The 55954-nt window shown below is 66.8% G+C and carries 58 protein-coding genes and 2 pseudogenes (1 of these 60 cut by a window edge); 25 read left to right on the plus strand and 35 right to left on the minus strand.

Features of this window, described 5'->3' with window-relative positions; translation table 11 throughout:
- Positions 1-286: 286 nt before the first annotated feature.
- The 5 genes from MON03_RS14060 to MON03_RS14080 all read right to left on the minus strand — a co-directional run bounded on the left by MON03_RS14060 (position 287) and on the right by MON03_RS14080 (position 3686).
- Positions 287-793, minus strand: a complete 507-nt coding sequence (locus tag MON03_RS14060; protein WP_242089046.1) for a hypothetical protein — start codon at positions 791-793, stop codon at positions 287-289.
- 40 nt (positions 794-833) lie between these two features.
- Positions 834-1469 (minus strand): zinc ribbon domain-containing protein, encoded by a 636-nt coding sequence (locus MON03_RS14065; protein WP_175327307.1) that lies wholly within the window; start codon positions 1467-1469, stop codon positions 834-836.
- The gene (locus tag MON03_RS14070; protein WP_242089047.1) at positions 1466-2062 is read right to left on the minus strand and encodes a TetR/AcrR family transcriptional regulator; all 597 of its coding nucleotides are present in this window, start codon (positions 2060-2062) and stop codon (positions 1466-1468) included. Before MON03_RS14070 ends, MON03_RS14065 begins: the two co-directional genes overlap by 4 nt.
- A gap of 87 nt (positions 2063-2149) precedes the next feature.
- The gene (locus MON03_RS14075; protein WP_175327306.1) at positions 2150-3019 is read right to left on the minus strand and encodes a hypothetical protein; all 870 of its coding nucleotides are present in this window, start codon (positions 3017-3019) and stop codon (positions 2150-2152) included.
- 97 nt (positions 3020-3116) lie between these two features.
- A complete protein-coding gene (locus tag MON03_RS14080) occupies positions 3117-3686 on the minus strand; it encodes a hypothetical protein (RefSeq protein ID WP_175327305.1) in 570 nt (189 codons plus the stop codon).
- 136 nt (positions 3687-3822) lie between these two features.
- On the opposite strand from MON03_RS14080, the gene MON03_RS14085 reads away from it, so the two are divergent.
- From MON03_RS14085 to MON03_RS14105, 5 genes are all read left to right on the plus strand, one after another.
- A complete protein-coding gene (locus tag MON03_RS14085; RefSeq protein ID WP_242089049.1) occupies positions 3823-4416 on the plus strand; it encodes an RNA polymerase sigma factor in 594 nt (197 codons plus the stop codon).
- Entirely contained in the window at positions 4413-4916 is a 504-nt protein-coding gene (locus MON03_RS14090; protein WP_175327303.1) for a hypothetical protein, read from the plus strand. Before MON03_RS14085 ends, MON03_RS14090 begins: the two co-directional genes overlap by 4 nt.
- A gap of 143 nt (positions 4917-5059) precedes the next feature.
- A complete protein-coding gene (locus tag MON03_RS14095) occupies positions 5060-5245 on the plus strand; it encodes a hypothetical protein (protein WP_175327302.1) in 186 nt (61 codons plus the stop codon).
- 77 nt (positions 5246-5322) lie between these two features.
- Positions 5323-5838 carry a hypothetical protein gene (locus MON03_RS14100; RefSeq protein ID WP_242089051.1) on the plus strand — a complete coding sequence of 172 codons (516 nt, stop codon included), beginning with the start codon at positions 5323-5325 and terminating at the stop codon, positions 5836-5838.
- A gap of 134 nt (positions 5839-5972) precedes the next feature.
- Positions 5973-6338 carry a hypothetical protein gene (locus tag MON03_RS14105; protein WP_242089052.1) on the plus strand — a complete coding sequence of 122 codons (366 nt, stop codon included), beginning with the start codon at positions 5973-5975 and terminating at the stop codon, positions 6336-6338.
- Between the two features lie 103 nt (positions 6339-6441).
- On the opposite strand, the gene MON03_RS14110 is transcribed toward MON03_RS14105, so the two are convergent.
- Entirely contained in the window at positions 6442-7023 is a 582-nt protein-coding gene (locus MON03_RS14110; RefSeq protein ID WP_175327299.1) for a hypothetical protein, read from the minus strand.
- 1080 nt (positions 7024-8103) lie between these two features.
- Here MON03_RS14110 and MON03_RS14115 point away from each other — a divergent pair.
- A complete protein-coding gene (locus MON03_RS14115; protein ID WP_242089054.1) occupies positions 8104-9537 on the plus strand; it encodes a ricin-type beta-trefoil lectin domain protein in 1434 nt (477 codons plus the stop codon).
- A gap of 861 nt (positions 9538-10398) precedes the next feature.
- On the opposite strand, the gene MON03_RS14120 is transcribed toward MON03_RS14115, so the two are convergent.
- The gene (locus MON03_RS14120; protein WP_175327297.1) at positions 10399-10893 is read right to left on the minus strand and encodes a hypothetical protein; all 495 of its coding nucleotides are present in this window, start codon (positions 10891-10893) and stop codon (positions 10399-10401) included.
- 713 nt (positions 10894-11606) lie between these two features.
- Between MON03_RS14120 and MON03_RS14125 the strand changes: the two genes are divergently transcribed.
- Positions 11607-13448 carry an NHL repeat-containing protein gene (locus MON03_RS14125; RefSeq protein ID WP_242089056.1) on the plus strand — a complete coding sequence of 614 codons (1842 nt, stop codon included), beginning with the start codon at positions 11607-11609 and terminating at the stop codon, positions 13446-13448.
- A 129-nt stretch (positions 13449-13577) separates the two neighbouring features.
- Here MON03_RS14125 and MON03_RS14130 read toward each other — a convergent pair whose 3' ends face one another.
- Positions 13578-14318 (minus strand): acetoacetate decarboxylase family protein, encoded by a 741-nt coding sequence (locus tag MON03_RS14130; protein ID WP_242089058.1) that lies wholly within the window; start codon positions 14316-14318, stop codon positions 13578-13580.
- 79 nt (positions 14319-14397) lie between these two features.
- Positions 14398-14700, minus strand: coding sequence for a helix-turn-helix domain-containing protein (locus MON03_RS17445; protein WP_350355056.1), 303 nt, complete (start codon positions 14698-14700; stop codon positions 14398-14400).
- 410 nt (positions 14701-15110) lie between these two features.
- Between MON03_RS17445 and MON03_RS14135 the strand changes: the two genes are divergently transcribed.
- The 3 genes from MON03_RS14135 to MON03_RS14145 all read left to right on the plus strand — a co-directional run bounded on the left by MON03_RS14135 (position 15111) and on the right by MON03_RS14145 (position 17163).
- Positions 15111-15704, plus strand: coding sequence for a hypothetical protein (locus MON03_RS14135; protein WP_175327244.1), 594 nt, complete (start codon positions 15111-15113; stop codon positions 15702-15704).
- Between the two features lie 119 nt (positions 15705-15823).
- Positions 15824-16480 carry a signal peptidase I gene (locus MON03_RS14140; protein ID WP_022904109.1) on the plus strand — a complete coding sequence of 219 codons (657 nt, stop codon included), beginning with the start codon at positions 15824-15826 and terminating at the stop codon, positions 16478-16480.
- 359 nt (positions 16481-16839) lie between these two features.
- Positions 16840-17163, plus strand: coding sequence for a GntR family transcriptional regulator (locus MON03_RS14145; protein WP_242089060.1), 324 nt, complete (start codon positions 16840-16842; stop codon positions 17161-17163).
- Between the two features lie 181 nt (positions 17164-17344).
- Here the strand turns inward: MON03_RS14145 and MON03_RS14150 are convergent.
- Both MON03_RS14150 and MON03_RS17450 read right to left on the minus strand, forming a co-directional pair.
- A pseudogene (locus MON03_RS14150) lies at positions 17345-18495 on the minus strand (IS3 family transposase).
- Positions 18434-18895: a PP2C family protein-serine/threonine phosphatase gene (locus MON03_RS17450; protein WP_350355057.1), complete on the minus strand. Its 462-nt coding sequence runs from the start codon at positions 18893-18895 to the stop codon at positions 18434-18436. The pseudogene MON03_RS14150 and the gene MON03_RS17450 overlap by 62 nt, the downstream one beginning before the upstream one ends.
- Before the next feature lie 206 nt (positions 18896-19101).
- Here MON03_RS17450 and MON03_RS14155 point away from each other — a divergent pair, with 206 nt between their 5' ends.
- Positions 19102-19782: a hypothetical protein gene (locus MON03_RS14155; RefSeq protein ID WP_022902171.1), complete on the plus strand. Its 681-nt coding sequence runs from the start codon at positions 19102-19104 to the stop codon at positions 19780-19782.
- Positions 19783-19872: 90 nt separating this feature from the next.
- Here MON03_RS14155 and MON03_RS14160 read toward each other — a convergent pair whose 3' ends face one another.
- Positions 19873-20217 (minus strand): hypothetical protein, encoded by a 345-nt coding sequence (locus MON03_RS14160; protein WP_148286025.1) that lies wholly within the window; start codon positions 20215-20217, stop codon positions 19873-19875.
- 529 nt (positions 20218-20746) lie between these two features.
- Positions 20747-21790 carry a PDDEXK nuclease domain-containing protein gene (locus tag MON03_RS14165; RefSeq protein ID WP_175328675.1) on the minus strand — a complete coding sequence of 348 codons (1044 nt, stop codon included), beginning with the start codon at positions 21788-21790 and terminating at the stop codon, positions 20747-20749.
- A 111-nt stretch (positions 21791-21901) separates the two neighbouring features.
- Between MON03_RS14165 and MON03_RS14170 the strand changes: the two genes are divergently transcribed.
- A complete protein-coding gene (locus tag MON03_RS14170) occupies positions 21902-22249 on the plus strand; it encodes a histone-like nucleoid-structuring protein Lsr2 (protein ID WP_022902168.1) in 348 nt (115 codons plus the stop codon).
- A gap of 122 nt (positions 22250-22371) precedes the next feature.
- On the opposite strand, the gene MON03_RS14175 is transcribed toward MON03_RS14170, so the two are convergent.
- The 5 genes and pseudogenes from MON03_RS14175 to MON03_RS14190 all read right to left on the minus strand — a co-directional run bounded on the left by MON03_RS14175 (position 22372) and on the right by MON03_RS14190 (position 26643).
- The gene (locus MON03_RS14175) at positions 22372-22848 is read right to left on the minus strand and encodes a DUF2510 domain-containing protein (protein WP_229728131.1); all 477 of its coding nucleotides are present in this window, start codon (positions 22846-22848) and stop codon (positions 22372-22374) included.
- A 102-nt stretch (positions 22849-22950) separates the two neighbouring features.
- Positions 22951-23046: pseudogene (locus tag MON03_RS17455) on the minus strand (DUF2510 domain-containing protein); the annotation flags it as partial.
- Between the two features lie 127 nt (positions 23047-23173).
- Positions 23174-24874: an SNIPE associated domain-containing protein gene (locus tag MON03_RS14180; protein ID WP_175328656.1), complete on the minus strand. Its 1701-nt coding sequence runs from the start codon at positions 24872-24874 to the stop codon at positions 23174-23176.
- Between the two features lie 162 nt (positions 24875-25036).
- Entirely contained in the window at positions 25037-25630 is a 594-nt protein-coding gene (locus MON03_RS14185; RefSeq protein WP_148286024.1) for a hypothetical protein, read from the minus strand.
- A gap of 8 nt (positions 25631-25638) precedes the next feature.
- Positions 25639-26643: a hypothetical protein gene (locus MON03_RS14190; protein ID WP_175328657.1), complete on the minus strand. Its 1005-nt coding sequence runs from the start codon at positions 26641-26643 to the stop codon at positions 25639-25641.
- A gap of 810 nt (positions 26644-27453) precedes the next feature.
- Between MON03_RS14190 and MON03_RS14195 the strand changes: the two genes are divergently transcribed.
- Complete coding sequence (locus tag MON03_RS14195) at positions 27454-27651, plus strand: hypothetical protein (RefSeq protein WP_242089062.1); 198 nt, start codon at positions 27454-27456, stop codon at positions 27649-27651.
- 269 nt (positions 27652-27920) lie between these two features.
- Here MON03_RS14195 and MON03_RS14200 read toward each other — a convergent pair whose 3' ends face one another.
- From MON03_RS14200 to MON03_RS14215, 4 genes are all read right to left on the minus strand, one after another.
- Positions 27921-29153 carry a site-specific integrase gene (locus MON03_RS14200; protein WP_148286250.1) on the minus strand — a complete coding sequence of 411 codons (1233 nt, stop codon included), beginning with the start codon at positions 29151-29153 and terminating at the stop codon, positions 27921-27923.
- 19 nt (positions 29154-29172) lie between these two features.
- Positions 29173-29586, minus strand: a complete 414-nt coding sequence (locus MON03_RS14205; RefSeq protein ID WP_083882155.1) for an ester cyclase — start codon at positions 29584-29586, stop codon at positions 29173-29175.
- Positions 29587-29767: 181 nt separating this feature from the next.
- Complete coding sequence (locus tag MON03_RS14210) at positions 29768-30823, minus strand: CU044_5270 family protein (RefSeq protein WP_022904492.1); 1056 nt, start codon at positions 30821-30823, stop codon at positions 29768-29770.
- Positions 30816-31361 carry an RNA polymerase sigma factor gene (locus MON03_RS14215; protein ID WP_022904491.1) on the minus strand — a complete coding sequence of 182 codons (546 nt, stop codon included), beginning with the start codon at positions 31359-31361 and terminating at the stop codon, positions 30816-30818. Before MON03_RS14215 ends, MON03_RS14210 begins: the two co-directional genes overlap by 8 nt.
- A 128-nt stretch (positions 31362-31489) precedes the next feature.
- Between MON03_RS14215 and MON03_RS14220 the strand changes: the two genes are divergently transcribed.
- Positions 31490-31720: a hypothetical protein gene (locus MON03_RS14220; RefSeq protein WP_204620571.1), complete on the plus strand. Its 231-nt coding sequence runs from the start codon at positions 31490-31492 to the stop codon at positions 31718-31720.
- Between the two features lie 7 nt (positions 31721-31727).
- Here MON03_RS14220 and MON03_RS14225 read toward each other — a convergent pair whose 3' ends face one another.
- Positions 31728-32093: a hypothetical protein gene (locus MON03_RS14225; RefSeq protein WP_242089063.1), complete on the minus strand. Its 366-nt coding sequence runs from the start codon at positions 32091-32093 to the stop codon at positions 31728-31730.
- Here MON03_RS14225 and MON03_RS14230 point away from each other — a divergent pair.
- Positions 32086-32502: a nuclear transport factor 2 family protein gene (locus tag MON03_RS14230; protein ID WP_022904490.1), complete on the plus strand. Its 417-nt coding sequence runs from the start codon at positions 32086-32088 to the stop codon at positions 32500-32502. The genes MON03_RS14225 and MON03_RS14230 overlap by 8 nt on opposite strands.
- Positions 32503-32861: 359 nt before the next feature.
- Positions 32862-33158: a hypothetical protein gene (locus MON03_RS14235; protein WP_148286245.1), complete on the plus strand. Its 297-nt coding sequence runs from the start codon at positions 32862-32864 to the stop codon at positions 33156-33158.
- 8 nt (positions 33159-33166) lie between these two features.
- Here the strand turns inward: MON03_RS14235 and MON03_RS14240 are convergent, their stop codons facing one another.
- Entirely contained in the window at positions 33167-33661 is a 495-nt protein-coding gene (locus MON03_RS14240; RefSeq protein ID WP_022904487.1) for a GNAT family N-acetyltransferase, read from the minus strand.
- Between the two features lie 294 nt (positions 33662-33955).
- Between MON03_RS14240 and MON03_RS14245 the strand changes: the two genes are divergently transcribed.
- Positions 33956-35137: an IS30 family transposase gene (locus tag MON03_RS14245; RefSeq protein ID WP_350355052.1), complete on the plus strand. Its 1182-nt coding sequence runs from the start codon at positions 33956-33958 to the stop codon at positions 35135-35137.
- Between the two features lie 188 nt (positions 35138-35325).
- Here the strand turns inward: MON03_RS14245 and nrdF are convergent, their stop codons facing one another.
- From nrdF to nrdH, 4 genes are all read right to left on the minus strand, one after another.
- Complete coding sequence (gene nrdF / locus MON03_RS14250) at positions 35326-36300, minus strand: class 1b ribonucleoside-diphosphate reductase subunit beta (RefSeq protein ID WP_022904486.1); 975 nt, start codon at positions 36298-36300, stop codon at positions 35326-35328.
- Between the two features lie 105 nt (positions 36301-36405).
- Positions 36406-38511: a class 1b ribonucleoside-diphosphate reductase subunit alpha gene (gene nrdE, locus MON03_RS14255; protein WP_022904485.1), complete on the minus strand. Its 2106-nt coding sequence runs from the start codon at positions 38509-38511 to the stop codon at positions 36406-36408.
- Between the two features lie 17 nt (positions 38512-38528).
- Positions 38529-38945, minus strand: coding sequence for a class Ib ribonucleoside-diphosphate reductase assembly flavoprotein NrdI (gene nrdI / locus MON03_RS14260; protein WP_175328659.1), 417 nt, complete (start codon positions 38943-38945; stop codon positions 38529-38531).
- Positions 38946-39053: 108 nt separating this feature from the next.
- A complete protein-coding gene (gene nrdH / locus MON03_RS14265; RefSeq protein WP_022904483.1) occupies positions 39054-39287 on the minus strand; it encodes a glutaredoxin-like protein NrdH in 234 nt (77 codons plus the stop codon).
- A 400-nt stretch (positions 39288-39687) separates the two neighbouring features.
- Between nrdH and MON03_RS14270 the strand changes: the two genes are divergently transcribed.
- Complete coding sequence (locus MON03_RS14270) at positions 39688-40893, plus strand: MFS transporter (RefSeq protein WP_031273884.1); 1206 nt, start codon at positions 39688-39690, stop codon at positions 40891-40893.
- Positions 40894-41025: 132 nt separating this feature from the next.
- Entirely contained in the window at positions 41026-41844 is an 819-nt protein-coding gene (locus MON03_RS14275; RefSeq protein ID WP_242089064.1) for an aldo/keto reductase, read from the plus strand.
- 3 nt (positions 41845-41847) lie between these two features.
- On the opposite strand, the gene MON03_RS14280 is transcribed toward MON03_RS14275, so the two are convergent.
- Together MON03_RS14280 and MON03_RS14285 are read right to left on the minus strand one after the other, a co-directional pair.
- Positions 41848-42069 carry a hypothetical protein gene (locus tag MON03_RS14280; RefSeq protein WP_242089065.1) on the minus strand — a complete coding sequence of 74 codons (222 nt, stop codon included), beginning with the start codon at positions 42067-42069 and terminating at the stop codon, positions 41848-41850.
- Positions 42070-42246: 177 nt separating this feature from the next.
- Positions 42247-42585, minus strand: coding sequence for a hypothetical protein (locus MON03_RS14285; protein WP_022904478.1), 339 nt, complete (start codon positions 42583-42585; stop codon positions 42247-42249).
- Positions 42586-42704: 119 nt separating this feature from the next.
- On the opposite strand from MON03_RS14285, the gene MON03_RS14290 reads away from it, so the two are divergent.
- The 3 genes from MON03_RS14290 to MON03_RS14300 are packed head-to-tail and all read left to right on the plus strand — an operon-like array spanning position 42705 to position 44684.
- Complete coding sequence (locus tag MON03_RS14290; protein ID WP_242089066.1) at positions 42705-43541, plus strand: LysM peptidoglycan-binding domain-containing protein; 837 nt, start codon at positions 42705-42707, stop codon at positions 43539-43541.
- Between the two features lie 55 nt (positions 43542-43596).
- Positions 43597-44118 (plus strand): ribonuclease H family protein, encoded by a 522-nt coding sequence (locus tag MON03_RS14295; protein WP_022904476.1) that lies wholly within the window; start codon positions 43597-43599, stop codon positions 44116-44118.
- Positions 44118-44684, plus strand: a complete 567-nt coding sequence (locus MON03_RS14300) for a hypothetical protein (protein WP_242089067.1) — start codon at positions 44118-44120, stop codon at positions 44682-44684. The genes MON03_RS14295 and MON03_RS14300 overlap by 1 nt, the downstream gene beginning before the upstream one ends.
- Positions 44685-44727: 43 nt before the next feature.
- On the opposite strand, the gene MON03_RS14305 is transcribed toward MON03_RS14300, so the two are convergent.
- Both MON03_RS14305 and MON03_RS14310 read right to left on the minus strand, forming a co-directional pair.
- Positions 44728-44979 (minus strand): DUF6458 family protein, encoded by a 252-nt coding sequence (locus MON03_RS14305; RefSeq protein ID WP_058725573.1) that lies wholly within the window; start codon positions 44977-44979, stop codon positions 44728-44730.
- A gap of 104 nt (positions 44980-45083) precedes the next feature.
- The gene (locus tag MON03_RS14310) at positions 45084-47639 is read right to left on the minus strand and encodes a DEAD/DEAH box helicase (protein WP_242089068.1); all 2556 of its coding nucleotides are present in this window, start codon (positions 47637-47639) and stop codon (positions 45084-45086) included.
- A gap of 123 nt (positions 47640-47762) precedes the next feature.
- Here MON03_RS14310 and MON03_RS14315 point away from each other — a divergent pair, with 123 nt between their 5' ends.
- Positions 47763-48794 carry an LLM class flavin-dependent oxidoreductase gene (locus MON03_RS14315; RefSeq protein ID WP_242089070.1) on the plus strand — a complete coding sequence of 344 codons (1032 nt, stop codon included), beginning with the start codon at positions 47763-47765 and terminating at the stop codon, positions 48792-48794.
- 510 nt (positions 48795-49304) lie between these two features.
- On the opposite strand, the gene MON03_RS14320 is transcribed toward MON03_RS14315, so the two are convergent.
- Entirely contained in the window at positions 49305-51779 is a 2475-nt protein-coding gene (locus MON03_RS14320; protein ID WP_242089072.1) for a beta-glucosidase, read from the minus strand.
- Positions 51780-51811: 32 nt separating this feature from the next.
- Positions 51812-53080 carry an MFS transporter gene (locus MON03_RS14325; RefSeq protein WP_242089074.1) on the minus strand — a complete coding sequence of 423 codons (1269 nt, stop codon included), beginning with the start codon at positions 53078-53080 and terminating at the stop codon, positions 51812-51814.
- 132 nt (positions 53081-53212) lie between these two features.
- On the opposite strand from MON03_RS14325, the gene MON03_RS14330 reads away from it, so the two are divergent.
- Positions 53213-53809: a TetR/AcrR family transcriptional regulator gene (locus MON03_RS14330; protein WP_022904996.1), complete on the plus strand. Its 597-nt coding sequence runs from the start codon at positions 53213-53215 to the stop codon at positions 53807-53809.
- Here the strand turns inward: MON03_RS14330 and MON03_RS14335 are convergent.
- Entirely contained in the window at positions 53799-55517 is a 1719-nt protein-coding gene (locus MON03_RS14335; protein ID WP_242089075.1) for an AMP-binding protein, read from the minus strand. The two genes, MON03_RS14330 and MON03_RS14335, sit on opposite strands and share 11 nt — an antisense overlap.
- Positions 55518-55696: 179 nt before the next feature.
- Here MON03_RS14335 and MON03_RS14340 point away from each other — a divergent pair, with 179 nt between their 5' ends.
- Positions 55697-55954, plus strand: partial view of an NAD-dependent epimerase/dehydratase family protein gene (locus MON03_RS14340; RefSeq protein ID WP_022904994.1) — the 5' end (the start) only. It continues 606 nt past the right edge of the window; only the first 258 of its 864 coding nucleotides appear in the window; it begins with the start codon at positions 55697-55699; the stop codon falls past the right edge of the window.

Consider the following 55954-nt stretch of genomic DNA (forward strand, 5'->3'; position numbering starts at 1 on the left):
GGTCTTAGCGTGCCGGGCGGATGCTCGGCACGCTGGTCGAATGTTGCAATGGCTTGTTGCAGAGTCTGTGCGGCCGGTCTGGGCGGCGCGATGCAAGTGGTGTCTGATGTCAACGCTCCCGACGGAGGCGGAAGATCGCGCGGGCGCTTCGAGGCTCCGCTGAGTGCGCAAGCGCTAGCTCTGCCGATGCCTCCGAGGACGACGGACACGGTGGCAGTTAGGTTGTTCATGCTCGCGTGAGCACCGGGGCATCGGGCGCTGGAGACCTCGAGGACAGATGGGACGATCAGTACGCGGCCGCGCACGTCTTGAGAACCCACTCGAGGAAGGCTCGGTAGTCCTCGTCGCTGGCAGCGGCTTGCAGTGCGACCGATCGGAGGAATCGCGGATCGGTGCCGACGTCGGACACCTTGCTCTCCGGCGGGAAGTTACGCAGAATCGTGACGGTTTCGTCCGCGGCCGCGGCGAACTTCTTCGCTCCCGCTGTAACCTGCGCGGACGCGTCCAAGACAGGGAGCAGCTCCCGGGTGGCTTCGGCCTGCGCGCGCCGTGCGGCGATGTCCTCGGCAACCGTGCCCCTGACCGCCCTAGCTGCCGCAGCGTTCGCAGCACAGAACGTGGCGACGCGGTCCTCGTCCGACGCTGCCGACGCTGCCGACGCCGTCGATGACGCAGCGGTGTCGGTCGATGGGATCGACGGTATGCGGGCCGTGGGACGGTCGGAGCTCGTCGCGGTCGGACCTTTGGTCGCGCCGGTCGTGGTGCACCCGGCCAGCGCCGCAACCAGGGCCACCGCGACAACGGTCGTCCAACGGGCCCGGGACGCCGTCATGTCAGGCCGCCGTTCCGCACTCGGCGCAGAACCGTGCGCCCTGGGCGAGGTCGGTGCCGCAGCCCGTGCACGCGCGGGCGGTCGTCAGAGGGGCGCCGCAGTCCGTGCAGAACTTCCCGCCGTGGGTCTGCGCGCCGCAGGCGGGACACCTCGGCTGCGCCTGCTGCCCGAGCGGGGTGCTGCCGACCAGGTCGACGGACTCGAGCCGCTGCTGCATCTGCGTGCGGCGGGCTTCCGCCTGGAGCCTGGCGAGCTCCTCGACGACGACGGGGGAGCAGCGGGCGCACTGTCCGACGTCGTTGTTCCAGCACCCGTCCCCGCAGACCCAGTCGCCGCATCCTCGACACTGGTGGAAGCGCGGCGCGATCTCGGCGGTCGCAGCGCGGAGCGCCTCGTCCTTCGCCGGGGAATTCGTCCCACGATCGAGGAGCCGGTCGGCCATGTAGCCGGCCTGGGCGAGCGGGCCACCGAGGAAGCCGCTCAGTCCCCGCGCGAGTTTCTGCCCCGTCGAACGGAGGTCTCGTCGGAAGGCGGAGCGGAAGCCGTTGCCGCAGCGTTCGCAGCGGAACTCGAACTGGTAGCCGTCCTCGTTGGAGAGGTCGGTGACGTTGTCGGTGAACGGGACGTGCTCGGTCATCGCGGTCCTTCATCGGTCGACGGATCGGTTCCGTGCGGAATCTGGTCGGACGGCCCGAGGATCGCTTCGACGATCGCGAGCACGTCGGCGTCGGCGGACGCGGACGCGTTCGCGGCGTCCATGAGCAGCAGGTTGTTGATGAGCATGCCGCGGCTCAGGAACGCGGCCGCCTCCGGGATGGTCGCGCCGGCAGCACGGATCGTCGCCGTGATCTCCTCGAAGAGCCGTCGTGCCTCGGCCGCGATCGCGGGTTCAGCCGGGGCTGCGGAGAACGCGTGCGCGTGGACGAGTACCGCCGCTAGATCCGACCGGACCAGTCGCACGTAGGCGGCTCCCAACGATGCCGGCACAAACGTCTCGCTGCCGTTCGCTGCTGCCCGGAAGGCCGCGACGATGCGGGAGCCGGCATGCGCGTGGGTGCGGAGGAACAGTTCACGCTTGGACCCGAACGTCTGAATGACGTAGGGCTGCGACACCCCCATCGAGGCTGCAACCTGCGCGGTAGTGGTGCCGAAGTAGCCGCGGGCAGCGAACGCCGTCATCGCCGCGTCGAGGAGTTCCTCGTTTCGTGCAGGGGGACGACGGGCACGCATCGCTGGCGATCCTCCCCAGTGCTATCGGACGATAACACTCTGGCAGAAGCCCTGCACCGTGTCGAGAGGGGCTTCCCCCGAAGTGGTTCACCAATGGTGGTTGCGTGCCCAGCGACGCTCTAACTGCTGGACGTCTGCTGCTGTGACGATGGTTGTCGAGTGCGCGGGTGACCAGGTGCTGGCGGTGACGACCGGCTGGATGGCGAAGCGCACGACAGCTGGGTGGTGCCAGAGGTCGGGGCAGGTCGCTGCCGCGACGAGGCGCATCAGCTCCTCTTGTACCGACCCGGTGAGCGAGGAGACCGCACTTTCCGCTGCCAGGTGCGCAAGCCCTGCGGTCTGAACTCTCGGGAGCGCGCCTGGGCGGCGTCCGAGCTTCAGGCGTGGGTAGCAGATGTCGTCGAAGACCGGAGGGAGCGGTGAAGCTTGCGTGCGTGCAAGGAGTCCGGCGAGGTATTCGGAAACGATTGAGCACCATACATGGGAGTCGGCGAGGGTTGCTACTGGGGTCGCGGATCCAACGACGCTGATCGCGCCACTTGTGATCCGTTCGACGAATGCTTCTCGGGCGTTACGGTCCCCTCGGGAGGCGGCCTGACTTGTGGTGGCGACCTGCAGGAAGAGTGTGTGCAGGCTCTCGTCAACGATCAGCGTTTCGTACCAGGTGGCACCGCGTCCGACAGCGTGCCCGGTTGAAGCGGCATCGGCGGGGTCGAGCACTCGTCGAGCCCCGCGAGTGGGTGTTGTGACGTCGCGGAAGCTCGCGTGAAAGCCGCCGAAGATGCCTTCGAGGTCCGCTTCGAGGGCCGCGAAGTCCGCGGTGGTACCGCACTTCGCGGCGCGGACAACCAGATCGTTCTGGTGTCCTGCGCCATGACAGAAGCAGTGGCAGCTTGCCTGTGCTGCGCTCTCGCAGGCCGAGTTGTGGATGTATTGAACGGCAGCCTTGCCGGGCATGGACGCTCCTGTGGCTATGGGGACGACTGGGGGCGTGCAGCGATCCTGGCAAGCGGGAGAGGCGGGGCTTAGACCGCACCTCCCGCTTGCCTGGCTTCTACTTCGCTGCCTGGACGGACCGGGTTTGGTCGTTCATCGCGCTGCCGACGTTCTTGCTGCTCGCGAGGTAGCCCAGGCTCGCGCCCTTGAAGTTGACCTTCTCCCAGATCTTCACGCGGCATCCGGAGTAGCCGGCGAAGGAGCTGACTCGGCCGTACCAGCCGGATCCGATGTCGCCGACGTTCCAGATGGTCGATCCGGAGCACGAGCCGGATGCGTCGATCTCCTTGACGCCGCCGCCGTAGTTGGCGTCGTCGTAGAGCTTGGCGACGACGTAGACGGCTGCCGCGGCGCGTGCGGCCTTGATCTGCGCCGTCGACGGGGCGGTCTGCGTCTCGATGACGGTGTACCCGGTCTCGTCGTAGACCGCGGCGTGCAGATCATCCCCGTGGTCGACGCATACTTCCTGCCCAGTGTCGGTCAGGAATGCGCAGTCCTGCACTGCGTCGCCGGCCGGATCGCTCGTCGCGGCGTTGGCTGCTGGCGCGGCTCCGAAGAGCGACACGGCGACGGCGACCGCTGCGAGGCCTGCTCCGAGCGCGTTTCGGCGCGCGGATGACGTGATCATTTTCTTCATTTGTTCATCTCCCCAGATGACGTGCCCGGCGTTGCGCTGGGCACCTGGAGGACACCCTGTCGGCGAAACTGTGGACCTGTCAAGAAAAAGGTTTGAGACGATTCGCGGCGGCCGGACAGTACGAGATGTGACCTTCGTATCCCGCTCCGAGCCGCCGCAGGCTCCCGTCGCCACCAGCGACGCGGAGCTGTTCCGGCGCGCCGCCACCGGCGACCGTGCGGCGTTCGGACTGATCTACGACCGTCACGTGCACACCGTCTACCGGTACGCGCTGAGCCTGCTCAGAGCCGTGCCCGAAGCCGAAGACCTCACGCAGGACGTGTTCATCACCGCATGGAAATCGGCAGGGAAGGTGCGACTCGTCGACGCGTCAGCGTTGCCGTGGCTGCTCGTCACCACACGCCGCAGCGGCGCGAACCGCAGCCGCGAACTCCAGAAACGTGCTGCCCTCCCGGACAGCGCTGCTGATCGTCTCGTCGACGAGCGTCTCTCCCCAGAGGACGCCGCCGAACGGGAAGAACTCCGATCCGCGATCACCGCTGCTGTCGCATCACTGTCCGAGGTCGACCAGCACCTCTACATGCTGTGCATCGACCACGGGATGTCCTACGCAGACGCCGCGAAACAACTCGGCGTCACCCATGGCGTCGTGCGCAACCGGCTGAGCCGACTGCGCACGACACTCCAAATCGCTCTCGCACCGACACGAGGTGAACCGTGAACACAGTCCTCCCGCCGACCGACAACCAGGTCGCAGCCATGCGTCAGCGCGTCATGACCGAGATCAGCACCGTCACCAGGCGTCGTCGCCGCCGCGGCGGACTGACGCTCGGCGCCGCACTCCTCGGCGCCGTCGCCCTGACCGGGGGAGCGTTCGCCGCCACCCAGGCCAGCGTCGAAGCCCGCAACAACACCGTCGAGTGCTACACGGCGGCGGACACCAGCGCCGTTCACGCCACCGCGACCATCGCGGACAACGACGCGAACACCAGCAGCACGCTGACACCGACGCAACAGCGGGTGCAGAACGCGATCGCGCAGTGCGAAGCGGGATGGAACGCCGTCCCGACCGACCCCGACGCACCAGCCTCGACGGCGGACGTGGCGCACCCGACCGCATGCCAGCTCGGCGACGGACGGCTGGCGGTCTTCCCGAACCAGGACGACGAGAGCAGCTCGTCGTTCTGCGCGGGACTCGAGCTCGCGGTGCCCTCGGCCTGACGGCACGGCGACAAGGGAACGGCACCCGCCGCCAACGGCTCTGGGGAGAGGACCAGCGGCGGGTGCCGGCAACCGACGCGTAACGCGAAACCGGCGCACTCAAGGCTTACACGACATCGACCCCAACAGCTCAAGGAGATGACATGCGCGACACCGTCACCCCGGAAGCACTCCACCTCCCACCAACACGAATGATCGACATCACCGACAGCTTTACTGCCCTCGACGTTTTCGACGCTCGAGACGGAAGCGTCGCAGTGAGCCGCGCTCTTGAACGTCGCGCCGCCCGGGTGCAGACCCAGCCGACGACGCGCGCGGCGAAGCAGTGACAGACGGCTTCGTCATCACATCGAGTGTCTTCGGCGTCCTCGGGACCCTCGGCGGAATCAGCGGCACAATCAGCGCCGTGCGCGCAACCAACGGTCGTCGCTACGTGGAACGCGGAACCGGAGCCGCGGATCTCCTCCGAGCTCTCGACAGCCTCGCTGCCCAAGATGCCGACGGATCGCGATTCGTCCTCCCAGAAAGCGACGTCAAGCTCAGATCCGAGCTGAGCCGCGTCGTCCGTGAAAGCGCCGCCGTGTACACGCAGCAGTACCCGACACCCGCCGGATTCGAAGGCGCGCGCATGCTCCTCCCCGCCTACGCCGTCCTCGCAGCGGTCGGCGCCGTGCTGAGTTTCATCGCCGCTCCGGCCGCAGCCGGATCGGACCGGGTCGGGCTGCTCGGAGCGGGAACGATCTACGCATTCGCCGCACTGACGTGCGCCGCGATCACTGCCTCCCTCTGGGAACGCATGGAACGCCGCAACCGGGCAAGGGAACTCTCCGCGACACCCGGCCGAGAGCGCTACTTCGAATCAATCCACTCGATCATCCAAACGATCCGCCAACGATCAGCGCGAAAACACACGAACTTCTAGCCTCCCGCTTCAGGCCGGCGAACATCCCGGTTACCGCCGATCACGCCAGCGACCATGATGACGAGCGGCTAGGGCTGTCCCGGTTCTCGAGTGAGCTCCTCAGCCTGGGCTCGGAGCGTGTCAATAATGTCGACGTGCTTGACAAGCCGGGTGATGAGTGGCCGGAAGTCGCCTGTGACGGCCCTGGACCAGGCGGCCGTGTTGTCTCGTTGTTTCGGAGGGAGAGGTTTCCATCCCACACCGCCATCGACGCGGGGAAGGGGCCAGACGGCATGGAGGAGTTCGTTGCGGGTACGGGCGTCCGCACGTGCAGCTGCGACTTCTGCGTGAAGGGCGTGGAGGAGTTCCGGAGGTGCAGAGCGCCGGGCAGGCATGCCCGCGCGCGTAATGCGGTCGAGCTCGTCGAGGACAGCGCCAGCGGGAAGTCCCGCCCACATGTCCTGCGGGTCGGCTCCGACAGTAGAAAGCAGCCCGTGAAGTTTGCTCTCGACGAGCGCTGACAGGAGCGCGACGCGGGCGATTGCGGCGGCAAACTCGTCAGGGATGGGGCCGCCGAACATCGTGTCGGGGACGCCCCACCGATCCGCTCCTGCGCTCACTGGATCACCTTCGCGGGTCCCACAGTCGTTCAGCCTCGCGCGCCGCTCGATCATCGGAGAACCCGAAGTCCGCTAATCGACGTGCTGTTGCCTGCCGTTCAGCTTCTTGCATCCCGCGCCGTCTGAGGACCATGAAGCCCAGCGCCAGCGCCACCCCGGCGAAGGCAGGTACCAACACGCTCGAAGCTTCCAGTACCGAGTAGCCCTCTCGCAGCATCGGCGCGTACAGAACCACCAGAAGTGTGAGGATCGCGAAGACAACGAATGTTGCCGGCAGCCCCTTCTGCGCGAAGCGGTTCCACCGCTGAGCCGCTACCCGGCGACGCTCCATCACGCGCGCCAAAGCACGTAACTCGTCGTCGCGATGCATTGCAATGTAGACAGAGGACACACTCGCCGCATCAAGCAGGGGCAGCGTTTCCTGCGCCTTCTTGATCGCCTCAACTCGTCGCCGCGGCCCTCGTTCGAGCACAAGGCCCGAGATACCTCGTCCTGCTGCAACAGCAACAGCCGCTACGGCCGACGACCCCACAAGGATGCCCGCGCCCCTGCCGACGACCTCCCAAATCGTGTCCCAGTCCATCACTCTCGGAGCGTAAGGCACTGCCGCTACCGCAATGCACCGACCCGCCCCGCGCCGAGGGTCGGGCCGCTAGCTCGGCAGCGAGATCAACCACCAAACTGACATAAGGTAAATTATCGGCTGGGCAAACACGCAGTGGATCTCGACCCACCGGTGCACGCCTCGTTCCCTGATCTGCAGCACTCCAGCCACTCAAGCGCCACCTCGCCATCCGTCTATTGGCGGACAGAGCTCGCGCTCGCGCGCGAGCTCCTCACGCCGTGCCGAACTACACCGGCGCCCATCCAGGCGCGTGCACCCCAGCACACCCCAATACGAGGGGCAGGACCACCAAGTCGTCGACCACTGGTCGCCAATAGCGCTTTCATACCGTATCGTACCGTTTTGACCCTTTTGTAACCGCGACAGGCCTCTACTGGCTCAAGCCGCGGACCGCCTCGCAGCCCGACCGCCCCAGGAGAAGTCATGGTTAGACCAAGCAAACGCGCCTCCTCACCGGCAGCAACAACGCCGCGTCGTCGCACCTTGCTGGCCGCTGCCGTGACTGCAGCCGTCGTGATCGCCGCATCCTCGACTCCAACCACCGCCACCGGGGCGTGGTTCACCGCGCAAAAGACGCAAAGCAACAACGCCCTCCAGGCTGCAGCCCTACAGCCAGTCACAGGCCTCTCCGCGACCGCGCGCAATGACGGAACGAACATTCGATGGGTTGACGCCCAAAAGCAAACCTGGGCCACAGCAAACCGTGTTACATCTGGCGTTACGTACACCGTCACTCGAACAACTAATGATCAATCTCCGACGGTGATCTATAGTGGCGCGGCCACTAGCGTGAGTGATGCTTACCCCCCAGTACGCTCAAGCACAACCGCCGCCTCGTCGTTCAGTGCCGGTGATAACGTAGCTGGATCGGTCCAAGATGGCTCAGTCTGGACATGGGGAACCGATCCCACGTACGGCGCGCTCGGGACGGCATCATCGTCGAACCCATATCCCGTCAAGGTCACTTTCCCTACCGCCACTACTGTGACTTCGCTGTCATACACCGACCGTACCGCTGTCGCAACCGGCAAGGATGGATCCGTGTGGCTGTGGGGCTCATGGAATCCCTCCTGCACTCAGGGCGATTCGCAAACGCCGAATACACCCATCCGCATCAGCACTCCATCGGGCCGGCAGATCGTTTCGGCCACGGTCGCCGATGCCTGCTCCGTCATACAACTCGCTTCCGATGGCACCGCATGGTACCTGCACGGGGGTAGTCTGACCCAGGTAGTCATTCCGGGTGGACGACGCGTAGCGCAGCTGACCAAAAGTGCGATTGTACTCGCTACGGACGGAACAGTCTGGGGTTGGGGATATGCGCACCGAGGCCGCTTAGCCGAGGGAACCACTGACAGTACGACGCTCATTCCTCCGACAAGCCCAGTACAGGCCATCCTTCCCGCCGGAACGTACGCCAAGCAGCTTTCATCCTTTCACTACAACACGGCAGTCCTATTGAATAACAATACGATTTGGGCAAGCGGTTACAATTCGTATGGGCAACTTGGGGCGAACTTGCCGAAGACAACCAGTGATAACACCGGCGCGTATGGCTACCTGCAACGGTTCCAAGCTCCAAGCAGTAAGACCTGGTCCTCAGTCTCGGTCGGTTCGTACAATATTGCAGCTATCGCTACTGATGGAAGCATTTATACGGCAGGAAACGGAGCATTCGGCCAACTTGGCAATGGCACTAATTCTGACACTTCGATTCCTGTAGCTGCCACAATCCCCGCCGACGTCCAATTCAAGGCTCTTGATCTCGGAACCCTGCAGACTTATTCCCCGGATCAGAACGGGACATATTGGGGATGGGGTATGAACCAGAATTTGCAGGGCAGCGCTGCAATCTTCGGAACCAACGACACCAATCGTGATCGCCAGTACTATCGGTCCCCGATGCTGGCAGCTACGAATCAAGTGTATAAGCCAAGCGCCACGGTCAGGTTTTGCGATAACGGGGGCACTCCCAACGACGCCGATTATTGCCCGCCGAGCGGAACTGTAAAATACCTCGTGCAGTACAAGTATCAGTCGTGGACGGCCGATACGAGCAGCGTGGCTGCTAGTGCTACTGCAACACAGACCGGTACAGCAGTGATCGGCGGCCCTGGATCAAGCAACATGTGCCTTACTATTTCGGACAATGGAAATGCAGACGGCACGCCAGTGGTCCTCGCGAGCTGTAATTCGTCCGCCTCCGCGCAGCAATGGTCAACTTGGTCCGACGGCACCTTCCGCGCCAACGGTAAGTGTCTCGACATGAAGGGCAATACCCCAGGCGTCGTTGTGCAGCTGTGGAACTGTAATGGACTCGGTTTCCAATGGTGGGTACCTCGAGACGACGGATCTTTCTTTAATCCTACTTCACAGCTCTGCTTGTCCGACCCGAGTGGTGCGGCAACAGCCGGGACTCAACTCCAGATTGCAACCTGCAATGGGTCCCCTTCGCAGCGGTGGAAGTTGACCTGAGTAGACATCGTAGTTTAAAAGACGTAGAGGCGAGCAGAGGCTCGTCTCTACGTCTTTTCCGGACGCGGATCAAGTATCTTTCCTCAATCAACCGAGTACCCTGCGACTTGTTTGGGAGCTTGAAGTAGCCTGCTTGGTCGGACAAGCTAAGTGCCTTCAAGCGCACGGTACCCGTCTGGCACCACCATGCCGCTTCCGCTCTGCAATCAGTTCTTACGCCGACAGTGGATCTTGCGAGGCGACGGGGCGCTGCACAACCCTTCCGCAGGACTGCAACGGGCCAACCCGAACCTGTTCAATGGACTTCAGGGGACCAGGGGCCCGGCACCGGTAACTGCCGCACACCGGACACTCAACTGAGGCGAGCTCCCGCTCCTCACGGTCGCGCCGACAGTTGGACAGGCGCGCCGAGCTTGTGCTCCTGACGGAAGATCGTTTTACTCGGCTGTGTCGTGCAGCTGATGCCGCCGACCCTCGGAGCTCGGTCGCTCTTTTGGACGTTGTTATCGACAACATTCCGCCGTCTTGGGGCGGCTCGAGACTCAGCGGAGGAAACGCACGCTGTCAGCAGAATTGGGCGGGGGCAGAGCCTTTGTACTGTGTGGTGGACCGCGGCCACTTGTCCTCCGCGAAGGCCAACACCGCCAGTCTGCCCAGGCGTAGCTGCTTCGTCCGCTGCGCAGATACGCACAAATCGCGGTCGTGGTCGTGATCGTGATCGTGATCGCGCGGGGCCGTGCAGCCCTCAGCCCGCGGTCATCAAGGGCAGACCTCTACGGAAGCGAGGCTGCTTCGATGTCCTCGCGGACACTAGCGGGCCCACCCACGATCCGTGGATGGGCCCGGCTGCTTGCCTCGATATCAGGTGGTCTGCGTCATCGTGAGGACTAGCCGATATCGCAGGGACGCACGCTGGTAGGTGTTATCGGCCGAGGTCGGAACTTGGATCTTGACCGCGAGCTTGATCGATTTGCCCGGCTTTAGCACGGTGAATTGCTGCTGCGGGCCGCCAGATAGCGGGCCACTGATCTTCGTGACGTTGGACGTGGTCACCTGCCACCGTGTGACGTTTCCGAGCTTCTTGGTGTCTGCGAGCGTGAACGACGAGAGGTAGAGCTTCATCGGCACTTTGCCGATGTTCGACACGGGCGCAGCTACGGTTGCCGTCGATCCAGGCATGACCTTCATCGCCTTGTTGTACGCGACGGCCTTGCCGTCGGGCCCGGTGACAACGACCGTTCCGACCTTAATTGGGTTCGTCTTGACCACGGGTACGGCTGCTTTCGCCGCTGCATACGCCGGCACGGATGCTCCGAGGATGAGCGCGCAGGCGCTCGAGATGGCGATGAAGGCCATCCCCTTCCGTCCTCGACGCTTCGTCCCAGGGAGTTGCACGAGGTCCGGTTCGCGGCGTGAACGTCGGAGGGACACCGCGCCGAGGGCGACCAAGGCCACCAACGCTAGCCCGACCATGAGCACTGGAAGGGCGTTCGCGGCTGCCCAGTGCAGCACCTCGTCGAGCAGTCCCGATGCCGGGTCTTGCCCCGGCTGCGCGGGAGGAACCATGCACACCAGTGAGCTCGCGGCCGAACAAGACATGTTTCCTCGCAGGATAAAAACGGTACAAAATGGTATTGACCCGGTTACTCTAGCTGCCCGTCAGCGTAGAACGTCCCCCCGTAAGGGGCATGCGGTGTCGAGCTCGCGGACGCGGGGATCTAGGGCCGTACGGGAGGCGAGCGCGTGTGGTCGGTCAGGGCCACGGCATATCACGTTGGTGCGTCTCGAAGCTCGAGGGAGTCGCCCCGCTGGAGATGCAGGGGTGGCACGGATCAGGCGACCACCCCTGCACCAGGCGACGGCTTGGCCCCATAGTTCGGCATCCAGGGGACAGAGGCTCACCGCCACCAGCAGCAGATTACCATTCTGTACCGTTTATTGCCATAACGACCCGCTTCGTGCATGCTGTTCCAAGCTGCCGGTGTGTGCAGCTCCTAGACAGAAGGAGAGACGTCTTGACGTCACCCCACACGAGTACCCGAGGGCGTCTCGTATCAGTTGGCGCCGCGATGACGCTGCTCACGATGAGCGCTGTGGTTACGGCCACTCCGGCGATGGCAGCACCGATCACGTGGCCGTCATCATTGACCATCGCGGGAGGGTCGTCGGTGCAGGGCATCACGATCCACGACGGCCTCCTATATGCCGCTGATCATGGAACGGGCCGCTTCACGACGACAACCCCCGGCGGGTCGACGAAGACGGTGCTGACCGTTGAGGGCGGTGAACCGGCGGCAGTGGCTGTCGACAGCAAGGGCGATGTGGCCTTCACCCTCGACAGCGATCCCACCGTGTACCAGGTCGCCGCGAGTGCCTTGCCGCTCACAGTCTCGGCCAGCAGCCTGTCCACCAACCCGAGCGTCCAGATCCGCTACCACCAGACTGGCACCGAGTACTTCTACGGCCTCGCCTTCGACGCGAGCGACAACCTCTACTTCGGCAAGTCCGTCAATCCGTCGGTGTACGAGCTTCCCGCTGGTCAGCAGTCGGTGGTCACCACCGTAGTAGGTCTCGAAGCCGGCGTCGACGGCATGGGATTCGCGCCCGATGGGTCGCTGTATTTCGCCACGGACGACGGGAACGTGCACAGCGCGACCAAGAGCCAGCTGCAGAGCAGCCTGCCGCTCTCTCCGGCGGACCTTCGGACTCAACCCGACGGTGATGCCTACATGGGGATCGCGTTCACGGGCACCAGGTTGGAGCATTACGAGTCCCTCGGCGGTGGCAACGTCGTCGCGCTCGCGAAGTTCGAGGGACCGTACACGCCGGGCACGGTCACCGTTGCCGGCACCGCGCGAGTCGGAGAGACGCTCACCGCGAAGCTGTCCGGATGGCCGAGTGACAGTGAGTACACGTATCAGTGGCTCCGGAACTCCCAAGCAATCTCTGGCGCAACGTCGAAGACCTACCAACTAACCGACGTGGAAATCGGCGCGCAGATCACGGTGTCGGTCACCGGCTCGGCGAACGGCGAGTCTGCAACGGTGACGAGCAATCCGGTTGGGCCAGTTGGGAGGGCGTTGCCGCTGTCTGCTCCGCTGTTCAACGGTCAGTCGGACGTCAGCCTGTCACGCACGGTGACTGCGGGCGAGCGCTTCAGCTTCACGGGCTTTGGGGCCACGGGGAACCCAGCTCCGACCTACACGGTCACTAGCGATGCCAACGCGGACCGCAGCCTCCCCACCGGTGTCACCTTCAAGAACGGAACGCTTTCGGGCGTGCTGACCGATATCGGCTCGCCTGAGATTGTGGTGACGGCGAAGAACTCGCAGGGTCAGGCGGTCGAGCGGATCGAGCTCATCGTCAATCCCGCGAAGCCGATCGGTTTGAAAGCGGTCGTGTCTCCGCAGCGGTGGGAGTCGAAGGACGAACCCGTGTGGGAGGTCGCGCCGGACGGTTCCGTCACGCAGTGGCTTACATCTGGGGAGAAGCCGGGCGCAACGATCACGGCCAAGCAGGGCTCGACGCTTGAAGTAGACGTCGTGAAGGTGGACAAGTACGGCAATCCCGTCACCTCGTTGCAGCGCGTGTCGGTGACGTCCAGCATCGCCACAGACACGGTGAAGGCGCTGAGCCAAGATGACGCGACCATCACGTTCAATCACGCAAGCCCGCACGTCATCACGATCCGGCAGGACGGTTTCGTGAACACCTTCACGATCCAGGTCTCACCGCAGACCGTCGCATCGCCTACCGCGACGCCGACCGCCACAGCGGCGGCGGACTCCCTCGCGTTCACTGGCGCGAACGTTGCTATGCCGATGGGAGTGGCGTTGGTCCTGTTCTTCATCGGTGGGATCTTGCTGATCTGGACCCACCTGCGGAAGCGCCGCATCGGTCGACACAACTAACCGCAATCGAGGCATGGGCGGCAGGGCGACGAGCTCTGCCGCCCATGCCCTGTGACGCAGGCCTAGTCGGCTCGACCAACACAACAAGCGGCGGCCGGGAGAGAATCTCTCCCGGCCGCCGTTTGCTGTCTAGTTGTACCGGTGAATGACTTCCGCTCCGCCTGGCATCCACTCCCCCTCTACGTACTGGCACCTTTGAATCTGCACGATAGGCAGGTCATCGAGTGGCGCCATGACATGCCCACGAAATGTGATGCGTGAGGGCGCTCGATATGCCTCTGTCAAAGCAAGTGCAGAGGGTTCCAAACTGAAGAGGCGATGCCGAACCGGTTCCCCCAGCAGCGGACTGCCGAGTATTTTCAGGTAGAACTTCGGCCGAGCAAAGAACGCCTCTGCTTCCGGAAGCGGTGCGGGATCGTGCTTGTAGGCAGCACTCCCCCACATGACCTCAGTGTCACCGATGCACAGGCTGAATTCGGTGGCGCTCTGCTGGTGCCGGATCGCGCCAATGCCGTGGAGCACGGGCTGGAGGTACATCTCCCGGTTTCCGAGCAGCGCCGGCATGCTGTCGGTGTAGACCGCGACGACGAAGTCGCCGACTGCCCCGCCAGGCGCTCGGCACTCGATGGCTTGTGCGACCTCGATGATGGGCTCGTCGCCGTACATGTCGTGGTATTGCGTGAGGTAGATGCTCGCGAGTGGGATGTCGGTGAGTTCGAGCGGCTCAGGGAGGAGCTTCCGCGCTCCGTGCTCGTCTGTGGCGTAGTCGATCCGCAGCACTGTCCGGCGATGCGCGATTGAACCACGCCCCGAGATCACGGGCACATTTGCCGGCGTCGTAAAGAGCCGAAGAACGTCGGAAGCCAACACGACGCCAGCATAAGCAGATTCATAGGGACGCCGTGTCCAGCTGTCCCCCACCCGCACTTCAGTGAAAAGAACGGTCTACCTACTGGGCTGCCTCAATACCACGTTTTGCTGACGCTCGCGGCCCCGGTGGTGCAGATTCTCCCGGCGTATTCGAGGTGCTCTGGATGTGCTCGAGCACTTCATCTCGAACAATAATCCATTTCGACCCGATGTGATAAGCCGGGAGGTCTCCGTTTTGGAGATATTCGTAAACCGTTTTGTTGTTCAGCCCCAATATTTCCGCGAGTTCTCTCGCCGAAAGGATTGGTGGATAGCCATCAAAAAGCTGCTCAAGGCGCGTTGACATATTGACTCCGTGGGTAACGGGTGGAAGAGCACACATTACTGCACTTTGGTGCGGATACACCCTGAGTGGCACGATCCCCCGCGCAGTGGTGCGTTCTACGGCCCCCTACGACCCCTTTACGGGGGTGACCATGAACGGTTTACCCCCCGGTTTGGGCAGTTCTATTCCGTTTTGTCCCGTTTGGTCATACAGTTGTTCACGTACCACTGACGAGCAGACGCGTCCGTGGGCGCGGCAGCGGGGACCGCATCTCCGCCGTCGCGGGGCACGAGCCCTACACAGCTGACGGTTCCTCCGCGGGTAACGGGTGGGCCGCCAGGCGGCGCGGGTCCTCCCGTTCCGCATATGCGGTGCCGTCTCGATTCGGGTTCGGGGCGGCACCGCGTTCCCCCTTGCTCCGCACCCGAACCCGTCACATCCCAACCCTGAAAGTGCAGGACCCACCCGTGAACAGCACCGCCACCAAGTCCAAGCTGTCGAAGAAGAAGATCCTCGTCGCATCCGTCGCCCTGCTCAGCATCGGCTTCGGTGGCACCATCGCCACCGGCGCCTGGTTCACCGACAGCAAGACCGTTGCCGCGAACCAGCTCACCGCCGGCACCGTCATCCTCGGCAACCTCGCCGACGACGCCACCTCGACCACGCCGCTGAACTTCACCAACGTCATCCCCGTCGCGGCGTCGGATGTCGCCACGAAGGCACAGACGTTCAACATCAACGTCCGCAACGTCGGCACGGCCGACATCGACTGGACCGCGAAGCTCACCCCGGACGTCTCCACGGCTGCCAGCACCGCCTTCGCGAAGCAGGTCTTCGTGCAGGCATCCACCGACGGTGGCTCGACGTGGTCCACCGCGCAGAGCATCTCCGACTTCAGCGGCAACACCATCGCGAGCACCTCCAAGATCGTCGCGAACGGCTCGTCCGTCATTCAGCTCCGCGCATGGCTGCCCTCGACCACGGACAACACCGCCCAGGGCCAGACGCTCAAGTTCACCCTCGAGGTCGACGCCATCCAGGCCGGCGTCCCGCGCTCCTAACCCTCCCCACGGCACGCGGCGCCGACTTCATCGTCGGCGCCGCGTGCCGTTCCCACATCACCGCGAGCCTCGCACCACGCTCCCCGCCCCGTTTTGTCGGCTGCACCCGAAGGCAGAAGATGCGTTTCCTCTCCTATACACGCTGGTTTGTCGTCGCACTCATCGTCGCGACGTTGCTGACACCGACAGCGATCGCACTCCTCAGCGGCGCGAAGCTCGTCGTGGTGGACGGCAAATCAATGGTCCCGACCTACCAGTACGGCGACATCATCCTCATCGAACCCGCGACCAAGCAGGACTTCGCCCCCGGGCACGTCGTCTCGGTCCAACGGGCAGACGGATCGATCTACACGCACCGCATCAAGTCCGTGCACGACGGCACCGCTGTCCTTAAAGGTGACGGCAACAAGGTCGCCGACCCCGACACCGTCACCTTCAACGAAGTGATCGGCGCAGTCCACGGGCACATCGCACAGCCCCTCGCAACGGTCGTCGCGTTCGTCCAGTCGTGGCCGGCACGCATCTGCCTCGGCGTAACCGCTCTGGCATTGATCATGTTCCCCATCGAATCCCTGCGCAGGGAGCGTCCCTCCCGCAGTGCAGACACGCCGACGTTCCCGGGCCGCCACGAAGCACCCGACGACACTGCGGACGACGGCGAAGCACTCGACGAGCTGACGAGCTGGGTCGACGACCCGTCGACCCTCCTCGATCAACAGCCAAGCGGAGCGCACCTCGCGAGGCACCGCCACGAGCAGGGACGGATCGCGCAATGAGCGACTCCACGCCGCTCCCCCGTGACCGAGCCGATCGAGATGTCTTCGCGAGCAGTTCCTCGTCGTACACCTGGGCTGCTGGCGAGGAACGCTACATCCCCCGGCTGTGGGGGAAGGGCTACTGGTGCACCATCACGGAAGTCGACCGAGTGCATGTAAAGTTCGACGGCCCCTGGGGGCCCGGCGCCATCTCACACGACCTGCTCACGGTCCTGGACCGTGTGATGCAGGAGCGCCGTGCACGGGCAGCGTCTCGTCCCCGCCCGTAGCCGCTCGCTGCCCAACGTCCCCCAGCTGTGAAGATGTCAACGACGAGGTTCGCCTCTGCATGTACGGCGATCGTGCCTCCGCGATGGGCCGTGAAGCAGTGGCAGAAAGTGGCCGAGCAGATCACCGGCGCGATCACAGCTCGTTCACTCGAGGTTGGTGAAGAGCTGCCTTCGCTGCGGGATGCCGCGGCGGCACTTGGCGTCAGCATCAACACGATCGTGCTGGCGTACCACGTCCTCTCCGATACTGGTGTTCTCCTGCGGTCACCGCACCGCCACTACGCCGTCGCCCAGCCGCTTCGGTACTGCGACTTCTTCGTCCCAAGAGGGCACGTGTCGGACGGGCCTTCGCGTTTTGGGTGGCACGCTGGCGGTCTTGTCCTTGAGGACACCGCCCCGCCCACCCAATGGTGACCATGTGCCGGCAAGAGTCTGCCCACACGAACGCCAGCCGACAGATCCGCGGGGCGGTGACCTGAAGTGCGATTCTCGGCCGCGCTGATTTTCCTCGTCGCTGTCACGTCGGTAGCTGGCGTAGCGCTCACTATCGCGAGCGAGAGCAGGGGACTGCTGCAGGTTCGGTTGACTCGTTGATTTAGGCCGCGAGTGCGACCTGTGGGTTGATGATTGCTTCGTACTCGATGGGCGTCAACTTCCCGAGCCCGCGTTGCCGACGTTTCCGGTGGTAGGTGCCCTCGATCCAGTGCACGATCGCGAGGCGCAGCTGCTCCCGCGACGCCCACCGGCGCCGGTTGAGGACGTTCTTCTGCAGGAGCGCGAAGAAGGACTCCATCGCCGCGTTGTCCGCGCACGCGCCGACCCTGCCCATCGACCCCAGGAGCCCGGCGTCAGAGAGCGCCCGAACGAACCGTTTGGAACGAAATTGACTGCCCCTGTCCGAGTGGACGACCGTGCCGGACGGGTTCCGGCGCGAGATCGCCATTTGCAGCGCCGCAACCGCGAGGGAGGACCGCATCCGGGCGTCGATCGAGTAGCCGACGATGCGGCGGGAGCAGGCGTCCTTGACGGCGCAGAGATATAGCTTGCCCTCGGCCGTGTTGTGCTCGGTGATGTCGGTCAACCACAGCCGGTCCAGGTCCGGGGCGGTGAATGCCCGCCGGACCCGGTCATCGTGCACCGGCGGGCCCGCTTTCCGAGTCAGTCCCCGTTTCTTGGCATGCAATGACCAGAGCCGCTGCTGCGAGCACAACCGCCACACGCGTCGCTCCGAGACTCGGTGGCCGGCGGCGGCGAGGTCGTCGGCGATGAACCGGTACCCGAACGTCGGGTCGTCACGGTGCGCATCGACGGCGGCGTTGGTCAGGTGCGCGTTCTCCCAATCACGACGACTCACCGGGTCCTTTCGCCAGGCGTAGTACGCCTGCTTCGAGAAGCCCAGCACCCGGCAGGTCACCGCGACCGGGATCCGGTCGGCGGCGAGTTCACGGACCAGCGGGTACATCATTTTGGGAGGTGCGCTTGGGAGAGATACGCGGCGGCACGGCGGAGGATCTCGTTCTCCTGCTCTAGCAGCCGGTTCCGTTTCCGAAGCTCTCACAGCTCGACGTTCTCGGTCGTCGTGGTCCCAGACCGAACCCCGTCGTCGATGTCGGCTCGACGCAGCCAGTTCGTCACGGTCCCCTCGGAGATCCCGAAGTCCTTCGCGACCTGCGTCAACGGGATCTCACCCCGTCGCGCGACCGCGATCACGTCGCGTCGGAACTCCTCCGGATAAGGCTTGGCCATGATCGACATCCTTCCAGCGAGGACCACGTCCCCACAGGTCAGGAGTCAACCGAACCGACAGCAGTCCCGTGAGCCCATGGCCGGCGTCGACCCAGCAGAGCACACCATTCCGGCTGATCCGCGCATGGAAGCAGGTGGTGAACTGGCCGCTGGTCGCCGTACCGGGGCCGGTGCTAATCCCGGCGGTCGCAGACCGGAGTGCTGCGGCGGGGTCGGGATTGTCGCGGCTGCTGCGGACTACAGCGCGGATTGCAGCAGCGATCATGCCGGCGCCGACACCTTTCCCCATCACGTCCCCGAGCGTGACCGCGGCCCCGCCGTCCGGGGTGGGGTACCAGTCGTAGAAGTCACCACCGACCGATCGAGCCCACCCTACGTTGCGAAAGTTGCCTCCGTGCAATTGTCGCGCTCCACCTCATCACCCATTCGGGGGACAGGGTACGAACCCCAAACCATCTGTCGAGGCGCCACGAATAGATTGTGAATTCCGGGAAACACCCGGAGCGCTCACCAGCCGCAAGTACCTGGTTCTCCACCCCTGGTCGGGGTGTGTTCGGCGCGCACACAGGGAATCGCGCCGAGCGCGACAACGGAAGGAACCCACTCATGCGCAAGTCCATGAAGACCTCGATCACCCTCGCGACCACGGGTGCGCTCGTGCTCGGCGGTGCCGCGTTCGGCATCACCTCCGCGCAGGCCTCGACCCCGTCGGTGCACACCGTGTCGTCGTCGTCGTCGAAGATCCCCGGCCCCGTCGCCTCGGTCCCCGAGGTCCTCGGCGGCAACACCGCCGTGAAGCTCGACTCCGGCTTCACCGACGCCCTCACCGCCCTGAAGCTGACCCCGGGTGTCTCCGGTGACGCCAAGCTCGCCGACGGGTCCGTGTCGTTCCCGATCACCTCCGGTTCGGTCACGTACTGGTCCCCGGACGGCAACTACCGCCCCTACGTGCAGGGCCTGCTCAACCACGACGACTCGGGCCTGACCCTCACCGCCGGTGAGACCACGGTCACGCTGGAGAACTTCGTCGTGAACCCCGGCTCGTCCAAGCTCTACGGCGACGTCCTGGTCAACGGCAAGGTCGCGGTCAACAACGCGTACCTGTTCTCCCTGCACGGTGGCACCCTGAAGCCGCTGCAGCTCGAGGGTGACAACGCGATCCTGACCGGCACCACCGTGCACGTCTCCGGTGACGCCGCGAAGCTGCTCAACAGCACCTTCAAGACCGACGCCGTGAAGTCCGGCCTCCTCGTCGGCGTCGCGACCATCACCGCACAGATCAAGTAACACCCCCACGGCACACCACCGCACCCGCACCACCACGAGAAGGCGCCGCTCCCCACCACGGGAGCGGCGCCTTCTCGTGGTGGTGCGAGTTCAGGGGGACGGCGGATCCGTCCGGAGCCGCTTAGCGGCTCGTTCTTGTGAGTGCGCGGACGCGGCATCGAGGAAACGCCCGCCCCCGATGGCGCCGGTGCGCCTGGTGAGCTCGTTGACGAGGTCCTCGACTTCCGGTTCCAGCTCATCGTTGGGAGCTGCCTCAATCAGCACCTGCGATGCCGGCCCGAGCAGCAGCTCCGCCGTCGCCGCACAACCGGCCTCGTCGAAGGTTGGGACCTCGACGATGTCGGTCGTTCCGTTCTCGCCAAGTGCTGCCGCGTAAGCCAGCACCGCTTCAGCGATTGCGTCGCCGGTCATGATCGTGGACTCGCCGTACACCACGTTCTTTATCCGATCAGCCAGTGCCCGCACGCTCGAAATGCCCCCACCCCCAGCCCTGTCGGTGGTCCGTGAGCGTCGATCGCATATGCCTGGCGACGAGTCGACCTCGGTGCGGTCTGATCAGCAGGGCACCAGCGTCGACGATGCGCTCGCCTTCTACGAGCAGGTGTATAGCAGCAGGACCTCCACATCGGTCGGCCCAGCCAAGACGGGTTCTCGTGGCGGTACCGGCTCGTCGGAGACGACAATCTTTTCGTTGGCACCTCGGCGTTCGCCGCGACACGGTGAGGCGTCCCTGTCAGCGGTCCCGCTGCTCACGGGCTCTGCCCGAGCTGTCGAAGGATTTCGGCGAAGTCTGGCCACTGCTCTTTCGGCGCTTTCGCGGGAGGCTGCGGTTGTGCTGCGCTGCGGCGTCGGCGGAGCGCCGCGTACGTTTCCACCTGCAGGGGCGCGACGCCAGCATCCCGTTCGTACCGGGACGGCTCGTCGTGCGGCGTTTCCTGCCCCGGTGTCCCGCGGCGCCGGGCGGTCATTCCCCTGGGCTTGCGGCGTTAGGGATGTCTGCTGCGCGGAGGGCGTTCGCGAGGTCACCTTCGGATGGCAGTGCCGCCCGAACATCGGGGGGCAGCAGGTCGTAGCTCGCGACGCCGATTGGTGCCTGTTGGCCGGCGAGGGAGTACCGGACGACCGCGTCGCTCTTGTCTGCGACCAGGAGCAGACCGACGGTATCGGCATGCTGCGCCCGGCGGAGCCGATCATCTACGAGTGCAACGTAGAAGCCGAGCTGGCCGAGGTACTCGGGCTTGAATTTCCCCGTTTTGAGCTCGATCACGACGTAGCGGAGCTGCTCGACATGGAAGAACAGCAAGTCGACGTAGAAGTCGTCGCCGTCAACGTCGAAGTGCACCTGCCGGCCGACGAACGCGAACCCCTCCCCCAGCTCGCGGAGCGTGTCGATGATCCGATTCACGAGTGCCTGCTCGAGGTGGCGTTCCTTCGCGTCGCCGTCGAGGGCGAGGAAGTCCAGCACGTACGGATCTTTCGTCAGCTGCTGCGCAAGGTCCGACTCGCCAGCCGGGAGGACAGCTGCGAAGTTGGTCGGTGCTGCCTCGAGCCGCTGATGCGCGCCGGTGCGGATGTGGTGCTCGAGGACGTTCCGGGACCAGCCATGCTGTACCGCCGGCTCGGCGTACCAGTTGCGCATCGTCTGGTCATCGAGCCGGTCCAGGAGCACCGTGATGTGTCCCCAGGGCAGTTGTGCAACAGCCTGTTGCACAGTCTCCTGCTGCGACCACGCCGCCGCGAACGCCCGCATATACGCCAGGTTCCGCGGTGAAAAGCCCCGCATCTCGGGAAACTCCGTCCGCAGATCCTCAGCGAGCCTGGCGATGACCTTCGTGCCCCACCCCTCCTGCCCTTGCCGCAGGAGGATCGTGGCGCCGATCTGCCCGTACAGCACCACCAGTTCCGTATTCGCACGCCGCTGCGCTGTGAACCGAGCATTGCGCACATGCTGCTTCAAACTCGCCAACGTCGCCGCGTAACTGGACGGAACAGCACTATCGGCACGCATCCCATCACTCTGCACCAGCACCCCTGATCCCAAGGACCGTTTACGAAACGGGCCGGAAACGTATGCCACAGTGGAGGCGCCCTCTCCCTACCTCAGAAAGGCGGCCTTGCCATGGCGCAGAAAGTTACCACGCACCTGGTCGATGACCTGACCGGCGACACCATCGAAGAAGGTAAGGGCCGCACCGTGTCCTTCTCGTTCGATGGCAACCACTACGAGATCGACCTTTCCGTCGACAACGCCGACGCGCTCCGCGAAGCGTTCTCCGACTACGTCGCCGCCGCCCGGAAGGTCAGCGGCCGCCAGAACCGCACCAGCGGCAGCGGCAGCGCCCCGAAGCGTGGGAACTCGGAAGAGCTCGCGAAGATCCGCGAGTGGGCGAACGCGAACGGCCACGAGGTCTCCTCGCGCGGCCGCATCAGCCAGGCTGTCCGCGACGCGTACGAGGCAGCACACTGACACTTCCCCGTCACGGCAACGGCCGGCACCCCACCGGGTGCCGACCGTTCTCGTTCGCACCGATAGTTCGCTCTTATGTCAAGTCGTGGTGATCGAATGGGCGCGGCATCTCGTGGAGTTCGTCAAGACGCTGACTTGCCGAGACCGTAGGTGTACTCGCCGGAGTCCCAATTGACGGTGGAGTTGAAGAAGTACCCCGACTGGGTTCCGTCCGCGTTGTCCGTGTTCGCAGCGAAACAGTCGAACGAGGTAGTGGTGTCGGTCAAGTCATCCGTGGAGCCGCTGACTGGATTGCAGGACACGGAAAGGATGGGACCGTCGAGCAGACCCTTCGTCACGTTCTCCTCCGCCATCGTCTTCACCGACGCCTCGACCTCTTTCACCGTTTCGGCGCGGGAAGAGCGCTCCGCCTCGTCGGCCTCTTCCTGCGCTGCTCGTTGCGCCTCACGCTGCTCAGCACGAGTCCGGGCGGCCGCTTCCTTCTTCTGCTCCGCCTTCTCCGCCGCAGCTGCAACCTGCCGCGCGTGAACCACCGCTACCGCCGTACCCCCGCCACCAACGATGACGACCACCGCGAGGATGACGAGCGCCAGCACCAAGGGGCGACGCCGCGGCCGTGGCTTGCGCCGTCCTCGGGAAGGTTCGAGAGCATCCTCCGCCCCTACGTCACCATCGCTTTGCGCAGCCGCGCTGTCCGTCCGCCGAGGGCGGGTGAGGCCAGTCCACTGGTCACCGTCCCAGAGCATCTCGCGTTCCGGGTCTGAGGGATCCGGGAACCAACCAACAGGCAAACTCATGTGGACAGAATCTCACCTCTTGCTGGCTACTCGGTAGCACCAAGACAGGGGTCCGGGACACTGCGTCGAGCCCCGGCCACGTCTCAGCCCCGCAGCGCCGGGAGCAGCGCCATGATCCTGATGTCCCTCAGTCTTCGGCTGACGCGACGGATCCCACGTACGACATCGATCCACCGCTCGGAGGCGTTGGTGTGAAGATGTCAGCCGCAAGCTCGCTCGTGCGGAACTCTTCCGCGGCGGGTTCCACGGTGTACTCGACCACCTCGACTGCATGGCTCTTGAGGGCATCGAGCACTTCGGCCGGCGTGACGTAGAAGAATTCGCGTCGGAGGTTGACCTTGTTCACCCGCTGGTTCGCGAACGTCTGGTGCAGCATCGTTTCCACTCCGACGGCGTCGTCGGCGAAGAACAACGCGTGTACGTCGAAGCGGAACGGCACTGACGCGTCGCCGAGTTCGATGACGCGGTCCATTGGCTTCAGGCGTCTCGTCATGCCGATCTTCACCATGCGTTCCCCGAACGCTCCGACGTTGGAGATCACGTACACGTAGCCCGCTCGCACATTTGCTGCTCGATAGTCGACATCGGAGATGGCGCGGTCGACGTCCTCGAGCCGCGCTTGGACGCGAGCGGCACCTTCCGCGTCGCCGTTTGCCTGCAAGGCCGCGAGGGTGGAGAGGTAGTGCTGACGTTCTTTCTCGAGTCGGTCGTGCTCGGCTTGCAGTTCAGCGGCGGCGCGCTGCTGCTCGCGGAGTTCTGCTCGGCGTTCTCGCTCGCGCTCCTTTTCCGCCTGCACCGTCTGGAGGTGCTCGTTGGCGAGGGCGATCTCCTCAAGCCGCATCTGGTGGTAGCTCGGTTCAATGCGAAGATCGATCATGGTGCCGCTTTTCGCGATCTGCTCCGCAGCCTTGCTGAGCCGCGTCTGTGCGACGTGCAAGTTGCCAGCTCGCGTAGCCTTGATGGCGTTCTCCGCTTCTGCGTTGTAGGCACGCAGCAGCACCTTCGCCATGTCCGTCATGAACTTCCGGCCCTGCGCTTCGGAGTTGTTGAACGTGAACCGTGGCGCCGTGGTTACCGCGCGCTTGTCACGAACCGCGTTCTTGATGCGATAGCGCAGCGCTTCCAACTTCGACGCAAGCTCCGTTGATGACGCGGCCGGGTTCTCGAAGTCGAAGAGCCCGACCGCCTGGAGCTCAACTGCGGAGGTCAAGTCGACCAGCTCTGCTCTTCGGGCGCTGATCCCCCCGTTGATCTCGTCGCGCGTCGCGCGTGCATCCTCGGCTTGTTGTTCAGCGGCACGAACGCGGTCCTCGGCGGTCCGAATCGCTTGCTCTCCCTTGAACCGCTCGGCCGCCTGCTCAGCGGCGAACCGTTCGCGTGCATCGGCCTGTTCCTTTGCCCAGAGTTCGCGAGCTGCCGCTTGCTCAGCCTCAAAGTCCACTCGAAGGGTGGCGAGCTGCTGCTCTTGCTCGGCCCGGTACGCATCGACATCGTCGAAAGCGCGCATGTTGTAGCGGGCAACGACCGCTTCACCCGCCTCGATCCGTGCCTGCGCGGCACGTAGCCGCTCGCGCGCCTCCCGCTTCGACAACTTCTCGACCGGCTTCTCCTGCACCGCAGAAACGGCCGTACGCGGCGACTGCTCCGCCGCTCGGGCAGCACGACGCGTTTGCGGAGCGGCCACCCCGCGGGCGTCCGAAGGCGGGCCTTCGTGGCCAGCTGGCGCCGACTTCTTGAGCTGCACATGCTCGGTCCACCTCTGGCCATCCCAGTAGCGGACGAACCGCGGATCCTTATCGTCGTACCAACCGGCAGGCGCTGCTGACATTGCTTCAGCTTACGGAACAAAGCGCCAATCGACACCCCCCGGTCCGGGTGCCCCATCCGCCACGGAGGGTGAAGCCGGGTCAACGGACGCCGGCACTGCGCTCTTATGTCAAATTCGCGAGGTCCAGAGACTCAGAGAGCCTAGTGCGTTTAATGAACGCCCTCAGTTGCGCTCAATTTCATCATCATCTTCAGTGACCACAACACCAGTTCCTTTGAAGCTTCCCGAAAGCTCATTGGGAACCTTATTCACAACAATGTAAGCATTATAGAGGCGCGGCAGAGATATCAACAGGAGGAGTGCAACCCAGGAACATGCTCCGATGATCAGGGCGGCAGCCCATCCAAGCAGTACGTCCCCACGTTGAGCATTCATTGCGACGACGATCAGAATCACCGTACTAATAGATGCAAAGGCGCCCATCAACAGATGCGTCGCCGCCTCGTCAATCATGTTGCGATCAGGTCGCTCCGTATCCTCATTATCACCTTGGCGGTCGGAGAGTTTGCCGCGTAATGTCGACATATGCGTAAAAGATGTCAAAAAGGCGCCCGCGAGAAGAGCCAGGGCAGTCAGGATAGTAGCGGGTGACTCTAGTCTCGCGTTTTGGGTAACCGAGGAGGCGACACCAACAGCAATTGGCAAACCATACAGCGCGATAATTGCTCCCCACGCGATACGCCTCGATGACTGACCCCGATCACGTAGTGCTTTGAAATGTCCACGAATTAAGCTCAAGAAGCTGAATCGCTGCATCACTCGCCCTAAATCGAAAGCTGGATCCCTAATGTGGGCTGAAGGCGCTGGAGACGCTCCTCGGCCGCGTTGCGAATTTCTGATGGCGTAGGAGGAAGCCCAACCTTGACGGGGTAGGTAAAGATATCCCGGACAGAATCAGGCCTAATCGTCTGAGTCTTCCCGTCCCCTTGGTCGTAAGTAACCGCACCATCATCAAAATCATCCGCACTGACCTGCACGCCGATCAGGCTTGATACTTGTTCCGTGGGTTTTCCACTGGGCGCGGCATCGGCTCCCTTCTCTGGCGTCATCCCCACCCACCCAAGAACCATAGACTTGACGGCCGACAACTTGCCGACGGGGAGTCCGTTACGACGGAGCGTGATCACCTCTCCACCTCTGGTCTGACCGGGCTTGAGGATGCGTTTCTCCAGCTGAAGGCCCGCTCCATTGCCCTGTCGGAGGACTTCCTCCAGGCGCCCCGTATCTGACACCTGGTGCGGCTTGAGCCGCCACCAGCCTTGACGGTCAGCCTCCGGCCGCTCCGCGTCCGTATCCCGCATGTGGAGACACAGCGCCTTCAACAGATAAGTGCTAGGGCAGCTTGCACCACGAGCCTCACACATCAAAACGGCACGGTTGCCCGATTTGGGGAGATATATCGATGCTCGGTACGGATTGGTAGACGCCTTACTGTCGAGCGCCGCGTCCTCGCTTCGATCCTTAGCAATCGCGAGATCATGAGAACCCACGCGTCCGTATCGAAACTCAATATCTATTCGATCCTGCGAGGTAGCGTCGATGTGCTCGATTCGTAGGGCCGGAGCCAGCGCCACGTCAGCTTGCCGCTCCCGAGTCCTGTACGCGAAGTCATCGATCCGTGTCACGTCATATATCGACGGAGAAAGCTCGCGCAGTGACGCGAGCACGTTGTTACCCTTGGGCTGGAGGGTGTCGGTTCGAAAATCCTTTTCCGTGCGAGCGTTTCCGTAGAACAACGTCAACTGGTGAAGTTGGAATCCGAATTGCATTTTGTGCGCCACTGAGCGCCCCTCATCTCTCACGGGGCAGTCTAGACGAAAGTGGCCGGCTCGAGTCGGAACGGATCGCCGAGTGGAGCCAGAAGTGACAGGGGCCGCGGTGAAGAGGACTGTGGTCATGGGTACACCCCATCGCCACACCTTCGTAGGAAACGCGTTCCGTGGATCTGGTGTGTAGTAACAGGCCTCCGCGGCATATGTGTGCGCGGGTCTAGAGCTGATGCGACAGGGCGCAGACCACCCGTCGCGGTCCGGCGTACGTGGATGCCCCGGCAGCGAGCTAGTCGTTGCTATCCGGTGGTAGCTCCTGCTTGGACTTGCTGGCTGCTTGCTCGAGTTCCGTGTCGACGCCCGTGCTTCCCCCCAGACGGCCGCGAGTCGAGCGAGGGCTGCGTCGACCGCCGCATCCGTAGTGCCGAACTCGGAGTATGCCTCCTGCAACGACAGTCCTTCGAACCGTGACGGCCGCCGCGCGACCGCAACGACTACTTCCGCGGCCGGGCCGTCGGCTGCGGCTACAGCGCGTCGGGCGGGGATGATGCTCGTCATGGAACGACCCGACAGGCTCACGCCGGTGCGCGCCCATCCGTGGACGTCTAACGGCAACAGCAGCTGCTCTGCCAGGCGCCACTCCCCCAGCACCGGCTGCTCACAGTCATGCCGGTCGAGGTTTCCTTTCGTCGGGTCAAGCAGGCGGATGACGTCGCCGCGGAATCCGGTCCAGACCGGTCCGACGATGCGCAGCCATCGAGTCACCGCGCAGGCAGCGCAGGACACCGCGTCATCGGTTGAGGGTACGACGTGGCCACGGATCCGGACGATGCTCGTCACCGCGACGTCGGCGGGTGCGATGGTGCGGGCTTCTTCGCGGGTGAGGTGCAGGGTACCGAGGAGGACGGCGAGGAACGCGTCGCGGCGGCCTCGGAGCCCGATCGGATACCTGTACTTCGGGATCGCCGCGAGCACCTGGCCGACGGCCGTCTGGTCGGGGGCTTCTGATCGCGGCCACACCCTGGCCTCCACCGTGGGTATGGGGTCCGGGAGGCCAGCTTCGAGGTGGTGTGCACGAATCGCGTGCCGACAGAGCCGCTGCGTCGACGCGCTGCCGGGGAACAGCTTCAGGAACTGCTCAATCGTTGCTGCCGTAGCCGGGAGCGAATCGCGTCCGGACGCGGTGCACCATGCGACGAACCGACCCCAGTGCGCCTCAAGCAGAGTCCTACTGTCGGGGCCGAGTTTGGGGTCGGGTTTGGGGGAGGTTTGGGGGGTCACAAGCGCATCCGGGTGACGGCGTTGCGGATCAGGGGGGCGTATTCGCGGTCGTAGATCTGGAGGGTGGCGGCGTTGGTGTGGTGGGTCTGATTCATAATCTCCACGTCCGTCGCACCGGCATTGCGGGCTTCGGTGACGAACCCGGCACGGAGCGAGTGCCCCGACCAGCCGTTCTCCCCGAGCCCGGCCGCCTGCGCGCGGCGGGCGACGGCCTTCCCGACCGTGGTGGGGCTGATGCCGGTGGTCCGGTACAGGCCCCACTTGGACACGGCGCGGAAGAACGGCATCGACGGCGGCAACCGATCGGCGCCGAGCCCGTCGGCACAGACGTGCACGGCGAGACTCGCGCCGGTGAGCGCTGCGAAGAGGCCCGCTTCGCCGCTGGCGTCCTGTGCGAGCATCAGCCGGGAGAGCCGCACATACGCGCAGGGGGCGCAGGTGACCGGGTTCGCGCCCTGCCGCAGCACTTTGATCCGGCCGGCGCCGTCCTGGTCGGTCTTCGACTTCCGCACGCGGGCGTAGACGCCTTCGCCGTCGACGAGGCGGAGGTCCGCGACGGTGAGGGCGGTGAGCTCGGACTCGCGGAACGCGCCGACGAACCCGAACAGCAGCAACGCCTGATCGCGGGTTCCGAGCGCGCCGGTCTGGAGGTCGGCGACGTCGATCTTCAACAGCGCCGTCTGCAGCGCCTTCAACGTCATCGGCTTCGCCCGCCTGACCGGCACCGACCGGGTGCGACGGATTCCCTTCAGGACATCGCGGACAATCGGGGTAGTGCCTGGCGGGGTGTGGCCGCGGCGAGCGTGCTCCCAATCGATCGCGGCCACATACCGGCTGATCGTCGCCGGCGCGTACCGCTGCCCACCATCAGGCAAGACCGCGTTGGCCTTATCCGCGAGGAACGCCGCAACCTCGGTCGGGTCGACCGGCGCCGTGATGACCTGCTCAAGCTCGTGCGGTTCCGAGATCTCATGGTCGAGGAACCCAGCACGCCACCGCGCGAACTGCCGCAAATCCGACCGGTACGCCCGCACCGTATTCACCGACAGAGACGCCTCCGCGAACACCTGCGGTGACGCACCCACCGGCACCGTCACCGCAGCTGACCCGGCAGGGGCGCCGTCACCGGCGGCGCTTCGGAGTCGGGCGAACGCGGTCCGGGAGTGTTCCGCGGCAGCACGCTGCTCCGCCGTCAGCGCCCGTCTGCTGACGGTGGCTGCCGAGGTCACGGACTGCTCTTCGGGCACGTCAGGCGAGGCCGAGCTGCTGCAGGATGCCGAGCTGGTCGGTACTACCCCACCGCTCGGATGCGCGGCCGTCGCGGAAGCCGATGACCTGCACGTTGCGGATACCGGTGAACCGGCGCCCCGTCGGGGCGTGCCCCATCCACTCCCCCGTGTGCGTACCGGCGAGGGTGGAGATCGTGATCACCTTCGTCGGTGTCGCGATCGTCTCGATGTCCTCCCGCTCGACGTCGGTGAACGCCTTCCCGAACTGCTCCCAGAACCACGCGATCCCGGACCCGTCCTCGGGTTCCCCTTCGGCAGCGTCGTGATCGGTGAAATCGGGCGTGAACCGCGCCTCGAGCGGCAGGTCCTGCTGCCGCATCCGGTCCCGAGCCTCGAGCGTCGGACCGCCATCCGCTGTCACCTCAACTGCCATCGGAGCCTCCTCATCGTGTGGCTCGAGCCTACGCTCAGTCATCGGGTCAGTTCCGATAATAGTTCTTCTCGGAACAAGTCGGCGGGCATGGAAGCGAATATAGCGGCCGCGCTGATCGCTTATCGAGCGCTGAGCCGTCTCTCCCCTTCGACCCCGTAGCACCGGTCCCTCGGGGTCCGTCTCACGGCTGGTCCTCCACCGGCGTGACCCGCACGGTAACGGAGTCGATCACGGTGCCGGCCGGGATGCTGCCGATCTGCCGGGTCTGGATGCTTCGCTCGCCGATGTAGGTTCCGTCGGCCGGGTCGATGATGACGTCGTGTTGCTCAGTCCCGCTCCAGTGCGGGAGGCCGATCGCGGTGCCGCGCTGGCCGTCGAGCGAGACCTGTTCCGCGGTGACGACGACGTCGGGCAGGGTCGCCAGCGCCTCGTACATCGCCGCACGGAGGTCCGCGGGCACGAGCCCGGTGCGGAGCAGGCCACTGATCGTGTCGAAGACGTGCAGCTCGTCGGTCGTTCCTGCCGCCCGGGGAGCGGCCTCGATGCGTCGGACGAGGGCGTGCGGGTCACGAGGCAGGTCCGCGATGTCGGACGCCCCGAGCGTGCCGGTCTGCTCACCGCCGAGCTCACCGACCGCGAAGTCACCGCCGACGCCCCGCTCCCACACCGGAGCGGACGGCTTCCCCGCGCCGTCGTCGGACGCGGCCTGACGTGCCGCGGTGCCCCCGAAGACCTTCGTCGCCGCTCCGGAGCGGATCTCGCGGACCCAGGTCCCGGAAACGTCGGCCGGCACCCAGGTGGTGGTCGTCGTCGGCTCCAGGTAGCCCTCGTCGTAGTGCTCGCCATCGGACGTCGTGGAGACCATCGACAGTTCCGACTCCACCACCTTCGTGAACGCGCCGGCCGGCGTCCGGTCGGCGGCCGCGGCGGCGGCCGCCTCGTGCAGCGTCGCCGCTGCGGCCGATCCCGGCGATCCCCAGTGCGTCACTCCGACACCCGTGGCGACCAACCCGCCTGCCACGACCACCGCTGCTCCGGCCAGCAGGACAGGTCGCGAACGACGCAGCCACCGGACGGGAGGCGCGGTACGGGCCGGTGCGGCGCCTCCCGTCCGGACGGTGGTCGCCACGGCGGCCGTGTCGAAGCGGAGGCGAGCGCGGTCGAGTGACGCGTCGACCGCCTCGGGCGGCAGGTCGCGTCGCAGCAGGCGGAGCGTGGTGAATTCGTCGTCAGACATGGAGTGGTCCGTTCAGGGAGTCAGTGGTGCCGGGCACGGCGCGGAGGGCAGTTCGGGCCCGGTTCAGCCGGGAGCGGACGGTGCCGACGGGGACGCCGGTCGCCTCCGCGATCTGCTCGTAGGTGAGTTCCGCCCAAGCGTGCAGCAGGACCGTCTCGCGGACCGCCGGACGCATCCGGTCGAGTTCACGCATGACGGTCTGCACGGCACGCTCCGAGTCGAGACGGTCGCCGGCGTCGTCGTCGAGCCGCTCGGACACGGCGACACGGGACAAGGCACGGTCCGCCCGGCGCTGGGAGCGCCAGTGCCGACGGAGCAGGTTCGACGCGATGCCGAACAACCACGGCAGCGCGTCCTGCCGGTCCGGGTCGAACGACTCCCATCGGACGAGCGCGGTCACGAACGTCTCGCCGAGGATGTCCTCGGCACTCTGCAGGTCGGTCCGGCGCGCGAGGTACAGGAGGATGCGCCGGCCGTGCTCGTCGAACTGGCGACCGAGCTCGGCTGCGGCTCCTGGAGGGGGATGACTACTGGGCACGACTGGTATTGCCCGATCCTCCCGGAAGAGTTCCATCCTCGCCGAAACATGCCGCGTCGCTGTTGCGCGCGAGCAAACTCGAGCCTCAAGCGCGTCTCAGTGGCCGGGAGCCAGTGCACTATGGGGTAATGATGCGTAGGTATCGGCTCTGGATCGCGTGGATCACTGGCTCACTCACGGTGGCCCTGATCGTTCTGACGATCCTGGCAGCGGTCACGAAATTCACGCCTTGGCTGCCGCTGCTGGCGGCGACCCTCGCCGCCGCTGTTGCGGGAGCGATTCTGATCGCATGGGGACCGCGAGTTGCTCGACAGCAGGAGCGCGAGCGTCGTGCGCATCAGAACCAGCCTGTCCGTTAGCCGATCGTCAACCGGACGGCACCTCTGTCGCCAACTGCTCGCCATGCCCCACCCACGTCTGAAACGGCACGACCGATCGATAGGGGCAGCGATGCTGAATCTGCGGTTCCTTGCGCCGGTGGTACTGGTTATCGTCGCCGTGCTCGTCTTCCTCGCGGCCCGCGGGAGCATGGGCTGAAACCCCCTGCCGGATCAGCAGGACGCGCGACGTCGAGTTCGAGCCGAGCGCCGCTCCCGCGACCGATAGCCGGTCGTCAACCGGACCCAGCGAGCCAAGTTCGTCTTCCGCCTTTGGTGATGGGAAGCTGGTAAATGTCGCCCGGCCCGAGCTGCTGTGGGCCGAACCCCTCCGAAAGCGATCACTGATGACCATCCCCGCAACGACCCTCACACAGCTCGTCGATGCATACCTCGCAGCTCTCGGATCAGCCGACGTAGACGCGGTGCTCGCCCTGTTCACGCCGGACGCGATTGTGAGCTCACCGCTTTACGGGGAGCAGCCCGCCCGCGACTTCTACCCGACATTGTTCGCCGACACGGCCGCATCCGTCCTCACGCTCCGCCGAACCTTGGTCAGCACAGACGACTCGGCTCCGACTGTTGCGTTCTGGTTCGACTTCGATTGGACGCTCTCGGACGGCACCCCCGCACCGTTCTCCGTGGTTGACGTCGCCGAGCTAGACCTGGAAGCCCGGATTCAACACCTGCACATCGTGTACGACACCGATCCCATTCGAACTGCTTGGGAAGCCCAACAGGCCGGCGGTAACCCCCGTTCATGAAGCAGCGAGCGACTACCCGATCATCACGAGCACTGCGTACGGGTTCGTCAGGAAAGTGTCGTCCCGCGTCGGGACTACATCCACGACGCCAGCTCGCTGGGTGACCCACCAGGCGGCCAACAACACGAGCGCGCCGGCAGGGGGGCTGAACACGAGCAACCGTTTCCTCATGGGATCACGGTACGGCGGCACGAAGCGTCGCAACGGCCGATGGCACGCCGTTCCGCCTAAAGGAGGACTCGTTCTTTGGGCGGATCGCGCCGAACTTCCGCCCTCCGTCCGATGAACGATCGGTTGACGAGACAGCCCCTCTGCGCCATGTTCGTGGGATGCCTGAGTGGAACGGTCTTCAGATCCCGGTGACTGATCTCCGTCTCGTGTTCGATCGGATCCTTCAGCACGTCGAACATGCGAACGGGGAGTCGGTCGTGCTGCGTGAGGACTACTTCTACTCGTTGCCCGCTCCGGGCCTCTACGACGTGTCGAGCAATCCACCCGAGGCCACGATCGGGCAGCTGAGCGAGTCGTGGGACAACCTGACGACGGCGCCGGCCGCCGATCGGACGTTGAACTGGGAACTCGTTTGGCTGGGCGACGTCCTACGAGCCATCGGGCATCTTCTGCCCGAGGGCGAGCAGCGTTCGGCAGACCGGTAGCCGATCCCTCAGCGGGCCAATCGGACTGTGGTCTCGATGGGCCCGAAGCTCGACGTGGTTCCGTCGGCGGCGAATCCGTTCCGCCGGTAGAACGAGTGCGCGCGAGGGTTGTCGGCAGCAACCCAAAGAGATGCTGGCCGCGGGCCGAGCGCTGCGTTCAAGAGCGCCTGCCCGGCGCCTCCGCCATGAGCGCGCGAGAGCACGTACAGCATCGTGAGTTCCTCTGGACGGACCGCGTCAGACCCGGGTGTCTCCTGCGTCGCGGCGAACCCGATGACGCCCGACTCGTCCTCGGCGACAAAGGTCGCGAAGGCGCCTTGCTCCAGGTTCGTTCTCCACATGTCGATGCGCCGATCGACGTCGAACCAAGGATCAGTATCGGGATTCACCACGAACCGCCCGTACGTCTCTCGCCATGAGGTGGCGTGGACGGCAGCAATGCCTTTGACGTCGACAACCTCTGCCGGCCGAATGACGATCGAGCGAGGATTGTGGCCGTCCATCCCTCGACCGTAGCGATGACGCCGGCACTCGTCGATAGCAGCCCGGGTGTCCCGTAAGCCGATCGGTCACCGAACGCGCGCCGTGGTTAGCGTGTGACCGTGCTCCCTCTCTCAGTCGCGCTGCCCCCAGGGGGCGGAGGCTCCCTCCCCGTCTGGATTTGGATCCCGATCGTCGCGGTCGTGATCGTCGCAGCGGTCGTCCTGTTCCTCCGGAGAAGCCGCTGATGACGTCTCGATAGCCGGTCTTGGGTTCAGCCGGTCGTTGCAACACCACCGTGAATCGGAGCGTTGCGGATGGGATCGAGGCTGGAACACCGTGCGCGGGAAGCGCGGTTCTGGGAGCTATTGAGACAAGGTCTCGGGCGGACGGCGGCCTGTGATGCTGTCGGCGTGGACCGACGTCAGGGATACCGCTGGGTCAAAGCAGCCGGCGGACGGAATCCGTTCGCCCACAAGCCCCGCTCCGACAGGTACCTGAGTCAGGAAGAGCGGCTGCAGATCGCGGACCTGCGCCTCAGCGGCGCCGGCGTGCGCGCGATCGCGAAAGCCCTCGGCCGGGCACCATCGACGATCAGTCGCGAGCTCAGCAGGAACGCTGCAGCTGGCGGGTACTACAGGCCGTACTCGGCGGAGAAGCAGTGCCGTGTTCGAGCGCGGCGCCCGAAGCCCCGGAAGCTTGACCGGGTCGAGCTTGCGCTGCAGGTCGAGTTGCGGTTGGTGCGGAACTGGTCCCCGGAGCAGATCCGTGATGACCTGGCCAGGACGTTCCCGAACCGGTCGGAGATGCACGTGTCGCACGAGACGATCTACCAGTCCCTGTTCGTCCAGGGCCGCGGGCACCTGCGCGCTGACCTGCACAAACACCTCCGCACCGGCCGCGCGATCCGTCGGCACCGGGGCGAGCCGCGGCGGGCGTCGTGGTCGAAGATCCGCGACATGATCCTGATCAGCGAACGCCCCGCCGAGGCCGACGACCGGGCCGTCCCCGGCCACTGGGAAGGGGACCTGATCGTCGGGATCAACGCCAGGAGCGCGATCGGCACCTTGGTCGAACGCACCACCCGATACGTGATGCTGCTGCACCTCCCCAACGGACACAGCGCCGATGCGGTCCGCGACGCGATGATCCCCACGATCCAGACGCTGCCTGGGCATCTGCGTCGGTCGTTGACGTGGGATCAGGGCACCGAGCTTGCCCGGCACAAAGACATCACCCTCGCCACGGACCTCGCGATCTACTTCTGCGACCCGCACAAGCCCTGGCAGCGCGGCTCGAACGAGAACACCAACGGCCTGCTCCGGCAGTACTTCCCCAAGTCCACCGACCTCGCCATTCACAGCCCGGAACGGCTCCGCGAAGTCGCTGCCGAACTCAACGGACGACCCCGCAAGACCCTCGGCTATCGCACCCCGGCAGAAGCGTTCGAGCAGCTACTCTCGGACCCGAAACAACCACCCGTTGCGACGACCCCTTGAAACCGCCGGTCGTTCAGCGGACGCGCCCTCCTGTCCCGCGCGCACAGCAGCAGCCGTGTCGCACATACCCCGTCCGGATTGAATCTCGCTGAGGGCCCGCCATACGACCGCGTCAGCCACAACGCCCGCGAACGCAGAACGCCCCGCCAGCCGAAGCCAGCAGGGCGTCCCCACGAGTCAGACGAGGGTCAGAAGTCCCAGTCCTCGTCCTCCGTCACGACGGCCTTGCCGATGACGTACGAGGAGCCCGACCCCGAGAAGAAGTCGTGGTTCTCGTCCGCGTTCGGGGACAGCGCCGACAGGATCGCCGGGTTCACCTCGGTGAGCTCCTTCGGGAACATCGGCTCGTACCCGAGGTTCATCAGTGCCTTGTTCGCGTTGTAGTGCAGGAACTTCTTGACGTCCTCGCTCAGCCCGACCTCGTCGTAGAGGTCCTGCGTGTACTGCGTCTCGTTCTCGTACAGCTCGAACAGGAGCGAGAACGTGTAGTCCTTGAGCTCCTGACGCTCGGCCTCGGTGACCTGCTCGAGGCCCTTCTGGTACTTGTAGCCGATGTAGTACCCGTGGACGGCCTCGTCGCGGATGATGAGGCGGATGAGGTCGGCGGTGTTGGTCAGCTTCGCCCGCGACGACCAGTGCATCGGCAGGTAGAAGCCGGAGTAGAACAGGAACGACTCGAGCAGCGTCGAAGCGACCTTGCGCTTCAGCGGCGATTCGCCCTGGTAGTAGTCCATGACGATCTGGGCCTTCTTCTGCAGGTTCGGGTTCTCCTCGGACCAGCGGAAGGCCTCGTCGATCTCGGGCGTCGACGCGAGGGTCGAGAAGATCGACGAGTAGCTCTTGGCGTGCACCGACTCCATGAACGCGATGTTCGTGTAGACGGCTTCCTCGTGCGGGGTGATCGCGTCGGGGATGAGCGATACGGCGCCGACGGTGCCCTGGATGGTGTCCAGGAGCGTCAGACCGGTGAAGACACGCATGGTCATCGTCTGCTCGGCCGGCGTCAGGGTGTTCCACGACTGGACGTCGTTCGACAGCGGCACCTTCTCCGGCAGCCAGAAGTTGTTGACGAGGCGGTTCCAGACCTCCACGTCCTTGTCGTCCTGGATGCGGTTCCAGTTGATCGCCTGGACCCGATCAATGAGCTTCAGCTTCTCGACCAACGCACGTTCCTGTTCAAGAGATGGTGACTAGATATCGGACTGGAGGCGCGGTGCGGGCTGGCACCGCGCCTCCAGGATGTGGGCAGTCGCGTGAGCGACCAGCCGCTACAGCATGCAGCTGACGCAGCCCTCGACCTCGGTGCCCTCGAGCGCGAGCTGGCGCAGACGGATGTAGTAGATCGTCTTGATGCCCTTGCGCCATGCGTAGATCTGGGCCTTGTTGATGTCACGCGTGGTCGCGGTGTCCTTGAAGAACAGCGTGAGCGACAGACCCTGGTCGACGTGCTGCGTGGCAGCGGCGTAGGTGTCGATGATCTTCTCGGCGCCGATCTCGTACGCGTCCTGGTAGTAGTCCAGGTTGTCGTTCGTCATGAACGGCGCCGGGTAGTAGACGCGACCGAGCTTGCCTTCCTTGCGGATCTCGATCTTCGACGCGATCGGGTGGATCGACGACGTCGAGTGGTTGATGTACGAGATCGAACCGGTCGGCGGGACGGCCTGCAGGTTCTGGTTGTAGATGCCGTGCTCCTGGACGGACGCCTTCAGCGCCTTCCAGTCGTCCTGCGTCGGGATGGCGATCCCGGCGTTGTCGAACAGCGAGGCGACACGGGCGGTCGCCGGCGTCCACGCCTGGTCGGTGTACTTGTCGAAGAACTCACCCGACGCGTACTTCGAGTCGCGGAAGCCGTCGAAGGTCTCCCCCGTCTCGATGGCGATGTTGTTCGAGGCGCGCAGGGCGTGGAACAGCACCGTGTAGAAGTAGATGTTCGTGAAGTCGATGCCCTCTTCGGAGCCGTAGTACACGCGCTCACGAGCGAGGTACCCGTGCAGGTTCATCTGGCCGAGGCCGATGGCGTGCGACTTGTCGTTGCCGTCCTCGACGGAACGGACCGACGAGATGTGCGACATCTGCGACACCGAGGTGAGGCCCCGGATCGCGGTCTCGATGGTCTTGCCGAAGTCCGGCGAGTCCATCGTCAGCGCGATGTTCAGCGAGCCGAGGTTGCAGGAGATGTCCTTGCCGATCTCCTTGTACGAGAGGTCCTCGTTGAAGGTGGTCGGGGTGTTGACCTGCAGGATCTCCGAGCACAGGTTGGACATGTTGATCCGACCCTTGATCGGGTTGGCTTTGTTCACCGTGTCCTCGAACACGATGTACGGGTAGCCCGACTCGAACTGGATCTCGGCGATGGTCGTGAAGAAGTCACGCGCCTTGATCTTCGTCTTCTTGATGCGCGAGTCGTCGACCATCGCGCGGTAGTTCTCGGAGATCGGGACGTCGCCGAACGGCATGCCGTAGACCTTCTCGACGTCGTACGGCGAGAAGAGGTACATGTCCTCGTTGTTCTTCGCGAGCTCGAACGTGATGTCCGGCACGACGACACCGAGCGACAGCGTCTTGATGCGGATCTTCTCGTCGGCGTTCTCACGCTTGGTGTCGAGGAACTTCATGATGTCCGGGTGGTGCGCCGACAGGTAGACGGCACCGGCACCCTGACGCGCGCCGAGCTGGTTCGCGTAGGAGAACGAGTCTTCCAGCAGCTTCATCACGGGGATGATGCCCGACGACTGGTTCTCGATCTGCTTGATCGGGGCGCCGGCCTCGCGGATGTTGGAGAGCAGCAGGGCCACGCCGCCGCCGCGCTTCGAGAGCTGCAGCGAGGAGTTGATGCCGCGCGAGATCGACTCCATGTTGTCCTCGATGCGGAGGAGGAAGCAGGAGACGAGCTCGCCGCGCTGGGCCTTCGCGGTGTTGAGGAACGTCGGGGTCGCGGGCTGGAAGCGGCCGGCGATGATCTCTTCCACGAGGTCGATCGCGAGCTGCTCGTTGCCCTGCGCAAGGCCGAGGGCGGTCATCACGACGCGGTCCTCGAAGCGCTCGAGGTAGCGCTTGCCGTCGAACGTCTTGAGCGTGTAGCTCGTGTAGTACTTGAACGCGCCGAGGAACGTCTGGAACCGGAACTTCTTCGAGTACGCCAGGTCGTTGAGCTTCTGGATGAACTCGAGCGAGTACTGGTCGATCGTCTCGCGCTCGTAGTACTCGTTCTCGACCAGGTAGTCGAGCCGCTCCTTCAGGTTGTGGAAGAAGACGGTGTTCTGGTTGACGTGCTGCAGGAAGAACTGCTTGGCAGCCTCACGGTCCTTGTCGAACTGGATGTTCCCGTTCGCGTCGTAGAGGTTGAGCATCGCGTTGAGGGAGTGGTAGTCCATCCCCGTCTGCGGCGACGTCAGATCGACGTCTGCAACTGCTGCGTCCAAAATGCTTCCAATCCAGTGGTGACTGCGTGCACGTCGTCTGGCGTGCCGAAGAGCTCGAAACGGTAGAGGACGGGGACGCCGCACTTCTGCGCGATGACGTCCCCCGCGAGGCCGTAGGCCTCGCCGAAGTTCGTGTTGCCGCCGACGACCACACCGCGGATCAAGGAGCGGTTGCGTTCGTCGTTGAGGAACTTGATGACCTGCTTCGGGACAGCGCCCTGCCCGTTGCCGCCCCCGTAGGTCGGCAGCACGAGCACGTACGGCTGGTCCGCGTGGAGGAACGGGTCGCTCGGGTAGAGCGGGATCCGGTCTGCCGGCAGCCCCAGCTTCTCGATGAAGCGGGCCGTGTAGCCGGACACGCTCGAGAAGTAGACGAGGTTGCTCATGTGCGCTCCTTGGTCAGAGGTGCGGACAGCGGATCAGGGGCGGCCTGGCGGAGGCGGGTGGTGCCTCCAGGCCGGGTGAGTGCGGGCCCCTTCGGGCCCGCACCGCGGTCACGCGAGTTCGGCGCTGAGCGTCGCGATCTTGTCGGGACGGAAGCCCGACCAGTGGTCGTCGTCCGTGACGACGACCGGGGCCTGCAGGTAGCCGAGGCTCTTGACGTGCTCGAGGGCTGCCTCGTCCGTGGAGACGTCGTGCACCTCGTACTGGATGCCCTTGTTGTCGAGGGCTCGGTACGTCGCGGTGCACTGGACGCAGGACGGCTTGGTGTAGACGGTGACGGCCATGATCTCCCCTGGTTCTTGCTGGTGGTGTTCGTGCTGTGGAGGTGGTGCTGATGCCTGCTCGCAGTCGTGTCCGGGAAGGGCCGCTGCGATGGCTCCACACTACATCTAGTGGCTGGCCGCGGCACCGACCACAAGAGGAAGTGTTACAGCCGTGTAGTTCTCCACAACGCCCTCCACAGTCTGTGGATTCCCGAGAGGCCCGGGATTCCGCCATTCTCCGGCCGACCACCGACACTTCCCCACACCCGTGGACAGCGTCGATCCACATGTGTGGAATCAGCGCGTCGGCGTGTCGCGGAACCCGTCCTCGGACCCTGCACAGGACCCTGCACACGACGACTCCGTCCACACCTCCCCGACCGGGGGACACCGCCGTCCGTCCGGTCCGTACACTCGTCTCGTGAGCGCGTACGGCACCCTCCTGAAGACCCCCGGCGTCGGTCGTGTCATCGCTGCGCAGCTCACCGCGCGGTTCCCGTTCGGGATGCTCTCGCTCGCCTACCTGCTCCACGTCGAGCACGTCTTCGACTCGTACGGCGCGGCCGGCCTCGTCCTCGCGACGACGAGCATCGGCCAGGCGATCGCGGGCCCGCTCACGAGCCGGTGGATGGGCAGCTGGGGCATGCGCCCCGTGCTGGTCCTCACGAGCCTCGTCGCGCTCACGAGCATGGGCGTCGTCGCGTTCGTCACGATGCCGCTGTGGGGCTACGTCGTCGTCGGCTTCCTCGGTGGTCTGGCGGTCCCCCCGGTCCAGCCCGCGGTCCGCACGATCTACCCGAAGATGGTGACCTCGGCGCAGCTCACGCCCCTCTTCTCGCTCGACGCGAGCGCGCAGGAGCTCATCTGGGTGGCCGGGCCCGTGATCACGACGTTCGTCGCGACGCAGATCGGCACGGTCCAGGCGATCGTCGTCGCGATGGCCTTCCTCGTGATCGGCGGCGTGTGGTTCATCGCCTCCCCCGAGCTCGGCCGGGTGCGCATCCCGCGGTCGAAGCGCGCGTTCGGCGTCGTCATGCGCCGGCCCTCCGTCGTCGTCGCGACCCTGACCGGCCTCCTGCTCATCGGCGCTTGCGCCGCGGTCGAGGCGAGCGTCACGAGCGTCTTCGGCGAGGGCAGCCCGAACGCCGGCATCGTCCTCGCGGTGTTCGCGATCGGGTCGCTCATCGGCGGCCTGGCGCTCGGCCACCGCCCGATCTCGCGGAACACCCTCTGGACCCGGATGGCCATCGTCTTCGTCGGCCTCGCCCTCGCGGTCGGAGGGACGGACTTCTGGTGGCTGTGCCTCGCGCTCGTCATCGCCGGTGCCGGGATCGCCCCGGCACTGGCGGTCATGTTCGGCTCCGTCTCCGCGACCGTGAAGTTCTCGGACACGGCCGAGGCGTACGGCTGGATGGGCACCGGCCAGCTGATCGGCGCTGCGGGCGGCTCCGCCGTCGCCGGGTTCCTCATCGACCTGCACGGCGCGACCGGCGGGCTCATGGTCGGTGCCGCGATGGCCGCGGTCGGCGTGGTCGTGCCGCTCGTGACGAAGCGGTGGCTGCCCGACCTGCGCGGGCGCGACGCGAGCCCCCTCCCCGACACCGAGCCGGTGAACCTCCCCACCTGATCCGACCCGGGTCGGGGAACGCGCGCGTCGCGACGACACGCGAGTCGAACGTCGCGAGTCCCGTCGAGCACGTGGCGTGGACCCCGGCCTGGAGGCACGACACCCGCCCGCCACCATCGGCAGGATGGGTGCATGGTCACCTCCCTCCCCCTCCGCGACGGCCGGAGCATCCCCGCCGTCGGCTTCGGCGTCTACAAGGTCGACGACGCCGAGGCCGCCGTCGCCGTCCGCACGGCGCTCGACGCCGGGTACCGCCACGTCGACACGGCCGAGATGTACGGCAACGAGCGCGGCGTCGGAGAGGCGATCCGTGCCTCCCGGCTGGACCGCGACGACGTCTTCGTGACCACCAAGGTGTGGAACGACCACCAGGGTCGCGACGCGACCCTCCGTGCCTTCGACGCGAGCCTCGACCGGCTCGGACTGGACGCCGTCGACCTCTACCTCATCCACTGGCCGGCCGCCGCGAACGACCGGTACGTCGAGACCTGGCGCACCCTCGTCGAGCTGCGCGAGTCGGGGCGCGCGCGGAGCGTCGGGGTGTCGAACTTCCAGGTGCCGCACCTCGAGCGGATCATCGACGACACCGGCGAGGTGCCCGCCGTGAACCAGGTCGAGCGACACCCGTGGCTGCCCCAGCGCGAGCTGATGGCCTTCCACGCGGAGCACGACATCGTGACGGCGGCGTGGTCGCCGCTCGGCCGGGGACGCCTCGTGGACGAACCGGTGCTCACCGCGATCGCCGGGGCGCACGGCGTCAGCGTCGCCCAGGTGCTCGTCCGCTGGAACGTCCAGCAAGGGGTCGTCGTGCTGCCGAAGTCGGTGACGCCGGAGCGCATCCGGTCCAACATCGACGTGGACGGGTTCACGCTCTCCGAGGACGACCTCGCGGCCATCGCCGGCCTCGAGTCCGGGCAGCGGACGGGGTCGCACCCGGACAGCGTGGCGTAGGGGTCAGCTCTCGGGCAGGACGCCGCTGAACGCGAGGACCGCGACCCCGGTCCCGACCACGGCGAGGAAGATGCCGATGACACGGACGAACCGCGGCGTCAGCGGCTTGCCGTTCATGAGTTGATCGCCGCCGATCGACTGCGCCCAGCGGTTGAAGACGGCGATCGTGACCCCCCAGAGCGCCGCGACGACCGCTCCGATGCCGAACCACGTCGCCGCGGTCACTCGCCCCTCCGCCGAGCCAGCTGCTGGCGCAGGTTCCGGACGAACAGGACCTCCATCGCGACGGCGACCGCGGTCAGGACCACGGCGAAGGCGATGTTCAGCGCGCCCTGTCCACGGGAGAACCGGCATGCGGCGGACGCTACTCGCCGGTGCTGGCGGACCCGCCCGCGGAGCGACTCAAGCCGTCCGGTCCTCCTCGGACTGCCACGGCAGGTTCAGGTCGCCCGGCTCGGGCTCCACGTCGCCCGCGTCGTCCGCGCCGCCGGTGCCCGGAGCCGCGACCACGCGCGACGGGTCGATCCCGTCCGCCCGGAGGTCGGCGTCGTCGCGCTGCTCGGTCTGCGCGGCGACGGTCTCCCGCTCGCTCGACGGGCTGTACGAGGTGTCGGCCGCGCGCTGAGTGCGGTCGTCCAGCCCGTCCGCGCCCTCGTGGTGCGCGGCGTCGCGGAGCTCGTCGGTGCGGGCGCGGTCGTCGGAGTGCTCGGGGCCGGGGACGTCGGGGATGCTGTCGCTCATGCGCTGCACAGTAGGCCGCGCGCCTCCGGGCACGGTTCGGTCACGATGTCCGTCATCCGGTTCCCGCCGCACGAGGGTCAGGTCCCCGTCCCACTAGGGTCGGGGCGAGGGGGGACGACGTGGGACGCAGGACCAGGACCAGGACGATCGCGGTGCTCGGCGCGACGGCGGCCGCGGTGCTGGCGCTGAGCGGCTGCTCGCTGTTCGGCGGTGACGACGCCGTGCCCGTGCCGAACCGGACCGCTGCGGCGGCACCCGACGGATGGACGGACGGGACGGCCGAGCCGGTGCCGACGCCGACCCCGACGTCCGTGCTGCCGATCGGCACCGTCGCCGCGGAGACCGACGTCGTCTCGAAGTCGGGCGAGACGAGCCTGCACGTCCGCGTCGTGCAGCGCGCCGAGGGGGTGTTCGCCGCGGAGCTGTCGGACTACCGGACGACGAACCCGCAGCCCATGAGCATCGAGTTCCGACACCGCACGGCGCACTGGGGGGACGGGGACGGCGGGGCGGTCCGGGGCAGTGTGGCGTGGGACACCGGAGCCGGCCCGCCCGACTCCTACACGTTGGACGCCGGCCCACGACCGGACTACCTCGCGAGCGTCGTCCTCGTCCCGGTCGCCGGGGTCGACCCGTCGGAGGGGTTCGCCACGGAGCGTCCGTGGATCGGGTCGGTGCTCGCGGTCGGGGCGCTGGACTGGAACATCCCCAACCCGTACCCGCACCTCCGGGTGACCGTCGGCGATGCCGGCCCGGGTGCCTACGGGACGGTGCAGGACGTCGACGGCACGCCCACCTGGTACCGGGTGTCCCACGGGGACGAGCTCATCACCGTGTCGAAGCGGTTCGGCGTGACACCGGAGCAGTTCGAGTGGATGAACCCCTACCTCGAGCTCACCGATGACCGGTGGCTCGCCGAGAACGACGTCCTCAACGTCTCCCCCGCGAACCGCTGACGTCTCCGGCCTCCGTTACGGTGGTCCAGCACCCGCACCACCTGGAGGTCCCATCGTGACGATCGTCGCCGCCGCAGACGGCTCCGCCCTCGGCAACCCCGGCCCCGCCGGCTGGGCCTGGTACGTCGACGACGACCGCTGGGCGGCGGGTGGCTGGCCGAAGGCGACGAACAACCAGGGCGAACTGACCGCGGTGCTGCAGCTGCTCCGCGCGACGAAGGACACCGGCGAACCGCTGCACATCCTGTGCGACAGCCAGTACGCCATCAAGGCGTGCACCGAGTGGCTCGCGGGCTGGAAGCGCAAGGGCTGGCGGAAGGCCGACGGCAAGCCCGTGCTCAACGTGGAGATCATCAAGGAGCTCGACGCCGAGCTCCAGGGGCGGAAGGTCACGTTCGAGTGGGTCCGCGGCCACGTCGGCCACGAGATGAACGAGGCGGCCGACGTCCGTGCCCGGGGTGCCGCGACGGCCTACCAGAACGGCACCGAGGTCCCCCACGGTCCGGGCTGGCCGGGTGTCGAGGTCACCGAGCCCGAGCCGCTGCCCGAGGCGACCCCGCCCGCGACCCTGTTCTGATGCAGGAGGCGCGGCACCTGGTCGAGTCCCGCCTCCACGACGGCGAGGAACTCCTCTGGGTGGGCCGGAGCGATCCCGGTCGCATGGTCGTCCACGCCGACCGCTTCCTGATCCCGTTCGGCGCGCTCTGGACCGGATTAGTGGCGACCGGGCTCGTCGGCGCAGCCATCGGGTCCGCGCATCCCGCGGTGCTCGTGGCGCTGTCAGCCCTGCTGCTGCTCGGACTGCACGTCCTCGGTGGGCGCTTCCTCGTGAAGCGTCACCGGAAGCGGACGGACGTCTACGCCGTGACCGATCGTCGGGTGCTCGTGACCAACGGCCGCACCACGCGCGAGACGGACGCACGACGGACCGACTGGTACGTCGACCGCACGGAGGGACACGTGACGGTCGAGTGGGACGACATCAGCCACCTCGACACCCTGTTCCTGAACGGGAGCGAATCGGTCCGGCAGTACGCAAACACCGGTCTCGACCTGACGCCCGGTCGCGGCAACTTCGCGCTGTACGACGTCGCGGACGCCGACGCCCTGCTCGCCGCACTGCGCACGACCTCCGGCCGCTGACGTCGGAGCGGTCGCGCGGCCGGAGGTCGGGCCGGGCGCTGGGTCAGTACGTCCCGTCGCGACGGTCCTGCCGGGTGATCTGCTCGCCGGACGCCGGGTCGATCCCGCTCCGTGTGGTCGTCGTGGTGCGGCGACCGCCGAACGCCACCGCGAGGCTGATGATGAGCAGCACGACGCCGGCAGCCATCAGGATGTAGCCGATCAGTCGGAGGTCGACCCCGGCGACCTGGATGTTCAGGGCGAACGCCACGATGGCGCCGATCACGATCAGGGCGATGCTCGATCCGATGCGCATGGCAGGTCCTCTCGACGGGCCCGCTCGCCGGACGGCGCGCGGGCTGCCGCCGAACCTACCCGGACGCCCCGGTGGACGTTCCCCGGCACGGACACGGGCCGGCGTCAGTCGACGTCCACCTCGGCCCACCCGTCGAACCGGCCGATCTCGGTCACCCGCACCACGGCCTCGCCGGTCTCGTCGGAGGCGTCGAGGTTGATCGTCGCCGAGAACCCGAAGTCGCGGTCCCCCGACGGGTCGGCGAACGTCTGCCGAGCGCGCCACGTCCGGGACCCCTCGGACAGCTGCAGGTACTGCATCGACCGGGCGTCGGCGTCGGTGCCGATGGCGTCGTGCTCCTCGTAGTACTCCTCGAGCACGTCGTCCCACGCGTCGCGCCCGAACCCGGCCGCGCCGTCGAGTGCAGCCAACCCGTCCACGTCGTCGGCGGCGGCGAGCAGCACCCGCTGGAACAGGGCGTTGCGGACGAGCACGCGGAAGGCGCGGACGTTCCCGGTGAGCCGCGCGGGCTGCGGCGGCGCGATCTCCTCGTGCTCGGCCTCGGCGAGCGCGACGTCCCCGTTGAGGAGCGCCTCCCACTCGTCGACGAGCGAGGAGTCGGTCTGCTTGACGACCTCGCCGAGCCACTCGATGAGGTCGTCGAGCTCGGGGGTGCGCTGTTCCTCGGTGATCGTCTGGCGCATGGTGCGGTAGGCGTCCGACAGGTAGCGGAGGACGAGTCCCTCGGAGCGGGTGAGCTGGTAGAACCGCACGAAGTCGCCGAAGGTCATGGCGCGCTCGTACATGTCCCGGACGACCGCCTTGGGCGAGAGCTGGAAGTCGAGGACCCACGGCTGTTCGGCGGCGTAGGCCTCGTAGGCGGCCGTCAGCAGCTCGTCGAGCGGCTTGGGCCAGGTGACCTCCTCGAGCAGCTCCATCCGCTCCTCGTACTCGATGCCCTCGCGCTTCATGCGGGCGACCTCTTCGCCGCGCTCCTTGAACTGCTGCTGCGCGAGGATCGCCCGCGGGTCGTCGAGGGTCGCCTCGACGATCGACACCATGTCGAGCGCGTAGGTCGGTGACTCCGGGTCGAGCAGCTCGAACGCGGCGAGGGCGAACGGAGACAGCGGCTGGTTGAGCGCGAAGTTCGGTGCGACGTCGACCGTCAACCGGTACTCGCCGTCGACCTTCTCGATCACCCGGGCGTTGATGAGCGTCCGCGCGATCGTGAGGGCCCGCCGGGCCATCGCGAGTTGCCGGGCCCGGGGCTCGTGGTTGTCGAACACGAGCGACCGGACGTCCTCGAAGGGGGAACCGCCGCGCGCCACGACGGAGAGCACCATCGCGTGCGTGATCCGCATGCGGGACACCATCGGCTCGGGCTCGGCCGCGATGAGCTTCTCGAAGGAGGCCTGCCCCCACGAGACGAACCCGTCCGGCGCCTTCTTCCGCTTGATCTTCCCCTTCTTCTTGGGGTCGTCCCCGGCCTTCGCGATCGCGCGGGCGTTCTCGATGTCGTGCTCCGGCGCCTCGGCGACGACGTCGCCCTCGGTGTCGTACCCGGCGCGGCCTGCACGTCCGGCGATCTGGTGGAACTCGCGTGCGGAGAGCTGCCGCATCTTCGTCCCGTCGAACTTCGTCAGGCCGGTGAACAGCACGGCGCGGATCGGCACGTTGATGCCGACGCCGAGGGTGTCCGTGCCGCAGATGACCGGCAGGAGTCCCCGCTGCGCGAGCTGCTCGACGAGCCTCCGGTACTTCGGCAGCATGCCCGCGTGGTGGACGCCGATGCCCGCGCGGATGAGCTTGGAGAGGGTCTGCCCGAACCCGGCACTGAAGCGGAAGCCCGCGATGGCCGCGGCGATCTCGTCGCGACGCTCGCGACTGGCGACGCGGGCGGAGAGGAGCGCCTGCGCCCGCTCGAGCGCGGCCGCCTGGGCGAAGTGGACGATGTAGACCGGGGCCTTGCCCTCCTCGAGCAGCCGTTCGACGGTCTCCTGCACGGGCGTCATGACGTACTCGTAGGACAGCGGCACCGGCCGCGAGACGCCGGTCACGCGGGCCGTCGGCCGTCCGGTCCGTCGGGAGAGGTCGTCGGCGATGGTGGTGACGTCACCGAGCGTGGCGGACATGAGGAGGAACTGCGCCCGCTCCAGCACGAGCAGCGGGACCTGCCACGCCCACCCGCGGTCGGGGTCGCCGTAGAAGTGGAACTCGTCCATGACGACGACGTCGACCTCGGCGTCGGGGCCCTGCCGGAGCGCGAGGTTCGCGAGGATCTCGGCCGTGCAGCACACGATCGGGGCGTCCGCGTTGACGCTCGAGTCGCCGGTCACCATGCCGACGTTCTGCGCGCCGAAGAGGTCGACGAGCTGGAAGAACTTCTCGGAGACGAGGGCCTTGATCGGCGCCGTGTAGTAGCTCCGCTTCCCCTCGGCGAGCGCGGCGAAGTGGGCGCCGGCCGCGACGAGCGACTTCCCGGTGCCGGTGGGGGTCGACAGGACGACGTTGGCACCCGACACGAGTTCGATGACCGCCTCGTCCTGCGCCGGGTACAGCGGACGGCCGCCATCGGCGGCCCACGCGGCGAACGCCTCGTAGACGGCGTCCGGGTCGACGACACCGTCGACCGCCGCCGGCAGGGCGGCGACGAGCGGGGGCTGGGTGGTGACGTCGGTCATGCGTCCATCCTCCCAGGTGCGGACGGGGCGGCCGGGAGGCGCGGTGCGGGCCCGCCCTGCGCCTCCAGTCCGGATCGTGCCGAGCCGCAGACCCTGCTCCATACGCGCGCATAGACTCGCGACATGCGCGAACTCGGCTTCCTCTCCTTCGTCCCGAACCACGGTGGCACCGCAGGTGCCGCTGGAGCGCTTGAGGACGGCCTGCGGCTCTTCGCCGCTGCCGAGTCGTTCGGCTACGGCACCGGGTGGGTCCGCGGTCGCCACTTCGAACCGTTCCTGACGAGCCCGATGACGTTCTTCGCCGCCGCGGCGCAGCGGACGAGCACGATCGGCTTCGGCACCGCGGTCCTCGGCATGCGGTACGAGGACCCGGTCCGGCTCGCGGAGGACGCCAGCACCGTCGACCTGCTGAGCGGCGGCCGTGTGCAGCTCGGGATCAGCACGGGCATCGCCGGGTACGGGCCGATCCTCGACCCCGTGTTCGGCGCAGTCGACCGGAGCTTCCGCGACGAGGCCGAGGCGCGCGCCGCCCGGCTGCTCGAGGTCCTGCAGGGCGAGCCACTCGGCACAGCCGGGAAGGGCTACGAGAGCATCCCTGCCGGAGCGGACCTCGCGCTGCAGCCGCTCAGCCCGGGTCTGCGCGACCGCGTGTGGTGGGGCGGGGGCAGCCTGGGCACCGCGGTCCGCACCGCCGAGAAGGGCCTGCTGCTGCACTGCTCGACGCTCAACACCGAGGACACGGGCGCCCCGTTCGCCGAGGCGCAGGCGGACCAGATCACCGCCTACCGGGAGCGCTTCGCCGAGTTGCAGGCCGCCGGCCAGCACACGGGCCGCACGCCGAAGGTCGCGGTCGGGCGCATCGTCGTCCCACTGCTCGACGACCACGACCGGGCGGTGCACGAGGAGTTCCTGACCGGCTACGCCTCCGGGATGGACGACGCGGGCCGACCCCACTCCGGCCCGCCCTTCCGCTTCAGCAAGGTCCTGTCCGGCTCGGTGGCGGAGATCATCGACGCGCTGCTCGCCGACCCGGCCGTGGCGTCGACCGACGAACTCGTGATCACCCTGCCCGCGAACGGCGATGCCGCATCGCACGAGCGGATCCTCCGGATCGTCGCCGAGGAGATCGCGCCGGCGCTCCGCACGGCCGACTGATCCCGGGCGGCTGTCGTGCGCTGACCGCGCCGCGGACGCTCGGCCGGATGGCATCCGGCGGGGCCCGTGTCGGGCTGGTGAGTTCCCCGGGCCCCTGGCCGGATGACCATCCCGTTCCTGATCCGCACGGGATGGTCTGCCCATCGTTGCACTCGGCGTCCGGGTTGTCACACCGAGTCTGCGGATTCCGGCCCGACAAGGTGAAGCTTCTTCACCGTCGCGACGCCGACCCGACAATCCGTGCGACCCACTCGACCGCGAACGCCGCGACCACGACCACGACCACCGCGACGCCCCGGAAGAGCGCCTCGGAACGACGAATGCGTCCCCGCGCGAGCGCGGGGACGCATCCTGACACACCGGCGTCATCGGGGCTGACCGATCGGATCAGGAGACCGGCTCGCTCACACGTCGACGCCGTTGATGGTGTGTACGCGACCGGTAACCAGCCGGAACACGCGGATCCATGTTACTGAACGAGGCGCCGCGTGGTGCGGATTCCGGATGGGGTCACTGCTCCAGTTCGAGGGTCGCGGTGCCGGCCACGTCCACGACGGACGCGCCGACGTGCAGCGTGAAGGAGCCGGGCTCGTACGCCCAGGCACCGTCCCAGTGCGCGAACGCCCGCGCCGGGACCTCGATCGACACCTCGGTCGAGGCGCCCGCAGCGAGGCGGACCGGTGCGAACCCGACGAGCCAGCGGACCGGCCGGTCGACCATCGACTCCGCCCGCGAGGCGTACACCTGCACGACGTGCTTGCCTGCGCGGTCGCCCGTGTTCGCGACGGTCGCGGTGACGATCACGGCGTCGCCCTCGCGGACGGTCGGGGTCGCGGCCACACCGTCGATGCTCCACGTCGTGTAGCCGAGGCCGTGGCCGAACGGGTACGCCGGCTCGGTGCCCGCGCGGAGCCAGGCCCGGTAGCCGATGTGCACGCCCTCGTCGTAGGCGACCTCGCCGTCGACCGGGGTGACGTTCGACACCGGAGTGTCCTCGAGCGTCGCGGGCCAGGTGGTGGGGAGTCGTCCGCCGGGTTCCGCGGCACCGGTCAGCACGTCGGCGAGGGCGTTGCCGTACTCCTGCCCACCGAACCAGGTCAGGAGCACCGCGGCGACGTCGTCCCGCCACGGCATCTCGACCGGGGAACCGGAGTTGACGACCACGACGGTGTTCGGGTTCGCGGCGGCCACGGCCCGGACGAGGTCGTCCTGGTGCCCGGGGAGCGCGAGCGAGTCGCGGTCGTAGCCCTCGGACTCGACCTTGCTGTTCGTGCCGACGACCACCACGGCGACGTCGGCGCCGGCCGCGGTCCGGACGGCCTCCTCGATCAGGACGGCCGGGTCGGCGTCGCTCGGCTCGGTGCCGAACTGGTACGCGAGCACCCCGCCGAGCGTCTCGTCCTGCACGACGTCGTACTCGATCCGGATCGCGAGGTGCTGCCCCGCCTCGACCTCGACGGGCACCGAGCGCGCCGGCGGGTTGAGGAAGGCCGCGCCGAGCTGGTCACCCTCCGAGCCGACGACCTCGTCGAGGACGAGCTCGCCGTCGATCCACATCCGGGAGTGCCCGGTGGCCCCGATGCCGATCCGGACCGTGCCGGTCGAGGGTGCGGTGTAGGTCGTCGTGATGTCGAGCCGGTCGGCCTCACGGGTCGGGGCGTCGCCGCCGAACCAGAACAGCGCGGTGGCCCGGCGGTCCTCGACGTACAGCTCGGCGCCGTCGCGGACGAACGCGACCCGGGCGCCGGGCGCACCGGTCGACGGGTTCGTGATCGTCGACAGCGGGAACTCCGCGATCCCCTCCTGCACGACCGCACCCATGGCGTAGTCCACCGAGGCGCCGGGGAACGCGGCGCGGATGCCCTCGACGGGGGTCACCACGTGCGACGGCACGACGGTGGCCGACCCGCCGCCCTGGCTGCGGGCCTGGTCGGCGTTGTGCCCGATGAGGGCGATGCGGGACACGGCGGCCCGGTCGATCGGCAGGACGCCGGTGTTGCGGACGAGGACCGTGCCCTCGGCCTCGGCCTCACGGACGAACGCGACACCGTCCTCCACGTGGACGGGATGCGCGGCGACGGGTTCGAAGCCCTCGAGCGCACCGACGCGGGCGGCGAGGGTGAGGATGCGGCGGACCTTGCGGTCGATCGCGTGCTCCGGCACGGAACCGTCCCGCACGGCGGCGAGCAACGGCCCCTCGCTCCACCACGGGTTCGGCCCGGGCATCGCGACGTCCTGGGACGCCGTGGCCGCGTCGACCGAGCGCACGCCGGTCCAGTCGGAGACGACGATCCCGTCGAAGCCCCACTCGGAGTTGAGGGGCGTCTCGAGGAGGTCGTTCTCGGACGCGGTGACACCGTTGATCGCGTTGTACGACGACATGATCGCCCAGGCATGGGCCTCGGTGACGGCCTTCTCGAACGCGAGGAGGTAGAGCTCGCGGAGCGCCCGGTCGGACACCTCGGTCGAGGCGGTGAAGCGGTCGGTCTCGTAGTCGTTCGCGACGTAGTGCTTCGGGGTCGCGGCGACGCCGTTCTCCTGCACGCCCTCGACGTAGGACGCGGCGAGGTCCGCGGTGAGGACCGGGTCCTCGCTGAAGGCCTCGAAGTGGCGGCCGCCGAGGGGCGAGCGGTGCAGGTTGATGGTCGGTCCGAGGACCACGTCGACGCCCTTGCGCCGGGCCTCGACCGCAGCGGCGGCGCCGTAGCGCTTCGCGATCGCCCGGTCCCAGCTCGCCGACAGCGCGGTCGCGGACGGGAGGTTGAGCGACGGGTCGCGCTCGTCCCACACCTCGCCACGGACGCCGGAGGGGCCGTCCGACATGAGGATGCGGCGCAGCCCGATCTTCTCGATCGGCCAGGTCGTCCAGAAGTCACGTCCGGTGAGCAGCTGCACCTTCTCCTCGGTCGTCAGCTGTTCGAGGAGCGCCTCGATGCGCTCGGTGAGCGGACGGGAGGCGGTGCTCACGGTCTGCGTGTCGGTCACGATGGGTGGGTCCTTTCGTCGGTCGGCGAGCGTCAGCGCACGCCGCGGATGCGGGAGACGGAGGCGATGCCGAGCAGGCCGACCACCGCTCCGGTGATGAAGAAGCCGCTGTAGCCGCCGGTCAGGGCGATCACACCGGGGGCGGCCGCGGGGACGATCGACTGCGGGAGCGCCTGGGCGATGTTCACGACACCGAGGTCCTTCGCGTTGTCCTCGTCGCTGGGCAGGACGTCGGTGATCAGCGCGAGGTCGACCGCGTAGAAGACGCCCATGCCGGCGCCCATCACGAACTCGCCGACGAGCACCGTCGACAGCGACGGCGCCAGTGCGATGAGCACCAGGCCGACGACCCCGACGACGCCGGCGACCGCGACGAAGAGCTTCCGCCGTCCGAGCCGGTCGGAAAGCCACCCGGCGACGAGCGAGGTGAGGACGATGCCGACGACGTTCCAGAGCGTGCCCTGGAAGACCGCGTTGGCGAGGTCCGCCTCGTTCACCCCGATGTCGTCGCGCAGGAAGTACGTCAGGTACGAGACCGCCGTGTACTGGGCCGCGACCATCATGAAGCGGGTGAGCCAGGCCCAACCGAGGTCGGGGTGCTTGACCGGGTTGAACACGAACGAGCCGAAGAGCTGGCCCACGCCGAGCTTCGACGTCGGCCGGTCCACGAGCACGCGGTCCCGGAAGAGCACGGCGTAGAGGACGACCACGGCGGATCCGATCGCCCCGGGGACGATCATCTGCGTGGCGGACGTCGAGAAGAGCTGCACGAGGAACGTCCCGCCGACCAGCGCGAGGTTCTGCGCCAGTCCGAGGAGCGCGGCGACGCGACCGCGCTGCGAGCGCGTGACGTGGTCCGGCATGACCGCGGTGAGCGCCGCGATCGTGGCGTTGTACGCGACCTGCGCGACGCCCCAGGCGACGACGAGCACGACGACGGAGGACGTCGTGGCGACGACGACGAGGGCTGCGAAGCCGACCACCGTGCCACCGATGATCCACGGACGGCGCATGCCGAGCCTCCCGGCGGTCCGGTCGCTGAAGCGACCCGCCAGCGGGTTGGCGACCATCGCGGCGAACGCGCCGATGCCGAGGGCGGTGCCGAGCACGCCCGCCTGGTCCTGCGGCGCGATCTCGGCGACCTTGAGCGCCATCGCGACCAGCACGGGCGGCAGGAGGGCGATGAACAGGCCGAACATCGCGATCGGCATGCCGAGCGTGTACATCAGCGGGTTGCCGCGACCGTGCGTGGGGGCGACTGCGGTCGGGGTGTCGGCCATGGTCAGGGCGTCGTTGGCCACTGGGTCCTTCTTCCGGGTACGCCACCGTCGTCGGTGACTCGCACGCCTTCCTCGGCGGCTGCGCCCACGGTAGCACGCAAAACCTACTTGTAGTTGGTTTTACCGGTCCCCACCGAGCGGTATGGTCACCGCATGGCACGACGGGGTTCGTACGCAAAGGGCATCGCGAAGCGTGAGGAGATCCTCTCGATCGCGCTCGACCTCGTCGCCGTGAACGGCTTCCGCCGGACGAGCATCAAGGACATCGCCGACGCCGTGGGGCTCACCCAGGCCGGGCTGCTGCACTACTTCGACTCGAAGGACGAGCTCTGGGTCGAGGTCCTCAAGCGCCGCGACGAGATCGACGACGCCCACGACTGGCACGCCTCGGACCCGGCCGCGCTCCTCGCCGCCGTGGTGCGCCACAACGCCGAGGTCCCCGGGCTCGTCCAGATGTTCGTCAACCTGTCCGCCGCTGCAGCCACCGACCCGGAGCACGCGGCGCACGCCTACTTCCAGCAGCGGTACGAGACGGGCCGGACCACGATGGCCCGACAGCTGCGCGAGATGCAGGGAGACGGTCGGCTCCGCCCGGACGTCGACGCCGAGGCGCTCGCCAGCGTGATGCTCGCGGTGTCCGACGGCATGCAGATCCAGTGGCTCTACGACCCGACGCGGGACATGGCCGAGCACGTCGAGCTCGTCGCGGCGCTGGCGATCACGCAGGCCGCGACGAAGGTCAGCGGCTGACCGACCGGAGCTCCGGGAACCGGTCCTCGCGCCACTCCCCCTCGGCCGGCGCCCCGCTCGCGGCCGCGCGTTCCTCGCGCTCCCGCAGTTCGACGCGGCGGATCTTGCCCGAGATGGTCTTCGGCAGCTCCGCGAACTCGACGCGGCGGACCCTGGCGTAGGCGGGCAGCACGGCTCGGGCGTGCTGCAGGACCTGCAGGGCGGTGTCGGCGTCGGGCTCCCAGCCTGCGGCGAGCGTGACGTACGCCTTGACGATGTTGAGCCGGGCCGCGTCCGGGGCCGGGACGACCGCGCTCTCGGCGACGGCCGGGTGCTGCAGCAGGGCGCTCTCGACCTCGAACGGCGAGACCTTGTAGTCCGAGGACTTGAACACGTCGTCGGTGCGGCCGATGAACGTGAGCTGCCCGTCGGCGTCACGCGCAGCGATGTCCCCGGTGTGGAAGAACCCGTCGCGCATCGCGTCGTCGGTGCGGGCGGGGTCGCCGAGGTAGCCCGACATGAGGTTCACCGGCCGCTCCGCGAGGTCGAGGCAGATCTCGCCCTCGTCGGCCTCCGTGCCGGTGAGCGGGTCGAGGAGGACGACCTCGACGCCCGGCAGCGGGGTGCCCATCGCGCCGGGGGTCACCGGGGCGCCGGGCGGGTTGCCGATGATCGCCGTCGTCTCGGTCTGGCCGTAGCCGTCGCGGATCGTGAGGCCCCACGCGTCGGACACCCGCGCGATCACCTCGGGGTTGAGCGGCTCGCCGGCGGAGACGACCTCGCGGAGTGCCCGGGGCCGTGCTCCGAGGTCGCCCTGCAGCAGCATCCGCCAGGCGGTCGGCGGAGCGCAGAACGAGGTGACGCCGTGCTCGTCGAGCGCGGCGAGCAGCGCCACCGGGTCGAAGCGCGGGGTGTCGTGGACGAAGACGGTCGCCTCGGCGATGAACGGCGCGAAGAAGCAGCTCCACGCGTGCTTGCCCCATCCCGGCGAGCTGATCGCCAGGTGCACGTCGCCCGGCCGGACCCCGATCCAGTGCATCGTGCTGAGGTGGCCGACCGGGTACGAGGTCTGCGAGTGCACGACCATCTTCGGCTTCGACGTGGTCCCCGACGTGAAGTACACCAGGCACGGGTCGGTCGACCGCGTACGGACGACGGGTCGTACCTCGTCCGCCGGGGCGGGCTCGCCGAGGTCGGTCGGGTAGGTCGTCCAGCCGTCGACCGCCCCGCCGACGACGATGCGCGAGAACCCGCCGTGCACGTCGTCGAACTTCGCGGTCTCGGTGCCGTTCGTGACGACGTGCGCCACCGCACCGCGGTCGACGCGGTCCTGCAGGTCGGCGGTGTCGAGCATGGTCGTCGTCGGGAGGATCACCGCGCCGACCTTCATGACCGCGAGCATCGTCTCCCAGATCTCGAGCTGGTTGCCGAGCATGAGCAGCACGTGGTCGCCCTTGCGCACGCCGTGCGCGTGCAGGAACGCCGCGAGGCGGTCCGACCGGGCCGCGAGCTCGGCGTAGCTGAAACGCCGGTCACGGTCCGCGTCCACGAGGTGGAGCGCGGTGCGGTCGTTGTCGTGCGCGATGACGTCGAACCAGTCGTCGGCCCAGTTGAACGTCTCGCCGACGTCGGGCCAGGTGAACCCGGAGCGGGCGTCCGCGGCGGAGGGCGCGTCGAGGAGCTGGTCGCGGGCGGCACGGAAGGCGGCGGTCACGTCGGGGGAGGACACCAGATGATCATGCCCGATCACGCTGCGCCGTCGTTGACCGAGCGGGTGCGGCACGCTCCCGCGCACCGGCCGGGAGGCCCGTGGAGCGTCCGGCGGACAGGTACCGTCCGTGCCTGTATGCGTCCACCCCTCGGCGGGCAGGATGGTCCGGTACGAACACTCGACGAAGAGGAGACGCGATGACACGCGTGGTGGTCACCGGAGGCAGCGGGAAGCTCGGACGGGCCGTGGTCCGGCACCTGGACGAGCACGGGTACGACGTGGTGCTGGTCGACCGGGTCCCGTCCCCGGACAAGCCCGAGCGGGTGCCGTTCATCCGCACCGACCTCACCGACCACGGACAGGTCCTGAACGTGCTGCTCGGCGTGGACGACCGGTACGACCACGTCGACGCCGTGGTGCACCTCGCCGCGGTCCCCGCACCCGGCCAGGTGCCG

This window comes from Curtobacterium sp. DN_7.5, assembly GCF_022655355.1.
Lineage (GTDB): Bacteria > Actinomycetota > Actinomycetes > Actinomycetales > Microbacteriaceae > Curtobacterium > Curtobacterium luteum.

What these genes read in the sequence shown, in the direction of transcription:
- MON03_RS14065 (WP_175327307.1), bottom strand. Translation starts at nt 1,469, where the DNA reads ATGACCGAGCACGTCCCGTTCACCGACAACGTCACCGACCTCTCCAAC.
- MON03_RS14070 (WP_242089047.1), bottom strand. Translation starts at nt 2,062, where the DNA reads ATGCGTGCCCGTCGTCCCCCTGCACGAAACGAGGAACTCCTCGACGCG.
- MON03_RS14075 (WP_175327306.1), bottom strand. Translation starts at nt 3,019, where the DNA reads ATGCCCGGCAAGGCTGCCGTTCAATACATCCACAACTCGGCCTGCGAG.
- MON03_RS14080 (WP_175327305.1), bottom strand. Translation starts at nt 3,686, where the DNA reads ATGATCACGTCATCCGCGCGCCGAAACGCGCTCGGAGCAGGCCTCGCA.
- MON03_RS14095 (WP_175327302.1), top strand. Translation starts at nt 5,060, where the DNA reads ATGCGCGACACCGTCACCCCGGAAGCACTCCACCTCCCACCAACACGA.
- MON03_RS14120 (WP_175327297.1), bottom strand. Translation starts at nt 10,893, where the DNA reads ATGGCCTTCATCGCCATCTCGAGCGCCTGCGCGCTCATCCTCGGAGCA.
- MON03_RS14125 (WP_242089056.1), top strand. Translation starts at nt 11,607, where the DNA reads ATGACGCTGCTCACGATGAGCGCTGTGGTTACGGCCACTCCGGCGATG.
- MON03_RS17445 (WP_350355056.1), bottom strand. Translation starts at nt 14,700, where the DNA reads ATGTGTGCTCTTCCACCCGTTACCCACGGAGTCAATATGTCAACGCGC.
- MON03_RS14140 (WP_022904109.1), top strand. Translation starts at nt 15,824, where the DNA reads ATGCGTTTCCTCTCCTATACACGCTGGTTTGTCGTCGCACTCATCGTC.
- MON03_RS14155 (WP_022902171.1), top strand. Translation starts at nt 19,102, where the DNA reads ATGCGCAAGTCCATGAAGACCTCGATCACCCTCGCGACCACGGGTGCG.
- MON03_RS14165 (WP_175328675.1), bottom strand. Translation starts at nt 21,790, where the DNA reads ATGCGTGCCGATAGTGCTGTTCCGTCCAGTTACGCGGCGACGTTGGCG.
- MON03_RS14170 (WP_022902168.1), top strand. Translation starts at nt 21,902, where the DNA reads ATGGCGCAGAAAGTTACCACGCACCTGGTCGATGACCTGACCGGCGAC.
- MON03_RS14180 (WP_175328656.1), bottom strand. Translation starts at nt 24,874, where the DNA reads ATGTCAGCAGCGCCTGCCGGTTGGTACGACGATAAGGATCCGCGGTTC.
- MON03_RS14185 (WP_148286024.1), bottom strand. Translation starts at nt 25,630, where the DNA reads ATGCAGCGATTCAGCTTCTTGAGCTTAATTCGTGGACATTTCAAAGCA.
- MON03_RS14190 (WP_175328657.1), bottom strand. Translation starts at nt 26,643, where the DNA reads ATGCAATTCGGATTCCAACTTCACCAGTTGACGTTGTTCTACGGAAAC.
- MON03_RS14205 (WP_083882155.1), bottom strand. Translation starts at nt 29,586, where the DNA reads ATGGCAGTTGAGGTGACAGCGGATGGCGGTCCGACGCTCGAGGCTCGG.
- MON03_RS14210 (WP_022904492.1), bottom strand. Translation starts at nt 30,823, where the DNA reads ATGTCTGACGACGAATTCACCACGCTCCGCCTGCTGCGACGCGACCTG.
- MON03_RS14220 (WP_204620571.1), top strand. Translation starts at nt 31,490, where the DNA reads ATGATGCGTAGGTATCGGCTCTGGATCGCGTGGATCACTGGCTCACTC.
- MON03_RS14230 (WP_022904490.1), top strand. Translation starts at nt 32,086, where the DNA reads ATGACCATCCCCGCAACGACCCTCACACAGCTCGTCGATGCATACCTC.
- MON03_RS14225 (WP_242089063.1), bottom strand. Translation starts at nt 32,093, where the DNA reads ATGGTCATCAGTGATCGCTTTCGGAGGGGTTCGGCCCACAGCAGCTCG.
- MON03_RS14240 (WP_022904487.1), bottom strand. Translation starts at nt 33,661, where the DNA reads ATGGACGGCCACAATCCTCGCTCGATCGTCATTCGGCCGGCAGAGGTT.
- MON03_RS14245 (WP_350355052.1), top strand. Translation starts at nt 33,956, where the DNA reads ATGGGATCGAGGCTGGAACACCGTGCGCGGGAAGCGCGGTTCTGGGAG.
- nrdE (WP_022904485.1), bottom strand. Translation starts at nt 38,511, where the DNA reads ATGGACTACCACTCCCTCAACGCGATGCTCAACCTCTACGACGCGAAC.
- nrdI (WP_175328659.1), bottom strand. Translation starts at nt 38,945, where the DNA reads ATGAGCAACCTCGTCTACTTCTCGAGCGTGTCCGGCTACACGGCCCGC.
- nrdH (WP_022904483.1), bottom strand. Translation starts at nt 39,287, where the DNA reads ATGGCCGTCACCGTCTACACCAAGCCGTCCTGCGTCCAGTGCACCGCG.
- MON03_RS14275 (WP_242089064.1), top strand. Translation starts at nt 41,026, where the DNA reads ATGGTCACCTCCCTCCCCCTCCGCGACGGCCGGAGCATCCCCGCCGTC.
- MON03_RS14285 (WP_022904478.1), bottom strand. Translation starts at nt 42,585, where the DNA reads ATGAGCGACAGCATCCCCGACGTCCCCGGCCCCGAGCACTCCGACGAC.
- MON03_RS14300 (WP_242089067.1), top strand. Translation starts at nt 44,118, where the DNA reads ATGCAGGAGGCGCGGCACCTGGTCGAGTCCCGCCTCCACGACGGCGAG.
- MON03_RS14305 (WP_058725573.1), bottom strand. Translation starts at nt 44,979, where the DNA reads ATGCGCATCGGATCGAGCATCGCCCTGATCGTGATCGGCGCCATCGTG.
- MON03_RS14310 (WP_242089068.1), bottom strand. Translation starts at nt 47,639, where the DNA reads ATGACCGACGTCACCACCCAGCCCCCGCTCGTCGCCGCCCTGCCGGCG.
- MON03_RS14315 (WP_242089070.1), top strand. Translation starts at nt 47,763, where the DNA reads ATGCGCGAACTCGGCTTCCTCTCCTTCGTCCCGAACCACGGTGGCACC.
- MON03_RS14330 (WP_022904996.1), top strand. Translation starts at nt 53,213, where the DNA reads ATGGCACGACGGGGTTCGTACGCAAAGGGCATCGCGAAGCGTGAGGAG.